Raw genomic sequence first — 46423 nt, 5'->3', positions numbered from 1 at the left:
GGGAGCGGCGGCGGTGGTGGGTTGCTATACGGCAACGGCGGTGCCGGCGGAGCAGGCAATGGGACCGGTGCCGGCGGCCCCACCGTAACCGCCTTCAGCACTGGCCCCGCTGTTATGACTCAGGGCATACCCGCCGTGACCGCCGGCCCCGCCGAAGGCACCCGCGGTCTCACCACCGGCCCCACCGGCCCCGCCATAACCGCCCACGGCACTGACATTGGACACCAAGCCGCCATTGTTGTCGAAGACAAAGGCCTCACCGCCATACCCGCCGGCACCACCGGGGGCACCCGCGGTGTAGCCGTTACCACCGGCCCCACCGAAACCGCCCTTGGCATAACCATTAGTGATAGTCGACCCACCCTCAGCCGACACCCAGCCCCGACCGTTAAGCCCGGCAGCGTAATTGATGCCGTTACTGCCCCCATCACCACCGAACTCGCCCTTGCCACTGTTACCACCAGCACCACCGATCGCAGTCCCATGATCAGCAGTCGACATCGCCCCCGACGAGTAGTTCGCCTGCACCACACCCGCGCCGCCGTCACCACCGACATGGCCATCAAAGCCCTGACCACCAGCACCACCGGTGGCATGACCCGCCAGCACCTGACCGGTGTAGTTGGTGCTCGAACCACCCAGCGCACCACCCTCTAACAAGCCATAGCCGCCAGCACCACCGATACCGCCACCAAAGGCATCGCCACCAGCACCACCGGTGGCAGTGCCCGACACATAACTATCCCCGAACGTGCCGGTATGGGCGGCATACCCAAAGCCCAAACCACCAGCCCCACCAGCACTACCAGCATCGGTGGCATCCCCACCGACACCACCAATCGCCGTCACCTGATGCGCAGTGCCGCCATCGTAGGCACCCACCTTGCCATCCCCACCAGCACCACCAACCGCACCAGCACCAGTACCCGCACCACCCTTACCACCACTGGCCGTACCACTAGCACTACTACCCACACCATCAGCCACGATGCTGCCCACACCACCAACACCACCGCCACCACCAGCAGAACCAGCCCCACCGATACCACCGGTCGCACCATCACCGGTCCCAATCGCAGTACCACCACCAGTCGCACTGATCAACCCAGCACCACCAACCGCACCAGCACCACCATCACTACCGCCACTACCACCAGCACCACCAGTGGCGGTACCGGCAGCGGTGCTGAAGGCACCATCGGCGGTAATGCTGGCGTCGCCGCCGGCCCCGCCGGCCCCGCCGGCTGCGGTCGCCGTACCCGCACCACCGGTCCCGCCTTCCCCGCCGGTAGCGACACCGCCGGTGCTGCCGCCGTTGGTGTGCTGAACTAGCGCACCGCCCCCGCCGCCGCCACCACCACCGCCGTGGCCGGGCCCGGTCGCTGTGGCCGCCGCGCCAGTGCCGCCGGCGCCGCTGGCGCCGGCAACGGCACCGGTACCGAGGGCCTCACCTACACCACCGGCGCCGCCCTTGCCGCCGCCGCCGAACGCACCGCCATCGGTGCCGGTGCCGCCCGTGCCACCGGTCCCACCAGTGCCGCCAGCCTGCGCAAAGCCTGTGACTGGCGTGCCGTCACCGGCGCCGCCCTGGCCGCCGGTGCCGCCCTGACCGCCGGCGCCGCCGCCAGTGCCTGCGATTCCGGCACCGCCGGTACCACCCGTGCCACCTGCGCCGCCGCGGAAGGCCTGCAAGCCGGTACCACCGCCGTCGCCCGTGCCGCCGGTACCACCAATACCGCCGGTACCACCCGTACCTGCAGCGCCAGCGCCACCGCCGAACCCAAAGAACCCGCCTGAGCCACCGGCGCCGGCCGCGCCGGCGCCCCCGCCGGTCCCACCCATGCCGCCGTCGCCGCCGACGATGAGATGCCCAATACCGGTGCCACCAGTTCCGCCCGTGCCGCCCACGCCTCCGGCGCCCCCAGCACCACCCGCACCGCCCGAACCCAAGATGCCGCCTAGGCCGAAGAGTCCGCCGTTGGCGCCGCCGGCGCCACCGACCCCGCCCGTCCCACCGGCCAAGCCCATGCCACCACGCCCGAGCGGAGTCGCGCCACCGCCCGCGGCGCCCGTCGCACCCGTGTCGCCCATACCGCCGGCACCGCCCGTACCGCCGGCACCGCCACCCCAACCGAACAGTGCCCGATCGGCACCACACTGGTCCTGGCTTGCTCGAGCGGATGACCGACATCCCAGAACCGCTCCCTGTCCGCAGCAACACCGGCCCCGGCGAACTCCCGCCGCAGACCAGTCGGCTGCCGCTGCTGCCGGGTGCGCGGACCATCGGCGTGGCCGCGTACAACCTCGGGCTCACCGTCGACGGGCACGAGCTGCTCTCGGACGTGTCGTTCACGTCGCGACCGGGATCCTTGATCACGATCGTCGGACCGTCGGCGTCCCGCAATTCGGCCCTGACCGCGCTGCTGGCCGGAACACGCCCGCTGAGCTCAGGCATCCTGACCGTCGACGGCCACGACGTACACGCCGAACCCGCGGCGATGCGCTTCCGCGTCGGGGTCGTCAGCCGCGACGACCGGCTGCACACGCGCCTCACTGTCGAGGCAGCGCTTGGCTACGCAGCCGAACTGCGACTGCCACCGGACACCTCGCCGGACAGCCGCGACCGAATCATCAACCAGGTTCTCGACGAACTCGAGTTGACCGAGCATCGCGCCACCCGGATCGCAAAGCTGGCGCCCGGGGCCCGTCGATGCGTGTCGTTGGCGGTAGAACTGCTCACCAGACCGTCGTTGCTCGTGGTCGACGGGCCCGGGGCCGGCCTGGATCCGGGGCAGGAAAACCACGTCATGGCGTTGCTGCGCCGCCAAGCCGACCTCGGCTGCGTCGTCGTGGCGACGGTTACCTCGTTGACGCACCTCAACCTCTGCGACCAGGTGCTGTTGCTGACCCCGGCGGGCCAGTTGGCCTTCGCCGGTCCGCCATCGCACATCGACTCGGCGTTCGGCACCACCGACTGGTACGAGGTATTCGCGCGAATCAGCGCCGACCCGTACGGTGCCCATCACGCCTTCGTGATCCGGCAGCAGGAGTCGGTGTCGCCCTCACCGCCCTCAGTCGCCAGCCCGGAGCGGCTTGCTCCCGCACCCAGCTTCGGCCGGCAGTTTCGGGTGCTGGTCCGTCGCCAGTTGCGGTTACTGCTGAGCAGTCCCGTCTACTCGCTGTTCCTGCTGTTGTTGCCGTTCGTGCTGGGTGGGCTGACGTTGCTCATCCCGGGCGACTCCGGGCTGAACCGGCCCGGTCCGTCATCACCCAACGCGCACGAAGCGATCGAGATCCTGGCGGCGCTCAACTTCGCGGCGGTGCTGATGGGCACCGCGGTGACCTTCCGCAGCCTGGTCACCGAGCGGCTGACCTTCCGCCGTGAGCAGGCGATCGGGCTGTCCACCTCGGCCTATCTGCTGGCCAAGATCGTCGTCGGCGGCGTCATCGCGGTTGTGCAGGCCGCGATCCTGACCGTCATCGTGATCATCGGTAAGGGCGGCCCGAGGCACGGCGCCGTGCTGTTGGGCAACGCCGACGTCGAACTGTTTGTGAGCGTGGCGGCGACGGCCGTTGTCTCGGCGATCGTCGGGTTGGCATTGTCTTCGTTCGGCAAGTCCACCGCCGAAGTGCTGGGGCTGGCAGTTCCGGCGGTGCTGGCCTCGTTGTTGTTCGCCGGCGGGCTGGTTTCGCTGGTGGGCACCTGGGGCTACGACCAGATTTCCTGGTTCATCCCCGCCCAGTGGGGTTTTGCGGCCGCGGCCTCCACCGTGGATTTGCGCAGGGTTGACCGACTGGCCGACCAGAACGCGGTGTGGAGCCACTACTCGGGCTGGTGGGTGTTCGACCTGATCCTGCTGCTCGTCCTTGGCGCGGCGTGGGCGGGCCTCGTCCGGTACCGACTCCGGGCGCCGTCACCTGCCCCTACATCGCCAGCAACACGAACTGCGTGATCTGGAAAGGTGAGAAGTTGTTGTCGCTCACCAGCACAACCGACTGCCGACCGTCCGGCAATTTCGGTCCCAGCGTGATGCCCTCGAGGTTGTCCACCGGCTTGAGCGTCGCCGACAGATCGATGGCAAGCACCTTGGACATCGATGTCAGGGTGGCGCCCTGCATCGATTCCATGTTGGAGACGTCTGTCGCAGAACCGATTTCGGCGCGGTAGATGCGGGCCACCGGCGGCGTCGCAGTCGAGCGTTCCAGCACCAGAAACGTGTTGTCGGACAACGCGACAAGGTCGGCCACGCCGTTACGATCGGCGCCGTGGCCTGCGGGCTCCATCGGGTAGGCGTACTGGGCGACGGGCGCGGCGTCGGCGACGTCGAACTTGGTGATGCGGGTCAGCACGCGGTGGTCACCGTTGGTCAGTGGCCCGTCGTTGTAGCCCGGCTCCTCCATTGCGGCGAACAGCGACCGTCCGTCGGGTGCCAGCGTCAAGCCTTCCAGCGCCATGTTTCGTCGCGGGCCGGTCCGTTGCTCCGACATTGCGAGGTTGGGCGGCAACGCGAATTGACCGAGGTACCCGCCGTCCAGCGCAGCGATCCGCACCCAGGGATCGGCCAGCACCGGTTCCCGATCGGTTCGCCGCTCCCCTTCGGCGCTCCAGTAAAGCCGTTGTCTGCCGGCGTCGAAGGCGATGCCCTCCGGGTCGGGCGGTATGTGGGCTTGATTCGGGACTGGTGCGGCGCCTAGGCCCGACGGGCCGGACCGGTCCCCGAACGGATGGGCGCTGGTGCAGTTGATGTGGTCAATTCCGTTGTCCGACAACGAAATCTGGACGGTGTAGAACCGGGCCGGGCCGTGTTTGGAGCGGTCGTCGCTGATGACGTAGTAAACCTGACGGCCTGCGTCGTAGGTGATTCCCGACAAACCGCCAACCGCTGTGCCGTCGACGGTGGTGCCGAACGCCACCTGCGACTGGCCCAGGAAAGTCAAGAGCGGTTCGGCCGCGGGACGGCCCGACGCGCAACCGCTGACACACAGAATCAGCGCCAGGGCCAACGCTTGCAGACCCCTCCACCGCCCCATACCTCGACGGTAGCCCGACTTGAAACCGGTCCCTCAGACGTAGCGTCTGACGCGCTCGCAGTACTCGAGATATTCCTTGCCGTAATGCTCGCGCATGAATTCCTCTTCCCGCAGCACCTGTCGATTGAACAACCAGGCGCCGACGACCAGACAGATCAACGGAACCCAGTTCGGGAACACCAACAGCTGCCCGAGCAGGAAAAGGAAGAAGCCGACATAGATCGGGTTGCGGCTCACCGCGAAAATGCCGGTGGTGACCAGGCCTCCGGGTTTGTCGACGTCGATGCCGATGCGGAAGCTCTTGCCGAACGAGACCAAACTTGCCACCAGCACCACCACGGCGGTGGCGCACAAACCCACGCCCACCCAGGCCGCCACGGTGGAGCGGAAGAACCGCTGCGTGCTGATGACCGGCCAGCCGAAAGCCGCGGCGAACACGGTGTAGAAGTAGAACAGCGCGAACGGCGGGATCGCGAAGTCAGTGTTGTCGAGTTCCCCGAAATGCACTGCCCGCGTACCGGTTCTTCTCAGCAACAGCACCCTGGCCAGCACGGTGCCGACGAGCACGACCACCAACAGTGCGGCCAGATATTGCGGCATCGCGGCCTCCTCGTCGCCGGGCTGACCCAACAATCGCACGACACGGCCGGGCCGAACAGACCGACTTGTTCCGGCGGCGCGGGCGACGGGCTACGGTCGGGGAATGGCGTCAGACACTAAAACCACTGCCGACTACCTACGCGACGCGCTGGACGGGCGTTGGCGCGATGTGAAGAACGAGACACGAGCCAAGCTCAACCACGAAGCGTTTCGCCCGCACTACACCCCCAACACGGTCATCGCCCGCGCCAAGGTGGCCGAGCAAATGCAGATGATGGCAACCGCGGGCATTTCTGATGAAGGGTTCCGCAAGGAGCACGGCGGCACGGGCGACGTCGGGGCGGCGGTCACGATGATCGAGATGCTGGCGATGTCGGACCTGTCCCTGATGGTCAAGGCCGGTGTGCAATGGGGCCTGTTCGGCGGTGCCGTGGAGAATCTGGGCACCGAACGCCACGGGTCCTACGTGAAGGACATCATCACTCTGGATTTGCTCGGTTGTTTCGCCATGACCGAGACCGGGCACGGCAGCGACGTTCAGTCGCTGGAGACGACGGCCACCTACGACGTCGAGACCGAAGAGTTCGTCGTCCACTCCCCCACCCCGACGTCCCGCAAGGACTACATCGGTGGTGCTGCCGAAACCGCCACCATCGCAGCGGTTTTCGCGCAACTGATCACCCACGAGAAGGGTGAGCCGGTCAATCACGGCGTGCATTGCCTTCTGGTCCCGCTCCGCGATGCGGACGGCAACGACCTACCCGGTGTCACCACCTCGGACTGCCACTACAAGGGCGGCCTGCCCGGAGTCGACAACGGCCGCATCATGTTTGACCACGTTCGCGTTCCGAGAGTGAACCTGCTGAACAAGTACGGCGAAGTCGAACCGGACGGCACCTACACCTCGCCGATCGACAACGCCAACCGCCGGTTCTTCACCATGATCGGCACGCTGATCCGCGGGCGGGTCACCGTGGGCGGCAGCGCCGGCAACGCCGCCCATGTCGCACTGGACATCGCCACCCGATATGCGTTGCAGCGCAGGCAATTCAGCGCACCCGACGACGACAGCGAAGTCCTGATCATGGACTATCTGGTGCACCAGCGTCGGCTGTTCCCGTTGATCGCGCGGTCCTATGCGCTGCAATTCGCGCAGAACGAACTGGTGTCCAAGTGCCACGACCTGCAGACCTCGGACGTGGTGGATGCCGACGAGCAGCGTGAGCTCGAAGCACGTGCCGCCGGCTTGAAGGCCGCCAACACCTGGCACGCCTCACGGGCCATCCAGGAGGCACGGGAAGCCTGCGGCGGCGCGGGTTACATGGCCGAAAACCGGTTGATCGCATTGCGCGCCGACACCGACGTGTTCACCACCTTCGAAGGCGACAACCACGTGCTGACCCAACTGGTGGCCAAGGAGTTGTTGACCGCCTACGCTGACGACATCAAGAGCATGAGCCCGGTGGAATGGGTGCGCTTTGCGGCTAACACGGTCGGCGACCGGGTGATGAAACGTACTGCGGCCGAGGCGATCATGCAACGCATCGTCGATTCGCGCCAGGACAGTGAAGAGGAAGGCAGCCTGTTCAACCGCGGTACCCAGGTTTCGATGTTCGAGGACCGGGAGGACTATCTACTGTCCTCGGTCGCGCGGCGACTCCAAGGCAAGTCCAAGGAAATGTCGGCATTCGACGCGTTCAACGCGGTGCAGGATCACGTGCTGCATGCGGCGCAGGCACATATCGACCGGATTGTGCTCGAAGCGTTTGTCGCCGGGATCGACTCGTGCCCGGACCGCGAGGCGCAGGAACTACTGGAAGTGCTGTGCGACCTGTATGCATTGACGGTGATCGAAGAAGACAAGGCTTGGTTCATCGAGCACCGTTACCTGTCCACCGAGCGAGCTAAGGCGGTGACGCGCGGCATCAACGACCGGTGTCGGGTACTGCGTCCACACGCCAAGACGCTGGTCGACGGGTTCGGCATCCCCGAACCGCTGCGCTATGCGGAGATGCTGCACCCGGAGAATTTGCCGGACTAGGACTGGTGCGGAATCGGACCTGACGCCTTGAGCTTGCCGTCGGGTCCGATCTGAAACTTCACCGTGCCCCGTTGACTGGGACAGCATTCCTCGTCGTTGCCGACCCGCCACTGGTATTGCACGGTGACGCTGTCATCGCTGCTGGGCGGCAACACGGTGGTGTAGGGCTTGGGGTTAGGTGTGGGTGAGCCCAATGGGGTGTTGCGGTCGAAGAACAGCAGCTGCTGTGGGGTCGACTCGGAGGCGATGCTGGGGATGATCTGGACCCAGTTCAATCGGCACTTCTTGGTGCGCCCTCGGCCGATTTCCACCCAGATAGAACCCGCAACTTCAATCGGCACTTTGGCGATCGCCTGACGCACCGTGTCCGCAGTGGGACTGTCGGACTGCTTGCACGCCTCGGGCTTAGCCGACGGCGCGGACGACTGGTTTCCGTCGCACCCTACGGCCGCGATCCCAATCATTGCCGCGACGATAACCTGCCGACATCTCACGGGCGCCTAGCCTAACGTCTGCGCTGGGCAGTGCTCTGTTTGCCCGGCTCTGCGCGACAACTGCAACCGTTAGCCAGGTGTTGTCGCGCAGAGGCGGGCAAACAGACCACCACTCCGGACAGCCGCCCAGCCGACGGTGTGACCGGAAGCACACAACGGGAGCAAAATTTGGTCTTCCCCAATGTCTTCCGATGCCGCCACGGCGGACGCGGAGCTTGACGAAGGCTGTGAATGTCCCCCCGGTTTCGTCAAAACCCCAGGTGTAGGGCCTGATACCGACGCAGACGTGGGTAATCTGGCCGCAGATCGCCGATCGACGACGACCGGCATCCCAGCGCCAGTTACTCGCGCTTTTTCCGTCGCCTCCCTGTCGCGTTTCCGAGGCCGCACAGGCCGGCCGAACCACTGCGAGAAGTCTGTAAAGCGGCCGAAACGTTGGACGCGCCGCGCTGAAACATCGTTGCCGCAGGATCTTGGGCATCCCGTTGTGCCCCTTGAAACCCCTTGAAAGGATCTCGAACGCCATGTCGTCCGCTGAGCACCCCGACCACGGGGAGGTGCGCACCGCGTGCGCGTATTGCGGCGTCGGATGCGGAATGGTGTTGCAGATCACAACCGATCCCGAAAGCGGCCGGCGTCACATCGCCAAATCGGTTGGGCAAGAGAACCATCCAGCCAACTTCGGCCGCCTGTGCACGAAAGGCGCCACCACCGCCGAATTCTTGGCCGCACCCGGTCGAGCCGACTTGGCTTACTCGAGGACCGACCGCGGGCAACCTCTCGAACCCCTCGACACCGATACCGCAATAACCAGAACAGCGAAGCGGTTGCGCGGCATCATCGACAAGCACGGCCCAGACGCCGTGGCGCTCTACGTGTCTGGGCAGATGTCGCTCGAGGCACAGTATTTGGCCAACAAGCTGGCCAAGGGATTTATCGGCACCAATCAGATCGAGTCGAACTCGCGACTGTGCATGGCCGGCGCAAGCTCTGGTTACAAACTGTCGCTGGGCGCCGACGGACCGCCGGGGTCATACGAGGACTTCGAGCACGCCGACGTGTTCTTCGTCATCGGGGCAAACATGGCCGACTGCCATCCGATCCTGTTCCTGCGCATGATGGAACGGGTCAAAGCCGGCGCCAAACTGATCGTCGTCGACCCACGCCGTACCGCTACCGCCGCAAAGGCCGACCTGTTTCTGCAGATCGCCCCCGGCACGGATTTGGCCCTCCTCAACGGTTTACTGCACCTGATCGTCGAAAACGGGCACACCGACCCCGCTTTCATCGCCGAGTTCACCTCCGGCTGGGAGGCGATGCCGAGCTTCCTGGAGCAGTTCACCCCGGACAAGGTCAGCGAAATCACCTCCATCCCAGCCGAAGACATTCGCACTGCCGCACGCTGGATCGGCGAGGCCGCAAATTGGCTGACCTGCTGGACCATGGGTCTCAACCAAAGCACCCACGGCACCTGGAACACCAACGCGATCTGCAATCTGCACCTGGCCACCGGCGCCATCTGCAAGCCCGGCAGCGGGCCCTTCTCACTCACCGGGCAACCCAACGCCATGGGTGGACGCGAAATGGGTTACATGGGACCGGGTTTGCCCGGCCAGCGGGCAGTAACCAGCACCGACGACCGCGAGTTCACCGAGGACCAGTGGGGCATCGCCCGCGGATCGTTGCGCACCGATGTCAGCGACGGTGTCATCGACATGTTCACCCGCATGGCCGACGGACAGATCAAAGCATGCTGGATTATGTGCACCAATCCCGTTGCCACCGTGGCCAATCGCAAGACTGTGCTGGCCGGGCTGGAAAAGGCGGAACTGGTGATCACCCAGGACGCCTACCTGGAAACCGAAACCAACGAGTACGCCGACGTGTTGCTGCCCGCCGCCTTGTGGACGGAGTCCGACGGGGTGATGGTCAATTCCGAGCGCAATCTGACCTTGTCTCAGCAGGCTGTCGAACCGCCCGGGCGGGCACTGCCAGATTGGCAGATCATCGCCCGGATCGCCTGCGCGATGGGCTATTCGGACTCGTTCACCTACACCTGCGCCGAGGATGTTTTCGACGAGCTCAAGCAATTCTGGAACCCCAAGACCGGTTACGACCTTCGCGGCATCAGCTACGAGCGGCTGCGCCAAACACCCGTGCAGTGGCCGTGCCCGCCGGGGAGCGCGGCCGACCGTAATCCGATCCGCTATCTCAACGACGGTGTCAGCCAACGCCTTCTAGTGCGTGAGGACGGTCATGTCCCCCGCCTCGCGTTCCCGACACCAAATGGCCGGGCGGTGTTCTTCGCCCGTCCGCACCTGGCGCCCAACGAGATGCCGGACGGCGACTACCCGTTCCTACTCAACACGGGCCGGCTGGCACACCAATGGCACACGATGACCAAGACGGGCAAGGTCGCCAAGCTCAACAAGCTCAACCCCGGCCCGTTCGTCGAGATTCACCCCGAAGACGCAGAGCGCCTGGCGATCTGCGACGGCGACCGGGTCGAGATCGCCTCACGCCGTGGCCGCGCCGTGCTGCCCGCCGTCGTCACCGATCGGGTACTGCCGGGCAACTGCTTCGCGCCGTTCCACTGGAATGACACATTCGGCGAATACCTTTCGATCAACGCCGTCACCAACGACGCTGTCGACCCGGTCTCGCGACAACCGGAATACAAGGTGTGCGCGGTCACCCTGACCAAGGTTGCCGCCGCCACGCGGCCCGCGGCCCTCAACCCGCCCCGTCACGCACCGGAAGTCGCCCTGGCTCAAATCGATTCGATCGCAGAATTTCTCGGCGTGGCCGCCGAGCCGATTCCAGAGTTCGATGAAAACGGCCGCGCCTACCTGGCCGGGCTGTTATCCGGCCTGCGCGTCCAAGCCGGCCAGGCGCTCACAGCCACCCCGACCCTGCCGGTCAATGCACCATTCGACACACGCACGCGGACCTGGGTCGACGGCGTTTTGGCGGGAATGCTGTCGTGCACCCCGACCCCGGAACCGGCCGTCATCCCCGAAATCGCCGCCGCGCCGGCGTCCATCGTGGTGCTGTGGGCGTCTCAGACCGGCAACGCCGAAGATCTTGCCGCCGAGGTGGCAGCGCAACTACGTGCCGCACAGTTGCCGGTTGCGCTACACGCCATGGACGATTTTGCGGTCACCGACCTGGCCGGTACGCGCGAGCTGCTGCTGATCACCAGCACCACTGGCGACGGCGATCCGCCGGACAACGGTGCCGCGCTGTGGCGGGCGCTGACCGCGAAAGATGCGCCGGCTCTGACCGGTACCCGCTACGCCGTCCTGGCACTGGGCGACTCTAACTACGGCGACTTTTGCGGCCATGGACGTCGCCTCGACGAGCGACTTACGGAGCTCGGTGCGACTCGCATCACTGCCCGCGTCGACTGTGAACCTGATTACGACGCCGCCGCAGAGCGGTGGCTGCACGACCTGCTGAAGGTGTTGAGCCAGCAAACAACCACGCCGGCCCGGCCGATGCGCGTGCAGGACAAATACTCCAAGAAGCGCCCGCTGGTCACCGACTTGATCCGCAACACCACACTCAGCCGGCCACGGTCGGCCAAAGACGTGCGCCAGTTGGTCTTCGACGTCCCGCAGGAAACGGTCAGCTACCAAGCCGGCGACGCGCTGGGAGTATGGCCGCACAACAACGACGAGTTGGTCGACGAATGGCTGGGCGTCACCGGGCTGGACGGCCACACCGAGGTCGACGTCGCCGAACACGGCTCGATGTCGTTGCGCGCGGCACTGACCGACCGTCTCGAGATCGCCCACATCAGCCCAGATCTGCTGCGATTCGTGCACGAGCGAACCATCGATGCAGACGCGGCAGCGCAACTGGCCGAGCTGATGAGGCCCGAAAATAAAGCGGCACTGGCGGATTGGGCCTGGGGCCGGCAGTCGGTCGACCTACTCGCGCAGGCACCCGTCGCCGCGTCGGCAAACGACTGGTTGGCCGTCCTCAAACCGCTGCAGCCGCGGTTGTACTCGATCTCCTCCAGCCCCAAGGAGCACCCAGGCGAGATCCATCTGACCGTCTCACCGGTGCGCTACAACTTCCGCGGCGTGGCCCGCCGCGGGGTGTGCTCGACCTACCTGGCGGACCGGTCCCCGCGCGACCAGATCGCGGTGTATGTGCGGACTTCGAAGAATTTTCGACCGCCCAGCGATCCGCAGACGCCGATGATCATGATCGGCCCGGGGACCGGTATCGCCCCGTTCCGCGGCTTCCTGCAGGAACGACGCGCCCTCGGCCACACCGGGCCGAACTGGCTGTTCTTCGGCGAGCAGCATGCTGCCACCGATTTCTACTACCGCGACGAAATCCAGGCCATGCACAACGACGGCCTGCTCAACGAGCTTGACCTGGCGTTTTCCCGGGACCAACGGGAAAAGGTCTACGTGCAACATTTGATGCGCAAGCGCGGCGCACAGCTGTGGCGATGGCTACAGGACGGCGCGCAGCTATACGTCTGCGGCACCGCCGACCCGATGGCCAAGGACGTCGAACAGGCGATCAGCGACATCGCGGCCGAGCACGGCAAACTCGACGCGGCCGCGGCGCGGGCCTTCGTGCAGTCGCTGAGCGCCGACAAGCGCTATCACCGCGATGTGTACTGACGACAGCTTCTGGGTAACTTTGTAATTTGACGGAAACGTCAGACCACAGTCGCCGAAACATCGGAGTCGCACCATTCACCCGAGAGATTTGCAGACTCTAGGGAGGGTCGTACCCGTGACTCAACAGCTCGAGGGTTCCAACGACGCTGCTAAAAGCGCTGTTTGTCCACTGCACTGCCACTCGGGCAACGGGAGTAACCAGCTCGAATGGGCGGGCCTGCCCGTCAACCTCGACCTCGCGTTTTCCCAGAATCAGCGGGAGAAAGTCCTGGCGCAGCACCAGGTGCTGCGACGCGGAGCCTTATTGCGGAGCCGCTTGCGCGATTGCGCGCCGGTGTGTGTCTGCGACGATGTGGACGATTCCGGCTCCAATCCCTGAACAGGCGCTACCGTGACCTGACACCCGTGTCACGGACGGAGCTTGCGATGAGCGATGCCTGCGTACCCCGGTTCCCGGACGCGCTGTCCACCCCGAGCCTCAACCGCGGCGTCGGCTTCACCCACGAACAACGACGGCGACTCGGCCTGACCGGACGGCTGCCGGCGGCGGTGCTCACCCTCGATCAACAAGCTGACCGGGTGTGGCATCAGCTGCAAAGCATGGCCACCGACTTGGGCCGCAACCTGCTGCTCGAACAGCTGCACTACCGCCACGAACTGCTGTACTTCAAGGTCCTCACCGACCATCTCGTCGAACTCATGCCGGTGGTCTATACGCCCACCGTCGGCGAGGCGATCCAGCGCTTCTCGGACGAATACCGCGGGCAACGCGGGCTGTTCCTGAGCATCGACGCACCCGACGAAATTGCCGATGCGTTCGCCACTCTCGGACAGGGCCCCGATGACATCGACCTGATCGTGTGCACCGACGCCGAGGCGATCCTGGGTATCGGCGACTGGGGCGTGGGCGGCATCCAGATCACCGTCGGCAAGCTGGCGCTCTACACCGCAGGCGGTGGCATCGACCCGCGCCGCTGCATCTCGGTGTCGCTGGACGTCGGCACCGACAACGAACAACTTCTGCAGGACCCCTTCTACCTGGGCAACCGGCACCCCCGGCGGCGCGGCGAGGAATACGACGACTTCATCCGGCAGTACGTCGAGACGGCGCATCGCCTATTCCCCAACGCCATACTGCATTTCGAAGACTTCGGGCCGGCCAACGCGCGCAAGGCGCTGCAGCTATACGGCGGCGACTACCTCGTTTTCAACGACGACATGCAAGGCACCGGTGCGGTGGTGTTGGCCGCGGTCTACGGCGGCACGAAAGTAACCGGGCTGCCGTTGCGCGAACAACGTGTCGTCGTCTTCGGCGCGGGCACCGCCGGTCTCGGCGTTGCCGACCAGATCCGTGACGCGATGGTCGCCGACGGTGCCAGTGTCGAACAGGCCACGTCCCAGATCTGGCCGATCGACCGGCAGGGCCTGCTGTTCGACGACATGGACGACCTACGTGATTTCCAGGTGCCCTACGCCAAGAACCGTGAAAGCCTCGGGGTGCCGGCCATGGAACGGGTTGACCTTCTCGATGCCGTCAAGCTCGCATCGCCCACGTTGCTGCTTGGTTGTTCGGCGGTGTTCGGTGCATTCACCCGCGAGGTTGTCGAGGAGATGGCGGCCAGATGCGAGCGGCCGATGATCTTTCCGCTGTCCAACCCGACCTCACGCATGGAAGCAATGCCGGCCGATCTGGTGCAGTGGTCGCACGGAAATGCGTTGGTGGCCACGGGTAGTCCCGTAGCACCTGTCGAACACGAGGGCACGACTTACACCATCGCCCAGGCCAACAACGTGCTGGTTTTTCCCGGTATCGGACTGGGTCTCATCGTTGCCGGGGCGCGGCGGCTGACCTCATCGATGTTGCACGCGTCGGCTAAGGCCGTTGCGCAGCAAGCCAATCCCGTTGCGCCGGGGGATTCGCTGCTGCCCGAGGTGGCGGATCTGCGGGACATATCGGCGAAGGTCGCCGAGGCTGTGTACCACGCCGCGGTCACCGACGGGGTCGCCAGCAAGTCACCCGCCGATGTCAGGCAGGCCGTGCTCGACTCGATGTGGTCGCCGGTCTACGACTGAGTCTCACCGCTTCGCGGTGTCCGGCTGCCCGTAAACGGCGACCACCACGGTGCGGTCCACGCTGTTGTTCGACCACACTCCGATGGCGGTATTGGCACAGTCCCGCATGATGGCGAGGTAGTCGGGGTTGCCGTGCCACTGGTTCATCAGTTCGAAGCTGCTGATCGACAACGCCGGGTTGACCGCCACCGCCTCGGTCACCCTGCCACGGAAGCCAGCGGCGTTGGCCCGGTCCTGCGGCGTCGAACCGTCGGATCCGATGTCGTCGTTGATGTTTCGGTTGTTGAGCATGTCGTCGGCATGCCACTGTGCGGCCAGGTACAGCGAGTTGTTCATCACGACATCGTTGGTGCAGCCCGCTTGGTGCTGGATCGTGTACACCCCGGAGACGACGCTGTCGTTGAGTCTCTTGTTGTCGGCGTTTGCGTCCGGGATCGTCAAACCCGTTGTTACCGCCAGGATTACGGCGACAGACGCTGCGCGCACGGTCATACCGGATCGAATGCGAGACCAGCCAACGGCCGTCGACTTTCTCCAGGGTGACGCGAATAACCGGCTGAGTATCGGTAGGGGTGCCGCCCTCGCCGATGGTCACCGTCTGGTCGACAAACAGCAGCACGACAGCGTGGTTGGCGGTGGCCGATACCGATGATGCGGCATTGACTTTCGCCACTGCCGAAATGTGTTTCTCTTTCGCCCCGGGAATGACGACCTGACGGGTCAGCGCGGTGTAGGCGTCCTTGAAGTCACCCGTGAGCCGCTCGCGGGCGGCACCGAGTTGCTTGTCCGCCGTTTCTGGGTTGTAGGACAGCATGGCGACCGCGTCTTCGCTGGCGACCCGGACCGATTCGGTGCGCGCCAAACCAACTTGGTTCCCGGACACGGCTATCCACTTGAAGTAACCCGCCACCAAAGCCAGCAGCAACGCAAGCGCGGGCAGCACTCCGAATGCGACGACCCGCTTCCACTCGATTGACGTGCCAGTCGCAGGGACTTCGGGTTCTTCTTCGTGGGATTCATGATCAGCGTCGTCAGTCTTGCCCTCGGCTTCGTCCGAATCACGTGACACGGCTTCGTCTTTGGTTACCGACTCTGCATCTGACGGCACGGCATCGGACTCAGCTGCCTCGCCGTCTACGATCTCCTGGTCGCGCGTTGCGGTGCTCATGGTACGAACACCACGTTAGAAACCTTGGCATCGTCACCGACCGCCTTGACCTCGATCCGCATTCGCCACTCCCGGGGCGCCTCCTCGCCTCCCGCGGTCCGTGTCTTGACTGCCACCGCGACCAGCACCTGAGCCGAGTCGCCGTGTTGGGATTCCAGTCCGGCGTCGGTAACGGTGCCCTCCGATATTGACTGCGCGACCTTGACGAGTTCCATGAACGGCTTGGCCCGGTGCTCGAAGTCGTCACGAAATGCCCCGGTGGCCAGGTCGAGGATCCGTTGCACGTCGGACTCGATCTCGGTGTAGCTGATCGTGGTGAGGTTCACCGCGCCTTGCCGAGCGGTCTGGACGAAAAGGTCTCGCTGAGCCTGGGCTTCGTGTGCTTGGTAGGCGCGGTAGCCAAGCCAGCCGGTCAGGCCCGCCAATGCGGCCACCACGACTGCGCCGCTTACCAGCGCAGCTCCCACATGCGAAAGCCGGCGGCGAGCGCGTTTGGGTTGTGGCTCGTTGGCCCCGTCAGAGTCCTCGGGCTCTGAGATGTCTTCGGCTGCTTGGGTATCGGGATCTTGCGCCATGTTGCTCCTTGTTTGGTTACGGCGAGGTCGGCACCAGCAGTGACTGCCAGTTCTTGGCCCTCGGGTGGGCGAGATCTGCTTCGGTGTAACGGTGACCGTCGGGTCCGATGTAGTCACCGGAGGCGGGGTCGTAGGTCGCAACCGCAATCGGTGGCGGTGCTGGGGCGGTACCTCTCGGTGGTGGCAATCGCGGATCCTGACCCGGTGGATACTGCGGCACTCCCTGGCCACTGGTAGTGGCGTTGGGGTCACCCTTCCAGTGGTAGCCGTCGTTGAGCGGCACGTATTCCTCGTCGCTCTCACACAACTCGACCGTGGGGGCACGCTTCCACGGCTTGGTCTCACACGGAATGTTGCGAGCGCCACGGACATTGAGTTCGGAATCCTGCGGCAATCGGCAATACAGGTCGGCCGCGGGGCGGTCTGGTGCGTCAACGCTGGCCGGCGAGCGTCGTTGGGTCGGCGGCAGGAATCCAGTTGTGCAGGGCGGCGGCAGGTTCACGTTGAGATTGAAATCCAGATAGAAGCCGGTGTAATCCTGTTTGGTGCCGGCGTTGGGCACCAACGACCCCGCCATGACGGCGATCCCCTGCGGCAGCAGCACCAGGAGTTGTTCGATGTCGTGACGGTAAACGTAGACGATGTCGCCGAGGCTCACCAGGTTGGCGAACAGCACCGGCACCGCGGGAGCCACCCGGTCGAACATGGCGCGGCCTTCGGCCAAACCGGAACTGCCCTGTGCCAACAGATCTCGCAGTGCCGCGTCCTGCGCTTGGAATTGCGCCATGATGGCCGCGGTTCGATGAGACCACGTGGCGATGGCGTCGGAGGTCTGCACCTGTGAGTTCAGCACCGGCGGGGTCTGGTCGATCAGGGTGGCGAGCGGGTCGATGTTCCGTCCCCCCGCGCTGGCCAAAGCGGCTGAGCCGTCCACGATTCGGGACAGTTCGGGGCCAAGCCCCCCGACGGCACGGTTGGCCTCGTCCATCAGGGTGCGCAAATTGTTGCGCGGAATCGCCTGCAACGCCTGATTGGTCATGTCCAGCAGACGTCCGATGTCGACGGGCACATCGACTTGGCCGGCGGGGATGACGTCGCCCGCCCGCAGTAGGCGACGATTATCGGTCCCGGGTTTGGGGGTCAGTTCGATGTATTGCTCGCCGATTGCCGAGCGGCTGTGCACTGATGCCTGGACGTCGGCGGGCACCTTGACCTCGGATCTCATGGCCAGTACCGCCCGTACCCCGGTCGCGGTGACATTGACCGACTTGACCTGACCGACATCGGTTCCGCGATAGGTGACCACCGAGTTCTCATATAGTCCGCCCGACTGCGGCAGGTCGACCGTGACGGTGTAACGGCCAATCCCGAACAATGTTTCGGGAAGTCGCAGGTAGTTGAATGCCATTGCGCCACAGGAAACCACGGTCACCAACGTCAGCACGGCCAGTTGGATCCAGGTCTTGCGGTTCAGGCGCAGCATTCAGTATCCCTCGCTGTGGTAGGGAAAAGTCAGCGGGTTTCCCGCGGTGGCGGGGCTGGGCTGCATGCCGATGGTGCGGCCCCACTGCATTTCGAGTTGGGTTAGATTGCCCTCCCAGCGGGAGCCGGTGAATATGCCGGTGTCGATGCGGCTCAACGTCAAATCGACAATCATCGTCAGGTTGGCGTAGTCACCGCGAAACCAGTTGGTGACGGTGGAGGTCGGCCACGGGTAGGTCGCCAGTCCGTCCAAACCTTTGGTGAGCGCGGGGCCGGCGTCGGCGAGCTTGCGCAGCACCGGTGCGATCTGGCGCAGGTTGTTCACCAGTGACTCCCTGCTCTGGCGGATGGTGTCTGCGGCGATCGCGCTGAACTTCCCCAGCTGATCGATCGCATCAGCGATCTCGGTGCGCTCTTTGGCCAACACCGCCAACGCTTTCGGCACCGTCATCAACGCCCGGTCGACGGCCGAATCCTTGGCGGCGAACTGACCTACCAGCGCATTGAGACGGTGCCCCCGATCACCGCCAATGCGCCAGTGCCCATACCCATTTCGGCAATCAGCCGCAACAGCTCACCGGGGTAGCGGCGTACGGCCTCGCCGACGTTCAGCAACGATCGACCGTAGAACACGGTCTGCTCGCCCAACTTCCGCGTGGATGAGGTCAAGTTGGGGCCAAGGGCGGCCAACCACGACGGCTCATCAAGGGCGCGGCTCATTTGGCGGTCACCTTCACCCCGAGCGCGGTAGTCAAGATGTTGATGAAGAACAACGCCATGAACGAAAACACCACGGTCTCGTTGACAGCGCTACCAACCCCAGCGGGTCCGCCACCTACGGAAAGCCCCTTGTAGCAGGCGATAAGACCGGCCGAGATGCCGAACAGCGTTGCCTTGATCAAGGAAATCACCACCTGGGGCAGCCCAGTGAGCAGTGTCATCCCTGCAACGAACGCACCTGGTGTGACGTGCTGGACGAACACGACAAAGACATAGCTTCCGGTCAAGCCGGTGACGGCGACCACCGAGTAGAGCAGGACCGCCACGAACGTAGCGGCGATGACGCGCGGAACCACCAGTGCCTGAATCGGATTGACACCGATTACCTTCATGGCGTCGATTTCCTCACGGATGGTGCGGGCACCCAGATCGGCGCACATGGCCGTGGAACCGGCACCCGAGACGACCATCGCCGTGACTACCGGACCTACCTGTGTCACCGACGCCAGACCCGCGCCGGCACCGGAAAGGTCTCCGGCACCGATCTCCACGAGGAGAATATTGAGCACGAAGACGATCAGGACGGTGTAGGGAATCGACAACATGATGGTCGGGAAGATCGACACTCGGGCCACGAACCAGATCTGCTCGAGGATCTCGCGCCAAGCCCACGGCCGTCGCACCATGATCATGAAGGTCTCGGCACACAGCTTGAAGAACTCGCCCAACGCGTGCATGGGCTTGGCGATGGTCGCTGTGTTCATCCCTGTGCTCAACCCGCGGCCCCGTCTACACCGGTATCGCCGAGAAAAGCGTTAAGGATTGTAATGCCTTGTCCTGCAACGACTTAGCGATCCCCACCCGACGAGTCACGTTGCGCGGCCGAACTGCAGATAGAGACACGTCGCGAGCTTACGAGCAAGCCGCATCCATTCCGAGAGTTGCAATCACCCGGAAAACAAACGTGGAACCTGCAGGTTGTTCAGCCTACGGTGGCTCCCCCTTCGGCGATCCTGCGCACCGCTTTGAGGAACACGTCGATCTCCTCGTAAGTGTTGTAGAACGCAAACGACGGACGGACGGTTGCCTCCAGACCGTAGCGACGCAGAATCGGCTGCGCACAGTGATGTCCGGCACGCACTGCGATGCCCTCGGCATTGAGCGCCTTGCCGACCTCGAGCGGCTCGTGGCCGGCGAGCACGAACGACAAGACACTTGCTTTCTCGTCCGCGGTGCCAATCAACCGCACCCCAGGGATATCCGCCAGCCGCGGCGTCGCGTATTCCAACAACGCGTGCTCATAGGCCGCCATGCGCTCGATGCCGACCCGTTCGACGTAACGCAACGCTTCCCCGAGCCCGACGGCGTCGGCGATGTTGCCGGTCCCGGCCTCGAACTTGTTGGGCAGTCCCTGATAAAGGGACCGCTCCAGCGTGACGTCGGCGATCATGTTGCCACCGCCCTGCCACGGTGGCGTCTCGGCCAGCGCCTCTTCGCTTCCGTAGAGGACGCCAATCCCGGTGGGTCCGTAAATCTTGTGCCCGGAGAACACGAAGAAGTCGACGCCGAGTTCAGCGACGTCGATGGGTAGATGCGGAATGGACTGGGCACCGTCGATCAGCACTCGCGCGCCGTAACGATGTCCCAGCGCGACGATCTTCTCGACCGGTGTCACCGTCCCCAGTGCGTTCGAAACATGCGTCGCCGCAACGAGTTTAGTTTTCGGCCCGAGCAGATCCTCGAATTCCGAGAGCAGCAGGTTGCCCGCGTCGTCCACCGGAGCGACCCGCAGGACAGCGCCGGTGCGCTGGGAAAGCAATTGCCACGGAACGATATTGGCGTGGTGTTCCAAGTGGGTGATGACGATCTCGTCGCCGGGCCCCAGGTGCTTGCCACCCCAGGCGTGAGCCACCAGGTTGATGGCCTCGGTGGTGCCGCGAACAAAAATATTCTGCTCGGCCCTGGGCGCACCGATGAACCGCCGCACTGTCTCGCGGGCCTCTTCGTACGCATCGGTGGCCCGCGCCGCCAACTCGTGCGCCGCACGGTGGATGTTGGAGTTCTCGTGGGCGTAGAAGTATGACAGCCGGTCGATCACGACTTGCGGCTTCTGCGTGGTCGCCGCGTTGTCGAACCAGATCAGCGGCTTTCCGTTGACCGTCTCCGCCAGGATCGGGAAGTCGGACCGGACCGCGTTGACGTCGAAGACTTCGTGGTCGTCCGCCAGGCGCGGAACCGGCCGCTGGGGTGTGGTGAGGAAGTAATAGTTGCCCTCGTCGCCGGCCGGCACCGTCGCGGGTGCGTCAGACCAGCCCAGATCAGCGACCGACGGCGCCCCGGGTCCCCAGCCCGGCGCGGAACCGCGCGGTGCCACCGGAACCGAAGCCGGCCCGCCGGCCAGCACACCGGGCACAGTCGAGACGATGCCGGACGCGGGCACACCGAAGGCGCTGAAGTCGGCCACACCCGGCGGCAGGGACGGATCCGCGACCGCCGCCGTCGTCTCAGCCCCGGAGGGGGCAGCAGTCGTATCCGGGACCGGTGAGATCGGATTGCCGCGCGGCGCCGGCGGAACGGCCTGCGGCGGCACGGCTTCCGGACCGGGCGACGTCGGCGCGGGTACATACACGTCCGAATAGTTGAGCAACGGAACGGGATTCGGGAACGGGTCGACGGTGCCTGCGCCGGTCCGACCGGCAGAAGTCACGGCCGTGGTGTCGGGCACGCTGCCGCGCGGCGCAACCGGCGTCGCCTGAGGCGGGCTATCCGGTCCCGGCCGAATACTTGCCGCGTACAACTGACTGGCCAGCACCGCCAACTCGGCGGCACTGACGGGTAGGTCGCTTTCGGCGTCTACCGACCGATGCTCACTTGTACTCATGGAATTGGTCCACGGCAACGCCATCAAGCACACCGAGCGCGTCGTCGGTCAGCACCGCAAGCGATGTGTACAGGGTGACCAGATAGGTCGCAATGGCCGACTGGTTGATGCCGGTGAAGCGGACCGACAGGCCAGGCGCCTGCTCGCCGACCAGACCCGGCTGGAACAGGCCCACCACGCCCTGACGCTCCTCGCCGGTACGCACCAGGATGAACTTCGTCTTGCCGTCTTCGACGGGCACCTTGTCCGAGGGGATCAGCGGAATTCCACGCCAGGTGATGAACTGCGCGCCGAACAGGCTCACCACTGGTGGTGGCACGCCGCGGTAGGTGGCCTCGCGGCCGAACGCGGCGATTCCCTGCGGGTGGGTCAGGAAAAAGCTGGGCGTCTTCCATACCTTGGTGATCAGCGCGTCCAGGTCGTCCGGTGTCGGTGCACCGGCCAGCGTCTGAATGGTCTGCTCCGGAGTCACCTGCGCAAGCAAGCCGTACTCGGGGTTGTTGACCAGTTCGGATTCTTGACGCTCTTTGATGGTCTCGATGGTCAGGCGCAACTGTTGGGCGACCTGATCATGGGGGCTGGAGTATAGGTCAGAGACTCGGGTGTGGACGTCTAGCAGCGTGGAGATGCTGCGCAGGGTGTACTCGCGCGGACTGGTCTCGTAGTCGACGTAGGTCTCTGGCAGCGGCTCATCGATGCTGGCGCCCGCCTCGGCCTTGATCGCGACCTGTTCGGGGTTGACCACGCGGTTGACTCGGTAGATACCGGCTTCGACCGGCACCCATCCGAGCAGGTGCAACAGCCACCGCGGGGTGATGGTCGAGAGTTGCGGAACTGTCTTGGTCGCGTTGGCGAGCTGCCTGGCAGCGAGATCTCCCAGGGACTGAGACTCGTTCTGAGCCGTCGTCATTGTGTCTTTTCCTCCCGAATTCCGATCACGCTGATTATTTCAATAACGCTGAATCGGCCAGACCAATCATGCCGCACAGCCGTGGCTGACGCCCGCCGAGAGTAAGTGACGCAGGGAGCGCACACAAACCTTTAAACAGGCGTGAGTCCAACCCGGAACCGGCTCGGGTAACCCGCTCGAGGAACCGGTTGGGAAATCCCGATGCCCTATAGTGGTGGCCATGCAACAGGCCGTACAGCTGCGCTTTGCCCGCACGCGCTGTTTCGCCCTGGGATGTTGTTGTTGTTCCTGTTGATTCCTGACGCCCTCTAAATCGTCCAGCAATCATCGCGCTCCGCCCGATGGCGTTTGATGCGCGCTGCCGCACTCAGGAAGAGCAACCGCATGACTGTCTTGTCCATATCCAACCGCGCCTTGGCGTCGGTGACCACCCGCAGACGCGTCCGGGTACGGCCGGCCATTGAGTTGACGCGCATGACGCGATACCGCGGAGGCACCTATTCGCACACCGTCGACAAGATCGTGTTCGCGGACGGCACCACCGCGCGCACGGACCTGATCAGGCTCAACCCGAATCTGACGGCCTACTCCCTGGACTTCGCCGGCGTCGCTCCACACCACCCGTCGCCCTACCGGCTGGACAGCTGGTCGGCACTGCCGCACCTGCGGACCAAGGGCTGCGAAGCCGAAGTGGAGTGGATTCTGCGGCACTCGTTTCCGATGCGTTCGGTCGCCGAACTCAGCGAGCGGCTGCGCCAGGCGGGCTACCCGCTCGGGCCGGGCAATATCAGCGAACACGAGGCCATCGCGGGAACCCAGGCCGCGATCTGGCACTTCACCAACGCTCTGGCGCTCGACACCCGGCCGCTGAACGCACCCACCGCGGTGTACCGCGGGCCAGGGTCGGTGCTCACCTTCGAGTTCGACGGGCGTCCGCAACTCGGCGGCTATTCGGTGTGGAGCGCGTCGAAAGCCCCCATAGCGGTCCGACTGCAGAAGTCGACAGACGGCGTTGAATGGCAAGACGTCTCCGGATCACAGCTGACGATCGACGCTGGTAAAGGCCGCTACCAACGAACCCTGGGTGTCGGAAGCACCTTGTCGGCCAGCAGCCACGGCCGTGGCGCGCACGGCTACCGCTTCTACCGGCTGGTCACGCAGTCGGACACAGACACGGAAGCGAGTGCGGCGCACGCCATCGACCACGTCGACTTCTGGCTCACCGGAACCGGGCATTACCGCAACGCCGACCGCGTCGTGCACCTCTACAACTACCTGCTCGCCGGCGCCTACACCGCGCTACGCGCGGCCCAAGAGCCACTCGTGGACACCAGCGCGGTCGTCGATTCGGATCTGGTGGGCCCCTTCCAGCTGCGCGTCCCGCTGGCGCTGAGCACCGATGGCCCCCACGCGCTCGTCGACGCCTTCGGCTCGGCCATCACCGACACCATCCAACCGGGCACCGATTTCTACCTGCGGCGTGCACCCGGCACCTCGGCAGCGACGTTGACTGCCACCACTTCCGATCAGCTGAGCGGTCGGGTACTGACCGGGGTTGCATTGGCAGGACCGTCTCATCGACACACACCGGTTGCGCTGACCACCCCCACACACGGGACAATTGAGTTTGACATCACCTGGGAGGCCGAGCAGGCCCGTACTCACATCGTTGGAGAGTGTGGATGACCATCGCCGAGAACATCACCCAACTGGTCGGTAATACGCCGCTGGTGCGGTTGCGCCGGGTCACCGACGGAGCGGTGGCCGACGTCGTCGCCAAGCTGGAATCGTTCAACCCGGCCGGCAGCGTGAAAGACCGCATCGGGCTGGCGATGATCGACGCGGCCGAGAAGGCCGGCCTGATCAAGCCGGACACCATCATCGTCGAACCCACCAGCGGGAACACCGGCATCGCGCTGGCCATGGTATGTGCTGCTCGCGGCTACAAGTGCGTGCTGACCATGCCCGAGACGATGAGCACCGAGCGACGGATGCTGCTGCGTGCCTACGGCGCCGAGCTCATCCTGACTCCCGGCCCCGAGGGCATGTTCGGTGCCATCGCCAAGGCCGAAGAGTTGGTGAAGAACGACGAGCGGTACTTCATGCCGCAGCAGTTCGAGAACCCGGCCAACCCGGCCGTGCACGCCGTCACCACCGCCGAGGAAGTGTGGAAAGCCACCGACGGCAAGGTGGACATTTTCGTTTCCGGCGTCGGGACCGGCGGCACCATCACCGGCGTCGCGCAAGTCATCAAAGAACGTAAGCCCTCGGTTCAAATCGTCGCGGTGGAGCCTGCGGCGTCGCCGGTACTGTCCGGCGGCCAGAAGGGACCACACCCGCTGCAGGGCATCGGGGCCGGGTTCGTGCCGCCGGTCCTCGACGTCGGACTGGTCGACGAAGTCCTCACCGTCACCAACGAGGAGTCGCTGGAACTGGCCCGGCGGCTGGCCCGAGAGGAGGGCCTGCTGGTCGGGATCTCTTCCGGCGCGGCCACCGCGGCCGCACTCGAGTTGGCGCGCCGGCCGGAGAACGCCGGAAAACTCATCGTCGTCGTGTTCCCCAGCAATGGTGAGCGGTATCTGAGCACGGTGCTGTTCTCTGATTTGAGCGATTAGCCATGCTGGCGGCGATTCGGCGCGACATCCAGGCGGCCCGGGAGCGAGATCCGGCCGAACCCACCGTGCTGGAGGTCATCTTCGCCTACCCCGGCGTGCACGCGATCTGGGGTCACCGAATCAGTCACTGGCTGTGGCAGCGCGGTGCCCGATTGCTGGCCCGGACGCTTGCCGAGTTCACCCGGATCTTCACTGGCGTTGAGATCCACCCGGGCGCGACGATCGGAGGCGGCCTGTTCATCGACCATGCCACTGGCGTGGTGATCGGGGAAACCGCGGAGGTAGGCGAGGACGTGACCATCTTCCACGGTGTCACCCTCGGTGGCACCGGCCGGGACAGAGGCAAGCGCCACCCCACCGTAGGCGACCGGGTCACCATCGGCGCGGGAGCAAAGGTGCTGGGCGCCATCAAGATCGGTGACGACAGCCGGATCGGCGCCAACTCCGTCGTGGTCAAGGAAGTCCCGGCCAGCGCGGTGGTGGTGGGCGTGCCCGGACAGATTGTCAGCCGTCCCGGCCCCGCCAGCGAGGACGAATCGAAGCTGCCCGACCTCGTCGGTGCCAGCCTGAAATCCCTGCTCACCCGGGTGGCCAGGTTGGAGGGCCAAAACAGCGGCGCGACCAACGGCCGGACTTCGACCGACCGGGTTATCCGGCCTCCCGAGGCCGGAGTTTGGTACGGCGAGGACTTCTCGATCTAGGCCATTAAGGGAATATCGCGTCCGGGAAAGCGTTGGTGTGCTCGTGAGTTCTGCCGTGATCGTGGGAATGGCGATCGGCGCGGCACTGGGGTGTGCCAGCGTCATCGGTGTGGCGGTAAGACGCCGTTCCGGCGTGTTGCGCGACGCAAAAGCACCCGTGAACGCGCAACAGGACAACTCTGACCTCGGCCTGTCCGCTACCGGTCCGACTGTGGTGCATTTCAGTGCCGAATGGTGTGGCCCATGTGCCGCGGTGCGTCGCGTGGTCGATCAAGTGTGTGCCGATCTTCCTGAGGTGGCACACGTCGAATTGGACATCGACGCGAACCCCACCAGCGCCAAACGGTTGTCGGTGCTGTCGCTGCCCACCACGTTCATCTTCGATGCCGACGGCCGGCAGCGTTACCGCACCGCGGGCGTACCGAAGGCCGCTGACCTGCAAACGGCGTTGCGGCCGTTGCTGACCTCAGAACTCTGAGCGAGAGGAACACAATTGTCCAGCAGCCAAGTCGACGTGCGGGGCCCGCGATTCGCGGCGTGGATCACCACCACGGTGCTGGTGCTCACGCTGGTGGTTTCGGTGTTCAGCGTGCCGGCCGCGGCGGTGCTTCTTGCCGCCCAGGCCGTCGTGTTCGCCATCAGCGCCGTACGCGGACCCCGCAACAGCCCGTACGGGTTGGTGTTCGCCAAGCTGGTGGCGCCGCGGTTAAGTCCGGTCAGCGAACGTGAGCCCGTGGCACCGCTGAAGTTCGCCCAGTTGGTTGGGTTGATTTTCGCGGTGGCCGGGGTAATCGGCTTTGCGGCGGGGCTGCCGCTGGTTGGCGAGATCGCCACCGCATTTGCCCTGTTCGCCGCGTTCCTCAATGCTGCTTTCGGCATCTGCCTCGGCTGCCAGATGTACCCGTTGGTCGCGCGGTTCCGCCGCGCCCCGGTGCTCTGATTAAACCAATACCAAAGGGCCGGAACGGATTCGCCTTGCCGACAGTGCCACACTACCGCGCGCGACCGCAGAACAAGAGTTAAATCGCTTGTGAACCAAATGCTTTCAAATGCGCCGAGAAGCGGCAGGATATCCTACAGTGACACTTGTGCATCGGGTCCCGTCATGTCCATGGGCCACGCTTCGTGCTGCCGCGCGCGCCGGGCTATCGTTGTTGATCCCCTGACGCCTCGCGGGTGTGTAAAGGATTGCACCACAACGCATTCGCTGACTTCATCGACGAAGGACAGGACATCGACGCATGAGCGAGAAGCTGGAAACCCAGCAACAGTTCAGCAGTCCTGGCCGGGCAGAGGCGACCCGGTTCATCGACACCGCGGTCGGGATTCTGGTCGGTTGGCGCCGCTGTAGCACCCAAACCGCCTTCCGCGAGTTGCTCGCCGCCAGCGAGCGGCACCGGGTGCCGCTTTTCGCCATGGCGGGAGCATTGGTGAGCCTGGCCAGTGAGCATGCCGATGCGCCGGCGGTTGGCGCCGCGGCCGAGGAAAGTGCCCGACGGGAGTGGGCCGAGGAGTTGCGGTCGATCACCGATGCCGAGGGGCAACGGATTGACCGGGAGCCTTGACGCCGGACCGAATTCCGGCCATCGGCTCCCCCGGAAGGACTCGAACCTTCAACCCTTCGGTTAACAGCCGAATGCTCTGCCAGTTGAGCTACAGGGGACTATCAGTCCAGCGAACGCTGGTGCTGACCGCGGGACGACTCTAGCGTACTGGCAAGGCTGGACCCAATCGGACCCAACTAGAGCGGGCGCGGCCAATCCCGTCCGGATGAGGCAGGATGGGACCAACGCAGTTCGTCTCGGAGGGATCGTTTTGATCGGGTATGTCGCCGTGTTGGGCGTTGGTTACGTATTGGGCACCAAAGCGGGACGTCGCCGCTACGAGCAGATCGCTGGCACCTATCGCGCGCTGACCGCAAGTCCCATCGCCAGATCGATGATCGAAGGGGGCCGGCGCAAGATCGCGAATCGGATTTCACCCGATACGGGTTTTGTGACGCTTGCCGAGATCGACGAGCAGACGAGCATCATCGAACGCCGGAGCCAGCGGCCAGACGAGACCGTCGAAGCGGACTTAGAGCCGCCGGTCAACGCCGCGCGCTGAGGCGGTGTTCAGGCGGTGAGATCGTCGCCGCTGGCCTGCTGCAACAGGCTGCGCCGGTACGCCTCCATCGCGACCAGGTCGCCGAACAGGGCGTGATACTCGTCGCCTTGCTCGATCGGTGACATGCGCTGCAGCTTGGACTTCACCTCGGCGATCTGTCGGCCCATCCACACCTCCTGCAGACGTGCCAACACCCCGGAGATATAGCGCGGCAACTGCTCGTCGTCGGCCCGGATGCTCTCCACCCCGAGTTCGCTGACCAGCCCGGCGGTCAGCGCCGTGCCGGTCTGTTGGCGCACCATGTCCAGCCATTGCGCCCCGCTGACTCCGATCGAAGTGCCACCGGCGGCCTCGATGGCCGCCCGCACCGCGGCGTAACCGGGATGGGTGAAACTCTCCACGGTCAGAGCATCGAAGACCGGTCCGGCTAGCGCCGGGTACTGCAACGCGGATTTGAGCGCCTCACGCTGCGGCCACAGGGTCGGGTCGCGCGGGTCTGGCCGGGCAGCACCGGGCGCCGAGGAGACGGCGTCAGCGGAGGACTCAGCGGGTTCCTGTGAGTTCCGGCGCGTCTTCGGGCCGGCGCCGCTTTGGGCGGGGCTCCTGGACTTTTTGGCTTCGCCGCGGACCCGGTCGATGACCTGGGCGACGTCGTCCCAGCCGACCCAGCCGGCCAACTGCCGGGCGTATTCGTCGCGCAGCGTCGGGTCCTTGATCTGTCCGACCATCGGCACGCAGCGTCGCAGCGCCGCCACCCGGCCCTCGGCGCTGTCCAGGTTCATCTCGCCCAACGCGGTGCGAATGGCGAACTCGAACAACGGAGTTCGCCGCGCCACCAGGTCGCGAAGCGCACCGTCGCCGGAACGCAGCCGCAGGTCGCACGGGTCCATGCCGTCGGGCGCGACCGCCACGAACGACTGGCCCGCCAGGTTCTGTTCACCGTCAAAGGCCTTGAGCGCGGCGGCCTTACCGGCTTCGTCGCCGTCGAAAACATAGATCAACTCACCGCGGAAGAAACTGTCGTCCATCATCAACCGGCGCAACATCCCCAGGTGGTCCTCACCGAACGCGGTGCCGCACGACGCGACGGCGGTGGTGACCCCGGCCAGATGCATGGCCATCACGTCGGTGTAGCCCTCGACCACCACCGCCTGGTGTCCTTTGGCGATGTCACGTTTGGCCAGGTCGATCCCGAACATCACCGAAGATTTCTTGTACAGCAGCGTCTCGGGGGTGTTGACGTACTTGGCTTCCATGGGGTCGTCGTCGAACAGTCGCCGGGCGCCGAACCCGATCACCTCACCGGCCGAGGTGCGGATGGGCCAGAGCAGTCGTCGGTGGAACCGGTCCATCGGGCCGCGACGCCCTTGTCGGGACAGGCCCGCGGCTTCGAGTTCCTTGAACTCAAAACCTTTGCGCTGCAGGTGTTTTGTCAGTTTATCCCAACCCGAGGGAGCGAATCCGCAGCCGAACCTGCGGGCTGCGTCGCCGTCGAAGCTGCGCTCGGTCAAATACTGCCGGGCGGGTGCCGCCTCGTCGGACTGCAACGCCTGCGCGTAGAACTCTGCCGCGGCGGCGTTGGCGGCGATGAGCCTGCTGCGGCTGCCGCGGTCGCGCTGGACGCTGGTGGCCGAACCGGTGTAGCTGATCGTGTGCCCGATCCGGTCGGCCAGCAATTCGACGGCCTCGACGAAGGTGACGTGTTCGATCTTCTGGATGAAGGCATATACGTCGCCGCCCTCACCACAACCGAAGCAGTGGAAGTGGCCGTGATTGGGCCGCACATGAAATGACGGCGACTTCTCGTTGTGGAACGGGCACAGACCCTTCATCGAGTCGGCTCCGGCGCGCCTCAATTGGACGTAGTCGCCGACCACGTCCTCGATCCGAGCGCCTTCCCGGATGGCGGCGATGTCGCGATCGGAGATCCTGGACCGCCCGCCGGACCGGCCCGTATCTCTGGGACCCGCCGGACTCGACACGCGCTCAGTGTAAGCCGTTGCCCGGACTACTAGCCGGGCCGCTCACCGGAGTCGACTCGTTCCAAACGGCCCTCGGTGTAGGAAGCGATCTGGTCGACGATCACGCGCAGTCGGGCGCCGTCGTCGGTGGCGCTGTTGAAGGCGGCGGCATACACCGGATCGAGAGTTTGGGGAGCACCCGCCTGCAGCCACTGCGCCACCCGGCGGATGCGTTCGCGCTGCGCGGCCTGGGTCTGAAGGTGCCGCGGGTCGGACATGATGAACTGCAGCGCCAAGATTTTGAGCAGCGCGACCTCGGCGCGGACCATGTCAGGCACCTGCAAGTCGGCGCGATAGCGCACCAGCGGCCCGGTCCCGGCCGCGGCGCGGGTGGTGGCGATCGCTGCGGTGGCGAACCGGCCGACCAACTCGCTGGTCAACCGTTTCAGCGCGACCGCCGCGGTCAGGGTGGCGTCGTACTTGCCCACCGCCGCAACCACCGGCAGCGCGGCAAGCCGCCGTGCGGCCTCCATCAACTCGTCCGCGCCGACCCGAGGAAATTCCCGCTCCCCCAGCTTGGCCAAGGCCGCCGCCTCGTCCTCGTCGGCAAGCACGCGCAAGTCGATGCGTTGTGAAACCACGCCGTCTTCGACGTCGTGCACGGAATAAGCGACGTCGTCGGCCCAGTCCATCACCTGCGCTTCCAGGCAGGTACGTCCCGCCGGGGCGCCTTGCCTAACCCACTCGGCCGCGTCGCTGTCGTCCTGGTAGAAGCCGAATTTGCGCTCACCGTAGGTGCGCTGCCACGGATACTTGGTGACCGCGTCCAGCGCGGCTCGAGTCAGGTTCAGGCCCGCGCTGTTTCCTTGCGCATCAAGAACTTTGGGCTCAAGGCTGGTCAGAATGCGGAAGTTCTGCGCATTGCCCTCGAAACCACCGTAGGTGGCGGCGAGCTCATCGAGCGCCCGCTCACCGTTGTGGCCGTAGGGTGGATGTCCGATGTCGTGTGCGAGGCCCGCCAGCTCAACGAGGTCCAGGTCGCAACCCAAGGCAATGGCCATGCCGCGCCCGATCTGGGCGACTTCCAGCGAGTGCGTCAGGCGGGTGCGCGGGGTGTCCCCTTCCCGGGGACCGACCACCTGCGTCTTGTCGGCCAGCCGACGCAACGCCGCGCTGTGCAGTACGCGGGCCCGATCGCGAGCGAAGTCCGTGCGGTGTTGACCTTCAGTGCCCGGCAGACCCGCGGTTTTGGGCGCTTCGAGTACCCGCCGGGCACGGTCGAAGTCGTCGTAGGGGTCTTGCTGATCGGTACTCACCGAACCACAGTCTGCCAGGGCCGGACCTGTTCGCCCTGCGACACCAGACCCGCAGTGTCACCGGCCGGAGATAGATTGACGTATGCGCATTGCTCGCCTGCTCGGCGTGTTCTTGACGATCATCACCGTGGGGCTCAGCGACGGGCTGCTATTGGCGCCGTCGGCCGGCGCGCAGCCCCCCTTCCGGTTGCCGGGCTACGTCACCGACAACGCTCACGTGCTCTCCGACGCCGAGCGCGCCGCGGTCAACTCGGCCGTCATCAAGCTCTACGGCGACCGGCGCGTCCGCCTGTGGGTGGTTTACGTCGACAACTTCTCCGGGCAAAGCGGGCAGAACTGGGCGCAGCGCACTTACCGGACCAGCGATCTCGGCAACTACGACGCGGTGCTGGCGGTGGCCACCGTCGACCGCGCTTACGCCTTTCTGGTGCCTAACGGCGTTCAGGGCGTCAGCGCGAAACAGGTCGATGACTTGCGGCACAACGAGATCGAACCCGCGCTGGGTCGAGGCGATTGGAGTGGCGCGGCCATCGCCGCGGCCAACGGGCTGAATGTGTCTCCCAGCTCGACGAGCCGTTACGTGCTGCTGGGGGTGCTCGGGGCCATTGTGCTCGCAGTGGTCATCTTGCTGGTGGTGATGCGCCGTCGAGCACGACGTCGGCGCGCGGACGCCTTCGCCGCGGCGCGGCGGGTGGATCCCACCGACGCAACGGCGCTCGCCGCCGTGCCGTTGGACATCCTCGATGACCTGTCCCGGTCGAAAGTGGTGGAGGTCGACAACGCGGTACGCACCAGTTCCAACGAACTCGCGCTGGCGATCGAGGAGTTCGGCGAACAGCGGACCGCAGGCTTCATCCAGGCGCTCAACAATGCCAAAGCTGCCCTGGCGCAAGCGTTCAACGTGCGCCAGCAACTCGATGACAGCAGACCCGAGACCCCCGCAGAGCGTCGTGAGCTGCTCACCCGGGTGATCGTTTCGGCCGCCACCGCCGACCGCGAGCTGGAATCGCAAACCGAAGCGTTCGAGCAACTGCGCGATCTGGTGATCAACGCGCCATCCCGGCTCGATGCGCTGACCCAGCGCTACGTCGAGCTGACCACTCGGGTCGATCCATCCGACCAACGGCTGGTGGAGTTGAACAATGAATTCGGCGCCGCCGCACTGGCTTCCATTGCCGGCAACGTCGCAACTGCCAGAGAACGACTGGAGTTCGCCGACCGCAACATCAGCGCCGCTCGCGACCTGGCGGACAGGGCGGTAAGCGGACAGCAGAGTCGTCTGGTGGACGCGGTGCGGGCCGCCGAATCGGCGCTCGGGCAGGCGCGCTCGCTGCTCGATGCGGTGGACAGCGCAGACAGCGACATCCGGCATGCCGTCGCAAACCTGCCGTCGGTGCTTGCCGAGATCCAGACAGCCATCAAGCGTGCCAACGATCAGCTGCATCGGGCGCAAACGAACAGGTCGTCGCACGCCGGCGAGCTGATCGCCGCGCGGGACGCCGCAGCCAGGGCCGTGGACGGCGCCGGCCGTGGTCGCGGCGCCGCCGATCCGCTCAGTGCGTTCGCCCGGCTGACCAAAGCTGACGCGGAGCTCAACCAGCTGCTCACCACCGTTGCCCAGGAGCAGGCCAATGCCGAACGGCTCAACCGGTCATTCGAGCAGGCGCTGTTTACCGCGGAGTCACGAGTACGTGCGGTCTCGGAGTACATCGACACGCGGCGCGGCAGCATCGGGCCCGAGGCGCGCACCCGGCTCGCCGAGGCTAAGCGACAACTCGAGGCCGCGCACGCCAGAAGGTCGTCGAACCTGACCGAAGCGATCGCCTACGCCAACGGCGCATCGACGCTGGCCGCCCAGGCGCAGTCGCTGGCCAATGCAGACGTGCAGTCGACACAGCGCGCCTACACTCGACGCGCCGACAGCAATACCGGCGCGATACTGGGCGGCATCATCATCGGCGACCTGCTCAGCGGGGGCCTGCGCGGTGGGTTCGGCGGGTGGAGTCCGACGTCGTTCGGCGGTTCGTCCAATTCGGGCGGCTCGTCCGGCGGCGGGTTCATGGGTGGCGGCGGCCGATTCTGAGTCTCGCTAAAAAGAACTGCGCACGCCCACTCGCGGCATTTGCCGCGCGTAGACGTGCGCAGTAATTCGGTCGCGGGAGGCGCACCGGGAACCGGTGCGCCGCCGAGAACCGAGAACTTCTCTCAGGCCCAGCTGGACCCGACGGCGCTGTCGGTCTGCGCCATGTTGTTGCCGGCGCTCTGGACCTTCTGGCCGTGAGCGTTGGCCTGCTCGTAGATCACCTGGAAGTTACGACCCAACTGGGCGATGAACTCCTGGCAAGCCACCGAACCGGCGCCGCCCCAGAAGTCACCGGCAGCCAGCACATCGCGAACGATGGCCTGGTGCTCGGCCTCCAAGTTGGCGGCCTGGGCGCGGATCAGCGCACCGTGGGCGTCGACGTCACCGAACTGGTAGTTAATCGTCATCGAACCTGTTCTCCTTAGTCTGTGAAAGTTGTTTGGCTGCAGCGGCTTACGCCGCCAAATGGCTAGCTGCTGAGGATCTGCTGCGAAGCCTGCTCTTGCTGCTCGTAGTTGTTGGCGTCACGGATCAACCCGTCACGCACACCGTGCAGCATGTTCACAATGTTGCGGAAGGCCTGGTTCATCTGGCCCACGGTGTCCATCGAGGTGGCCTCGGCCAGACCACTCCAGCCAGCGCCGGAAATGTTCTGCGAGGAGGCGAACATGCGACGAGACTCGTCTTCGACGGTCTGAGCGTGCACCTCAAAGCGACCCGCCATGTCCCGCATTGCGTGCGGGTCAGTCATAAAGCGTGCCATGTTGCTTATCTCCTTTTGATTTGTGGACGTATCACTTGGATTTCTCAATCAAAGGTTGATTGATGTGACTACCGATTTCGGCGGATCCGAAACCGCTAATCACCCGTAGACATCGACAGTCTCGACCCTTTCTCTCAACCGGCTGCCGGCGAATGCGGGACCACGCTGCTACCGCGTGGCATCTCGAAACGTGGCTCGGCGTTCTCCGCTTCCCACTGTTTCCACTCTGCCCACTCATCCCACTCGTCGTTGCCAGGCTCGATCGGTTCCGGATCGACCGCGCCGGGCACCACGACGACTTCTTCGACACCTGATTCAGACTCCTTGGCCCAGTGGTCGTAGTCGTCTGGTGGTACAGCCGTGCCCCAACTGAGCGGAACCGATAGTCCGCCGAGCATGCCTGACTCGCCTTTTTTCGCCGCGACAGAGTCGGGTGGCAAGGGCGGACCAAGTGGCAAAAGCACGGTGTCCCCTTTCAAACTTCTTTCAAGTGTCGAGTCGATACAACATCGCTCAGTAGCAAGTACACACCACCAAGCCCTCGCATAGTAAGCCAATCCGGGCCTCAATATCGGCCAATTTGCGGATTTCACCGTCTCTACAACTCCGTTACGACCCCGCTTTGGGGTCGGTAGCTCGCCGGGAGCGTCGCGCGGCGGCCAGCGGTCAACTTCGCGTCTGCCTGAACCGAAGGCGAAACCGGTGGCGAACAGGGACTTCTGCTCCCGGGAGCAGCCTTGGCCCGCGGCGCCAAGTTCGGCGCCGGCAATCAGCACAGACCGCTGGGAATCCCCCGCGCGGGCTGCGTTTCCTGGGTTGGCATCGCCTGCGGGAACGGCACCCGATAGGGAATGGATGTCTTCGTTGTCGTACCTAAAATCGCATTCGGAACACACTGCGGCAGTTTCGGCAATGCCTTGAGCCGGGGATGGTCCAAGTTCGGTTTCGACGCATTCGGTGGCACGGCGAAGTTGAACGTCGACGTCATATCCTTGACCGTCTGGTCACGCCACTGGCTGAGGTTGGGCACCGGCACCCCGAAGCGCGTGCTGATCAGTTTCAACGTGGACGTGTGGTCGAAGACGTCATGGACCATCATCGGGCCGCGACTGTACGGCGAAATGACGAAGCACGGCACCCTGAAGCCCAGACCAATCGGTCCCCGGATGCCGCCGGAACCGTCGACCGAGTTGATGTCGGCGACGGTGACATATTCGCCCGGCGTGCCCGGCGGTGACGTCGGGGGGACCACATGGTCGAAGAAGCCACCGTTCTCGTCGTAGTTGACGATCAGCGCCGTCTTCTCCCACACCGCCGGGTTGGACAGCAGAATTCGCAGCGCGTCGACGATGCCGACCGCCCCGATCGAGACCGGAAAGGCTGGGTGCTCCGACAGCAGGAAGCCGGGAAGCAGCCAGGAAACCTTTGGCAGCCGGTTGTTTCTGACGTCGGAGAAGAAGTCCATCGGGTAAGTCGGGGCGATGCCGAAGCGGGCCAGGTTGGACCGCGGATCCGCCGCCTGCTTGAAGTCGTTGACCAGCCCGTTGTACCCGATCACCGTGTTGTTGAGCGGCCCCAACAGCTTGTTTTGATAGACCTTCCAGCTGACGGCGGCAGCTTCCAGGCGATCGGGCATGATCTCCCAGCTGTACCGCTGCAGCGGCTGGATGTTGGGCTCTACCAGTACCGGCCCGCCGTGGGTGCCGTCCGGGTCGATCCAAGCGCTCATCCAATACAGCCGATTGGGCGTGGTCCCGCCCAGCAGCGAAGAGAAGTAGTGGTCACAGATCGTGAAGGTGTCGGCGAGCAGATGATGAATCGGGATGTCGGCGCGGGTGTAGTACCCCATCGTGACGGGCGTGTTGCCTTGTAGCGGAGTGCGTTGGGCTTGCGCGGGTAACCAGCCGTCGTTCAACCCGTTGTTCCAGGCCTGGTGCATGCCGCTCCAGCTGTGGTCCGGGTCGTTCACGCATTCGCCGGCGACCAGCGGACCCCGGGTGGTGTCGAATCGGAACGGCAGCGTCGTCCCTGTCGGGTCGTTCGCCTGCGTGGCCGGGTTCCAGCCTTTCTGCGCGAAAACTCCGGGTAGCGCGTTGGGATCGGAAAAGCCGTGGGTGCCCGACAGCGTGCCGAAGTAATGGTCGTATGACCGATTTTCCTGCATCAGCAACACAATGTGTTCGATGTCGGTCAAATGGCCGCTGCACGGACCGGCGCCATAAGCCTTTTCAATAATCGGACCGGCCAGATCCATAAAGGCACCCGCGGTGGTGGCGGCGGCGGCTTTCGCCAAGAATTGCCGACGGGTCATTCCGTCGACCGGGTGTTCGGTCCCCACACGCCCTCCCTGACGGCTCCTTTGCGCCGCTTTCAGATCACGGTATAGACGCGGCCGCGATCGGCCCGATACCCCGACGGCGTGTCGTTATTACTAATTGCTATACAGCGCCATTACTCGCCGGAAGCAATTTCTTATCAGCAAGGCCCGCTGGCAGTCCCCCGCACCGGTTGGGTTTCCTGCGTGGGCATGCTCTGCGGATAGGGCACTCGATACGGGATGGAAGGCAGCACCCCGTCGGTCGTTCCTAACACCACGTTGGGAATGCACTGCGGCAGCTTCGGGACCGCGGCCAGCAATGGGTGGCTCAAGTGCGGTTTCGATGGATTCGGCGGGGAGCCGAAATTGAACGCCGAGGTCATGTCACCAACCGTGGTGTCTCGCCATTGGGTCAGATTGGGCACCGGCACGCCGAAGCGAGCGCGCATCAATTTCAGTTGCGACGTGTGGTCGAAGACTTCATGTGCCATCAGGCCACCACGACTCAACGGCGACATGACGATGCAGGGGACGCGGAAACCCAGCCCAAGCGGCCCGCGGATGCCCCCGGACCCCGCCACGGCGTTGATGTCTGGGACGGTCACCCACTCCCCGGGCGTCCCGGGCGGCGCCGTCGGCGGAACGACGTGATCGAAGAACCCGCCGTTTTCGTCGTAGCTGATGATCAGGGCAGTTTTTTCCCATACCGCCGGATTGGAAAGCAGGATCCGCAACGCCGTCACCATGGCGATCGCACCGAGCGCGACCGGCAGCGCGGGGTGTTCGGACTGGATGAAGTTCGGGACCAACCAGGAAACCTGGGGTAGCCGGTTGGCTTTGACGTCGGCGGCGAAATCAAACGGATAGTTCGGGGCGATGCCGTAGCGGGCCAGGTTGGACCTCGGATTACCCGACTGCTTGAACGCCTGCACCAATCCGTTGTTGCTGATTGGAGTATTGATGAATCGCCCTGCGTCTTTGTTCTGGTAAACCTTCCAACTAACGCCGGCCTGCTCGAGGTTTTCCGGCATGATGGTCCAGCTGTACTGATGCAGCGGCAAAAAGCCGGGCTCGACGAGTTGTGGTCCACCATTTGCGCCGACTGGGTCATTCCAGGCGCTGAGCCAGTAAAGCCTGTTCGGCAGCGTGCCGGTCAACAGCGAGCAATGGTAGTTGTCGCACATCGTGAACGTGTCAGCCAGCAAGTAATGGATCGGAATGTCTTTGCGCGTGTAGTAACCCATCGTCATCGGGACGTAGGGCCCGGTACGGGTTTCCGCCTGCGCCGGCAACCAGTTGTCGTTGGCGCCGCCGTTCCACGAATGGTGCATCGCCGCCCACTGGTGTTCGGGGTCGTTGACGCACTCGCCGTCCAGCAACGGGCCGCGGGTGGTGTCGAGCCGGAATGGCATGGTGATACCCGCCGGGTCCAGCGCCTGGCTCGCCGGGTTCCAGCCCTTCTGCGCAAAGGCGGGCGACGCCTCGTTGAACCCGCGCGTGCTCGACAACGTTCCGAAGTAATGATCGTAGGAACGATTTTCCTGCATCAGCAGCACAATGTGCTCGATGTCGGTCAAATGGCCCGAGCAAGGCCCTGCGCCGTAAGCCTTTTCGATCACCGGGGCAGCGATGTCGGTCATCAACGCGGCGGCGCCGGCCCCGGAAAGTTTTGCCATGAACTCCCGACGGGACATTCCCCGCAGCGGGTTTTCGATCACTGATTCGACCTCTCTGACCACATTTCAGATCACGGTATAGTTACGGCCCTGGACAGCCCCGATACGTGACCGGCGTGTCGCGAAGTTTCGTCAGCCAGCAAACGTGATTAAGATCGCATCAGGGTTGCGGCGCGTTGCCCATTTTCCCCCCGGACCGGTTCGTTCGTTCGTTGAATTGCCTTGTGCCGCAGTCGATGCCGGCCAGCTTCACGGGCTTGGGCGGAGACGGCTCGCACCGACAGAAGGGTTTTCGCGCAAACCTTGCCGTGCGTCACGCGTTACCAGCACCGGACGGTACGCGCGGGATAATCGTCAAGTAATGGTCCTCGAAGGAAAAATTTATCTAATCCGATATTCCTAATCGATTTCTCATACAGCCATTTTCCGGTGCATCGGACTGCCGACGATACGCGCATTATGCGAGGTCAACTGCCCTTAGCACGCCCAGTCGGAGCGTACTGGCGGTGTTAGTTCTCTTAATTCCGCGCCAGAAAAGATTGGCTGTTCGGGTTACTCGGTCGTGATGAAAAAATCGGTGCTGCTAAACGGGTTCCGTAACACCTGAGTACGGTTGTAGCGTCCGTTCCCATGTGGCTCACGGTGCTGGTGTTAGCTCTTGTGGCGACCGCAGATCCGGTCCGGATCGGCGTCAGCGTGGTGCTGTCCTCGCGACCAACCGGATCGCGGTGGGCCGTGGGACCGTTGGTGGCGTTCTGGCTCGGTGGCATGGCAATCAGTGTCGTACTAACCATCGGTGTCCTGTTCGGTCTGCGCGACTTCGCCTTGACCACAATGCATCGCGTACAACTGGCCACCGCCACCAGCACGGCGGGGCACCTCCAGATCGCAATTGGCGCCGTGGCGCTGCTCGTCGCAGCGACCGCCGCGGGCCTATCACCACGCCAGCGTGCGCGACTGGCCATGCCCGTCGCACCCCCGCAGCCGATGCGCGCGCCTTCGACAATCTCGCGACTGTCGACGCGCGTCCACGATGCTCTGCAGGCCAGACCGCTGGGTGTGTCGTTCATCCTCGGAGTGGCGATGTTGGTGGACTTCCGATTCCTGGCCGCGCTTACCGCAATCGTGGCCTCAGGTGTCGCGGTGGGTACCCAGATCGGCGCTGCCGGCATGTACACCCTGGTAGCGCTGAGCTTCATCGAACTCCCGCTCGTCAGCCAGCTGGCCGCGCCGGCCAAAACCGATCGGGTAATGGCCGTGGTGAACCAGTGGGCCAAGGCGCGTCGACAGCAGGTTTTTGCTGTGGTGATCGGCCTGCTCGGTGCGTTTCTGATATCCCGGGGCCTGGGCCACATCTAGGCAGACAAAAGCGCGGGCGACATCCGTCACCCGCGCCCTTGCTCAAAACTTCGCGGTTATCCGACTCCGCTGCGCGGGATCACGCTCGGCCGGTTCTGGACCACGTGCGGACTCGCACCGCCGCGACCCATCATGCCGCCGGGCATGCCCGCTCCGGCACCGCCGGCACCCATGGGCATCGGCATCATCGGCATACCACCCATACCGCCGGTAGCTCCCGCTGCCTGCGCCATCTCCGCGGCCTGGGTACCCAGGCCCGCCATGGCGGCGCTGCCCATGGCCTTGGGCACTGAGCCCTGCCAAGTCGGTGGCACCGACATCGCACCTACCAGCCGAGCATTACCCAGGCTTCCGCCCATTCCGGCGCCGAGTCCGGCACCGCCCAAGCCCTTCATCGGCGCGATGTCTCCGGCCAATTTCGGCATGTCGGCCAAGCCGGCCGCCGTAGCCCCCGCCAGTCCGGCTGTGCCGACATTTGCCGTCTGGCCCAACTGCATCAACGGACCCATCAACATGCTGGCCGGCATCGCGCCCATCTGGGCCACTCCCATGACGGATTCCAATGGCACCGCTGCGGCGGCGGATTGCACACCGGCCACTAGACCCGGCGCGGCCGCGGTAGCGCCCTGAATCAGCGGACTCATCGCCGCGGACGCCGACGTGGCCAAACCGGTGAACTGCGCACCCACTCCTGCAGCCAGCCCGGCCAAGTCCACCGGCGGCACGGCGAATGGTGTCAAGCTGGCGGCCACGGCGGTCGCGCCGCCGTGATAGCCGACCATCGCGCCGACATCTTGCGCCCACATCTCGAGATAGTCGGCCTCATTAGCGAAGATCGCCGGGGTGTTGAACCCCAAGAAGTTCGTCGCGATCAACGTCAGCAACGAAATCCGATTGGCCTCCACCGCCGCAGGATGCACCGTCGCGGTCAACGCAGCCTCAAACGACGACGCCGCCGCACGCGCCTGCCCAGCCGCCGACGCCGCCTGCGTCGCCGCCGCATCCAACCAGCCCACATACGGCGTCGCCGCAGCAGCCATCGACACCGACGCCGGACCCGCCCACGGACCACTGGCCAAACCGACGATCACCGAATCAAACGAGGCCGCCGAAGCCGCCAAATCCGCCGCCAGACTCTCCCAAGCCGCCGCCGCTACATGCAACGGGCCAGACCCGGCCCCGGCAAAAATCCGCGCCGAGTTGATCTCCGGCGGCAACCACGCAAAATCCAAAATCATCGCAACCCCAAACCTGCCAGCCGCGTCAACGGCACCAACAACAACCCATCAAATCAATGCGACCCCACCCGCAAGCCCTCCCCGGGCTGGGATCTCAAACAATCCACGCCAACGTTCGGGCTCTACGGAAAACCCGTACACCAGGTAATCAGCGCGCGGATTCGAGTGAGTTACTTGGTCAGTATATTCGCTCCCGGACATGCCACGAGCACGAATAACGCATGACCCGCTGCGTCACTCGTGCTCGTGGTCAGGTAGCTAGGCCCAGCTGGAGCCGACGGCGCTGTCGGTCTGCGCCATGTTGTTGCCGGCGGACTGCACCTTCTGGCCGTGAGCGTTGGCCTGCTCGTAGATCACCTGGAAGTTACGACCCAACTGGGCGATGAACTCCTGGCAAGCCACCGAACCGGCGCCGCCCCAGAAGTCACCGGCAGCCAGCACATCGCGAACGATGGCCTGGTGCTCGGCCTCCAAGTTGGCGGCCTGGGCGCGGATCAGCGCACCGTGGGCGTCGACGTCGCCGAACTGGTAATTGATCGTCATCGTGGGAGCCCTTTCTAGCTGCTGAGGATCTGCTGGGAGGCCTGCTCTTGCTGCTCGTAGTTGTTCGCGTCGCGAACCAACCCGTCGCGCACCCCGTGCAGCATGTTCACGATGTTGCGGAATGCGGTGTTCATCTGGCCCATCGTGTCCAGCGAGGTGGTCGACGCCAGACCGCTCCAGCCAGCGCCCGAGATGTTCTGCGCCGATGCCCACATCCGGCGGGCCTCGTCCTCAACGGTCTGAGCGTGCGCTTCGAAACGTCCAGCCATGGCCCGCATCGCGTGCGGATCCGTCATAAACCGAGTAGCCACTGCGTTTTCCTTTCCTAGAAACTGCATCGAATCTCAAGCGGTGCCGAAATTCTCGACTTATCCCACGCCCGTTCGCGGGATCACGCTCGGCCGGTTCTGCACCACATGCGCAGCCGCACCGCCGCGGCCCATCATGCCGCCGGCCATACCGCCCGCGGCACCACCGGCACCCATCGGCATCGGCATCGGCATCATGCCCGTGCCGGTGGCCCCGGCGGCTTGTGCCATTGCCGCAGGGTTCATGCCCAGCCCCGCCATCGCCGAGCTGGCCATCGCCTTGGGCACCGAACCCTGCCAGGTCGGCGGCACCGACATCGCACCGACCAGGTGCGCCTTACCCAGATCGCCGGCCATACCGGCGCCCATGCCGGCCGCGCCGCCCAAGCCCTTCAGCCCCGGGGCGACGTCACCCACGAATTTCGGCACGTCGGTCAGCCCTTCGGTAGCACCGACCAATCCGGCCGCTCCGGCGTTCGCCGTCTGCCCCAACTGCATCAACGGACCCATCAACATGCTGGCCGGCATCGCGCCCATCTGGGCCACCGACATCACGGCCTGAATCGGAGCTCCGGACATCAAGGACTGCGCCCCGGTCGCCAGCGCCGAGCCGCCCATCACGGCTCCCTGGACCAACGGGCTTACCGCGGCCGATGCCGATGTAGCCAGCCCGGTGACCTCGGCGCCGACGCCCGCCGCCAACCCCGCCAAGTCGAATGGCGGAAGAGCAAACGGTGTCAGGCTGGCGGCCACGGCCGTCGCTCCGGACTGGTAGCCGACCATCGCGCCGACGTCACGCGCCCACATCTCGACATAGTCGGCCTCGTTAGCGAAGATCGCCGGGGTGTTGAGCCCCAAGAAGTTCGTCGCGATCAACGTCAGCAACGAAATCCGATTGGCCTCCACCGCCGCGGGATGCACCGTCGCGGTCAACGCAGCCTCAAACGAGGACGCCGCCGCACGCGCCTGCCCGGCCGCCGACTGCGCCTGCGTCGCCGCCGCATCCAACCAGCCCACATAAGGCGTCGCCGCAGCAGCCATCGACACCGACGCCGGGCCCGCCCACGGACCACTGGCCAAGCCGACGATCACCGAATTGAACGAGGCCGCCGAAGCCGCCAAATCCGCCGCCAGACTCTCCCAAGCCGCCGCCGCTACGTGCAACGGGCCAGACCCGGCCCCGGCAAAAATCCGCGCCGAGTTGATCTCCGGCGGCAACCACGCAAAATCAAGAAACATCGCAACCCCAACCAGTCAGCCGCGTCAACGGCGCCGACGTGTCCGTGACAGCCCAAAAACACAACTCCACCCGCGGATCGTAAGACAGATCACAGTGAAAATCTGCACTTTCGCCGAATCTTCTCTATGAATTTGGTAGAAGCGGACCCATCGCCGTGACGGTGGCTAGCCGGCTGCCTGGCCCGTCGTCAATGAATTCGACAACGCCGCGTTTAAATAATTCCACCCTGGGCGGCCCAGCGATAGGTAATTAAAGCGCTCTAGAAGAAACCCCTGAAAATGCCGGACACCCCGTCGCCCGAGACGACCAGGCCCGAAGTTCCGGTACCCGAGTTCAAGATGCCGCTGGTCTGGATACCCGCGATAAAGAGGCCCGCGTTCTGAACTGCCGCGTTGTAGATACCAGCGTTCTGGTAACCGGTATTCAACATCCCTGAGTTGCCGACACCACCCGGTGCGAGCAAGGTGCTGGTATTGACGTAGCCCGAATTACCAACTCCGACATTCTGTATGCCTGAGTTGCCGATGCCGGTCGGATCGTTGTGGCCGAAGCCCGAGTTGCCGGTGCCGAGGTTGAAGAAGCCCGAGTTGGCGACGGCCTGGGTGGTCGCGCCGAAGATCCCGGTGTTGAGTCCGCCGGCGTTGAACGCGCCAGTGTTGGTGTCCCCGGCATTGGCAAAGCCGGTGTTGACGTTGCCGGCATTGCCGAAGCCCGAGTTGACATTTCCCGCATTGAGGAATCCGCTGTTGACATCGCCGGCGTTCCCAAAGCTGGTATTCGAGTTGCCGGAGTTGAAACTGCCGGCATTGAAGTTGCCTGAGTCGAAGAAGCCAAAATTGCTGGCACCGGCATTACCGGCACCGGTGTTGACGCTGCCGCCATTGAAGAATCCGGTGTTGGTGTCGCCCGCGTTGCCGAACCCGAAGTTTCCGACGCCGGAGTTCCCGAAACCCACGTTACCGCTGCCGGAGTTGAAGAAGCCGATATTCCCGCTACCGGAGTTGAACAGCCCGACGTTGCCGGTTCCGGAATTCAACGCGCCGAACCCGAACTGGTTGTCGCCGCTGAGTCCGAATCCGATGTTGTTGTTGCCGGTGTTGCCGAAGCCGATATTGCCGCTACCCGAGTTGCCGAAGCCGAAGTTGTTGCTGCCGAAATTACCGCTGCCGACGTTGTTGCTGCCGTTGTTTCCGGAGCCGAAGTTGGTGTCTCCGATGTTGCCGCTACCAACATTTGTGTTGCCGATGTTGCCAAGCCCCAGGTTGGCGCTGCCGATATTGCCACTACCCAGGTTCTGGCTGCCGGCGTTGCCGCTACCCAAGTTGAAATTGCCGGTGTTACCGCTGCCTAGGTTTATGTCACCAATATTGCCGCTACCCAGGTTAGTGCCGCCGATATTGCCGGTGCCGAGATTGCTGTTGCCAATATTGCCGCTACCGAGGTTCGTGTCCCCAATGTTGCCGCTGCCCAAATTCAGCGAGCCGATATTTCCAAGGCCTAAGTTGATGCCTTGCAGTTGTGCCGGCACGGCACTGGCGGCCGTGGCCGCGGCTGCCGCCGGGGCACCCTGGACGGCGCTCACCAACCCGGACAAACCCGACAGTGCGGGCAGTCCCTGCAACGCACCCTGCCACGACTGCAACGCCGCAGCCGCAGCCGACACCCCACCGTGATACCCCACCATCGCCGCTACATCAGCAGCCCAAAACTCCTCATACACACCCTCCGCAGCAGCAATCGCCGGCGCATTCTGACCAAACACATTCGACAACACCAACTGCACAAACGCATTCCGATTCCCCGCCACCGCCAACGGATGCACCGTCGCCGCCCGCGCCGCCTCAAACGCACTCACCACCGCATCAGCCTGCCCAGCCGCACCCGCCGCCCGCGCCGCCGCCGCACTCAACCACCCCGCATACGGCGCCGCCGCCGCAGCCATCGCCGCCGCCGCCGAACCCTGCCAACCCTGACCCACCAAGTCCGCGGTCACCGCCGCAAACGAATCCGCCGCAGCCCCCAACTCCTGCGCCAACCCCGACCACGCCGCCGCCGCCTCCACCATCGGCCCCGACCCCGCACCGGAAAACATCCGCAACGAATTAATCTCCGGCGGCAACACCCAAAAACTCATCTTCACTGCCCCTCAGTAATTGCGGCTAACGGAAGAAGCCTGATTGTTGGTTACCGGAATTGAATCCGCCGGAGTTCTCGTCACCGGAGTTGAGGACACCCGAACTGTTGCTACCAGAGTTGGAGTAGCCGGCGAGGGAATTACCCGAATTGGAAATTCCGGCGTTGTGCGTACCGATGTTTCCGAAGCCGGAGTTGAACCCGGGAATCATAGCGGGGCCGGAGTTGGAGAAGCCCGAATTGCCGATGCCGGTGTTGTAGAAACCAGAGTTCTCGATGCCACCGGTGTTTCCCCAACCCGAACTGCCGACTCCCACGTTCCCAAAGCCCGAGTTCTGGACGGGCTGGTCCAAAGCGCTGAGGAACCCGGTATTGAGATTGCCGCCGTTGAATCCCCCGGTATTGCTGTCCCCACCGTTGAAGAAACCGGTGTTGATATTGCCGCCGTTCATGAAGCCGGTGTTGGAGTCACCCGCGTTCAAAAAGCCGGTATTTCCGGCGCCCGCGTTCCCGAAACCGGTGTTCTCCCAGCCCGCGTTGAAGCTGCCACTGTTCGAGTTGCCCGCGTCGAAGATGCCGAAGTTTCCGTTGCCCGCATGCCCGAAGCCGGTGTTGAAGTCGCCGGAGCACCAGAAACCGGTGTTCAGACTGCCCGAGTTGCCGAAGCCGGTGTTTCCGTTGCCCGAGTTGCCGAAGCCGACATTGCCGTCGCCCGAGTTGAAGAAACCGATGTTGTTGTTACCCGAGTTGAATAAGCCGATATTTCCGGTGCCCGTGTTGAGGGCGCCGAAGCCGATCTGGCCGTCACCGGTGAGCCCGAAACCGATGTTGCTGTTGCCCTTGTTGCCGAAGCCGATGTTGCCGCTGCCCAGGTTGCCGAAGCCGAGGTTGTTGGCGCCGTCGACGCCGCCGTTGTTACCCAAGCCGAAGCTGAAGTCACCGACGTTTCCGCTGCCGAAGGTGAAGTCACCGTAGTTGCCGCCACCGAGAAAGTTCAGCGTGCCGAAGTTTCCGCCGCCGAAAAAGTTCAGGCTGCCGATGTTGCCGCTACCGATATTGCCGCTGCCGAAGTTCCCGCTGCCGAAGTTGTAGTCGCCGATGTTGCCGCTACCGGTGTTGGCGGTACCGATGTTTCCGCCGCCCCAGTTCTCGCCGCCGTAGTTGCCGCTGCCCAGGTTCCAGTAGGCGCTGTTGTTCCCGCTGCCCAAGTTGAGGTCGCCGATGTTGCCACTGCCGAGGTTGAACGTGCCGATGTTGCCAAAACCCAGGTTGAAGTTGAGGTCCGTGAGAGCGTCGAGCACCGCCGCTGGGGCGGCCGCTGCCGCAGCGGGAGCACCTTGAGCAGCACCCAGCAATCCCGACAAACCCAACAGTGCGGGCAGTCCCTGCAACGCACCCTGCCACGACTGCAACGCCGCAGCCGCAGCCGACACCCCACCGTGATAC

The 46423-nt window shown here is 64.6% G+C and carries 36 protein-coding genes, 1 tRNA gene and 4 pseudogenes; 14 read left to right on the top strand and 27 right to left on the bottom strand.

The genetic code is table 11. The annotated features are described in order from the left end of the window. Positions 1-24 precede the first annotated feature (24 nt). Positions 25-2121, bottom strand: a pseudogene (locus A5634_RS28360) (PE family protein); the annotation flags it as partial. 59 nt (positions 2122-2180) lie between these two features. On the opposite strand from A5634_RS28360, the gene A5634_RS20720 reads away from it, so the two are divergent. Continuing rightward, complete coding sequence (locus A5634_RS20720) at positions 2181-3953, top strand: ATP-binding cassette domain-containing protein (RefSeq protein WP_301337121.1); 1773 nt, start codon at positions 2181-2183, stop codon at positions 3951-3953. On the opposite strand, the gene A5634_RS20715 is transcribed toward A5634_RS20720, so the two are convergent. Next, a complete protein-coding gene (locus A5634_RS20715; protein WP_065145894.1) occupies positions 3925-5031 on the bottom strand; it encodes an esterase-like activity of phytase family protein in 1107 nt (368 codons plus the stop codon). The two genes, A5634_RS20720 and A5634_RS20715, sit on opposite strands and share 29 nt — an antisense overlap. A gap of 33 nt (positions 5032-5064) precedes the next feature. After that, on the bottom strand, positions 5065-5661 hold the full coding sequence (locus A5634_RS20710) for a methyltransferase family protein (RefSeq protein WP_253861792.1): 597 nt from the start codon (positions 5659-5661) through the stop codon (positions 5065-5067). Positions 5662-5734: 73 nt separating this feature from the next. Between A5634_RS20710 and A5634_RS20705 the strand changes: the two genes are divergently transcribed. Next, positions 5735-7672, top strand: coding sequence for an acyl-CoA dehydrogenase family protein (locus A5634_RS20705; RefSeq protein WP_065145893.1), 1938 nt, complete (start codon positions 5735-5737; stop codon positions 7670-7672). On the opposite strand, the gene A5634_RS20700 is transcribed toward A5634_RS20705, so the two are convergent. Beyond that, positions 7669-8136, bottom strand: a complete 468-nt coding sequence (locus tag A5634_RS20700) for an LppP/LprE family lipoprotein (RefSeq protein ID WP_065145892.1) — start codon at positions 8134-8136, stop codon at positions 7669-7671. The genes A5634_RS20705 and A5634_RS20700 overlap by 4 nt on opposite strands. A 554-nt stretch (positions 8137-8690) precedes the next feature. Here A5634_RS20700 and A5634_RS20695 point away from each other — a divergent pair. From A5634_RS20695 to A5634_RS20685, 3 genes are all read left to right on the top strand, one after another. After that, the gene (locus A5634_RS20695) at positions 8691-12809 is read left to right on the top strand and encodes a bifunctional nitrate reductase/sulfite reductase flavoprotein subunit alpha (protein WP_065145891.1); all 4119 of its coding nucleotides are present in this window, start codon (positions 8691-8693) and stop codon (positions 12807-12809) included. Between the two features lie 115 nt (positions 12810-12924). Continuing rightward, positions 12925-13188 (top strand): hypothetical protein, encoded by a 264-nt coding sequence (locus A5634_RS27615; protein ID WP_081290558.1) that lies wholly within the window; start codon positions 12925-12927, stop codon positions 13186-13188. A gap of 47 nt (positions 13189-13235) precedes the next feature. Further along, positions 13236-14882: an NAD-dependent malic enzyme gene (locus A5634_RS20685; protein ID WP_065145889.1), complete on the top strand. Its 1647-nt coding sequence runs from the start codon at positions 13236-13238 to the stop codon at positions 14880-14882. Positions 14883-14885: 3 nt separating this feature from the next. Here the strand turns inward: A5634_RS20685 and A5634_RS20680 are convergent, their stop codons facing one another. The 8 genes and pseudogenes from A5634_RS20680 to A5634_RS20640 all read right to left on the bottom strand — a co-directional run bounded on the left by A5634_RS20680 (position 14886) and on the right by A5634_RS20640 (position 22618). After that, entirely contained in the window at positions 14886-15374 is a 489-nt protein-coding gene (locus tag A5634_RS20680; RefSeq protein ID WP_065145888.1) for a CAP domain-containing protein, read from the bottom strand. Positions 15375-16046: 672 nt separating this feature from the next. After that, the gene (locus A5634_RS20670) at positions 16047-16625 is read right to left on the bottom strand and encodes an Mce protein (RefSeq protein WP_065145886.1); all 579 of its coding nucleotides are present in this window, start codon (positions 16623-16625) and stop codon (positions 16047-16049) included. A 16-nt stretch (positions 16626-16641) separates the two neighbouring features. After that, positions 16642-18108: an MCE family protein gene (locus A5634_RS20665; RefSeq protein WP_065145885.1), complete on the bottom strand. Its 1467-nt coding sequence runs from the start codon at positions 18106-18108 to the stop codon at positions 16642-16644. Next, positions 18109-18615: pseudogene (locus A5634_RS20660) on the bottom strand (mammalian cell entry protein); the annotation flags it as partial. Next, positions 18609-18827: pseudogene (locus tag A5634_RS20655) on the bottom strand (ABC transporter permease); the annotation flags it as partial. The pseudogenes A5634_RS20655 and A5634_RS20660, both read right to left, overlap by 7 nt. Next, positions 18824-19591: an MlaE family ABC transporter permease gene (locus tag A5634_RS20650; RefSeq protein WP_065145883.1), complete on the bottom strand. Its 768-nt coding sequence runs from the start codon at positions 19589-19591 to the stop codon at positions 18824-18826. The gene A5634_RS20650 and the pseudogene A5634_RS20655, both read right to left, overlap by 4 nt. 218 nt (positions 19592-19809) lie before the next feature. Continuing rightward, a complete protein-coding gene (locus A5634_RS20645) occupies positions 19810-21708 on the bottom strand; it encodes a family 2A encapsulin nanocompartment cargo protein cysteine desulfurase (RefSeq protein ID WP_065145882.1) in 1899 nt (632 codons plus the stop codon). Next, positions 21695-22618: a family 2A encapsulin nanocompartment shell protein gene (locus A5634_RS20640; protein WP_065145881.1), complete on the bottom strand. Its 924-nt coding sequence runs from the start codon at positions 22616-22618 to the stop codon at positions 21695-21697. Before A5634_RS20640 ends, A5634_RS20645 begins: the two co-directional genes overlap by 14 nt. Positions 22619-23002: 384 nt before the next feature. Between A5634_RS20640 and A5634_RS20635 the strand changes: the two genes are divergently transcribed. The 6 genes from A5634_RS20635 (at position 23003) to A5634_RS20610 (ending at position 27499) form a co-directional block, all read left to right on the top strand. After that, positions 23003-24304: a TQXA domain-containing protein gene (locus A5634_RS20635; RefSeq protein ID WP_065145880.1), complete on the top strand. Its 1302-nt coding sequence runs from the start codon at positions 23003-23005 to the stop codon at positions 24302-24304. Next, positions 24301-25233, top strand: coding sequence for a cysteine synthase A (gene cysK / locus A5634_RS20630; RefSeq protein ID WP_065145879.1), 933 nt, complete (start codon positions 24301-24303; stop codon positions 25231-25233). The genes A5634_RS20635 and cysK overlap by 4 nt, the downstream gene beginning before the upstream one ends. Positions 25234-25235: 2 nt before the next feature. Beyond that, positions 25236-25934 carry a serine O-acetyltransferase gene (gene cysE, locus A5634_RS20625; protein ID WP_065145878.1) on the top strand — a complete coding sequence of 233 codons (699 nt, stop codon included), beginning with the start codon at positions 25236-25238 and terminating at the stop codon, positions 25932-25934. A gap of 67 nt (positions 25935-26001) precedes the next feature. Then, positions 26002-26412 (top strand): thioredoxin family protein, encoded by a 411-nt coding sequence (locus A5634_RS20620; RefSeq protein ID WP_437339999.1) that lies wholly within the window; start codon positions 26002-26004, stop codon positions 26410-26412. A gap of 15 nt (positions 26413-26427) precedes the next feature. Further along, the gene (locus tag A5634_RS20615) at positions 26428-26874 is read left to right on the top strand and encodes a DUF4395 domain-containing protein (RefSeq protein WP_065145877.1); all 447 of its coding nucleotides are present in this window, start codon (positions 26428-26430) and stop codon (positions 26872-26874) included. A 301-nt stretch (positions 26875-27175) separates the two neighbouring features. Beyond that, positions 27176-27499: an ANTAR domain-containing protein gene (locus tag A5634_RS20610; RefSeq protein WP_065145876.1), complete on the top strand. Its 324-nt coding sequence runs from the start codon at positions 27176-27178 to the stop codon at positions 27497-27499. Positions 27500-27524: 25 nt separating this feature from the next. Here A5634_RS20610 and A5634_RS20605 read toward each other — a convergent pair. Next, positions 27525-27597, bottom strand: a tRNA-Asn gene (locus A5634_RS20605). A 152-nt stretch (positions 27598-27749) separates the two neighbouring features. On the opposite strand from A5634_RS20605, the gene A5634_RS20600 reads away from it, so the two are divergent. After that, a complete protein-coding gene (locus A5634_RS20600) occupies positions 27750-28040 on the top strand; it encodes a hypothetical protein (protein WP_081290561.1) in 291 nt (96 codons plus the stop codon). 8 nt (positions 28041-28048) lie between these two features. Here A5634_RS20600 and dnaG read toward each other — a convergent pair whose 3' ends face one another. Then, a complete protein-coding gene (gene dnaG / locus A5634_RS20595) occupies positions 28049-30022 on the bottom strand; it encodes a DNA primase (RefSeq protein ID WP_065145874.1) in 1974 nt (657 codons plus the stop codon). A 29-nt stretch (positions 30023-30051) separates the two neighbouring features. Beyond that, on the bottom strand, positions 30052-31317 hold the full coding sequence (locus A5634_RS20590) for a deoxyguanosinetriphosphate triphosphohydrolase (RefSeq protein ID WP_065145873.1): 1266 nt from the start codon (positions 31315-31317) through the stop codon (positions 30052-30054). An 82-nt stretch (positions 31318-31399) separates the two neighbouring features. Here A5634_RS20590 and A5634_RS20585 point away from each other — a divergent pair, with 82 nt between their 5' ends. Further along, positions 31400-33400: a TPM domain-containing protein gene (locus A5634_RS20585; protein WP_065145872.1), complete on the top strand. Its 2001-nt coding sequence runs from the start codon at positions 31400-31402 to the stop codon at positions 33398-33400. A gap of 122 nt (positions 33401-33522) precedes the next feature. Here A5634_RS20585 and A5634_RS20580 read toward each other — a convergent pair whose 3' ends face one another. The 5 genes from A5634_RS20580 to A5634_RS20560 form a co-directional block, all read right to left on the bottom strand. Further along, a complete protein-coding gene (locus A5634_RS20580; RefSeq protein WP_065142966.1) occupies positions 33523-33807 on the bottom strand; it encodes a WXG100 family type VII secretion target in 285 nt (94 codons plus the stop codon). Positions 33808-33869: 62 nt separating this feature from the next. Next, positions 33870-34163 (bottom strand): WXG100 family type VII secretion target, encoded by a 294-nt coding sequence (locus A5634_RS20575; RefSeq protein WP_081290557.1) that lies wholly within the window; start codon positions 34161-34163, stop codon positions 33870-33872. A gap of 134 nt (positions 34164-34297) precedes the next feature. Further along, positions 34298-34627 (bottom strand): hypothetical protein, encoded by a 330-nt coding sequence (locus A5634_RS20570; protein ID WP_253861791.1) that lies wholly within the window; start codon positions 34625-34627, stop codon positions 34298-34300. Positions 34628-34932: 305 nt separating this feature from the next. Beyond that, the gene (locus A5634_RS20565) at positions 34933-36474 is read right to left on the bottom strand and encodes a phospholipase C (RefSeq protein ID WP_065145900.1); all 1542 of its coding nucleotides are present in this window, start codon (positions 36472-36474) and stop codon (positions 34933-34935) included. A gap of 164 nt (positions 36475-36638) precedes the next feature. Next, a complete protein-coding gene (locus tag A5634_RS20560; RefSeq protein ID WP_065145899.1) occupies positions 36639-38174 on the bottom strand; it encodes a phospholipase C in 1536 nt (511 codons plus the stop codon). 612 nt (positions 38175-38786) lie between these two features. On the opposite strand from A5634_RS20560, the gene A5634_RS20555 reads away from it, so the two are divergent. After that, positions 38787-39515: a GAP family protein gene (locus A5634_RS20555; protein WP_065145869.1), complete on the top strand. Its 729-nt coding sequence runs from the start codon at positions 38787-38789 to the stop codon at positions 39513-39515. Positions 39516-39571: 56 nt separating this feature from the next. Here the strand turns inward: A5634_RS20555 and A5634_RS20550 are convergent, their stop codons facing one another. The 7 genes and pseudogenes from A5634_RS20550 to A5634_RS20525 form a co-directional block, all read right to left on the bottom strand. Continuing rightward, the gene (locus A5634_RS20550; RefSeq protein ID WP_065145868.1) at positions 39572-40753 is read right to left on the bottom strand and encodes a PPE family protein; all 1182 of its coding nucleotides are present in this window, start codon (positions 40751-40753) and stop codon (positions 39572-39574) included. Between the two features lie 258 nt (positions 40754-41011). Next, positions 41012-41296: a WXG100 family type VII secretion target gene (locus tag A5634_RS20545; RefSeq protein WP_065142966.1), complete on the bottom strand. Its 285-nt coding sequence runs from the start codon at positions 41294-41296 to the stop codon at positions 41012-41014. Between the two features lie 14 nt (positions 41297-41310). Further along, positions 41311-41607: a WXG100 family type VII secretion target gene (locus A5634_RS20540; RefSeq protein ID WP_065145867.1), complete on the bottom strand. Its 297-nt coding sequence runs from the start codon at positions 41605-41607 to the stop codon at positions 41311-41313. Positions 41608-41664: 57 nt separating this feature from the next. Next, a complete protein-coding gene (locus A5634_RS20535) occupies positions 41665-42843 on the bottom strand; it encodes a PPE family protein (RefSeq protein ID WP_065145866.1) in 1179 nt (392 codons plus the stop codon). Between the two features lie 260 nt (positions 42844-43103). Then, the gene (locus A5634_RS20530) at positions 43104-44372 is read right to left on the bottom strand and encodes a beta strand repeat-containing protein (RefSeq protein WP_437339998.1); all 1269 of its coding nucleotides are present in this window, start codon (positions 44370-44372) and stop codon (positions 43104-43106) included. 116 nt (positions 44373-44488) lie between these two features. Further along, positions 44489-44978: pseudogene (locus A5634_RS30370) on the bottom strand (PPE family protein); the annotation flags it as partial. A gap of 25 nt (positions 44979-45003) precedes the next feature. Then, on the bottom strand, positions 45004-46423 hold a 1420-nt coding region (locus tag A5634_RS20525), incomplete at its 5' end, for a beta strand repeat-containing protein (RefSeq protein WP_065145865.1).

The sequence above is a fragment of the Mycobacterium asiaticum genome (genome assembly GCF_001673365.1).
Classification (GTDB): domain Bacteria; phylum Actinomycetota; class Actinomycetes; order Mycobacteriales; family Mycobacteriaceae; genus Mycobacterium; species Mycobacterium asiaticum_A.
This window is presented reverse-complemented; position numbering and strand designations above follow the sequence as displayed.

Bases quoted from the DNA above. Each gene is read 5' to 3' on its own strand.
- A5634_RS20665 (WP_065145885.1), bottom strand. From the start codon at position 18,108: ATGCTGCGCCTGAACCGCAAGACCTGGATCCAACTGGCCGTGCTGACG.
- A5634_RS20695 (WP_065145891.1), top strand. From the start codon at position 8,691: ATGTCGTCCGCTGAGCACCCCGACCACGGGGAGGTGCGCACCGCGTGC.
- A5634_RS20535 (WP_065145866.1), bottom strand. From the start codon at position 42,843: ATGTTTCTTGATTTTGCGTGGTTGCCGCCGGAGATCAACTCGGCGCGG.
- cysE (WP_065145878.1), top strand. From the start codon at position 25,236: ATGCTGGCGGCGATTCGGCGCGACATCCAGGCGGCCCGGGAGCGAGAT.
- A5634_RS20575 (WP_081290557.1), bottom strand. From the start codon at position 34,163: ATGGCACGCTTTATGACTGACCCGCACGCAATGCGGGACATGGCGGGT.
- A5634_RS20645 (WP_065145882.1), bottom strand. From the start codon at position 21,708: ATGAGTACAAGTGAGCATCGGTCGGTAGACGCCGAAAGCGACCTACCC.
- A5634_RS20565 (WP_065145900.1), bottom strand. From the start codon at position 36,474: ATGACCCGTCGGCAATTCTTGGCGAAAGCCGCCGCCGCCACCACCGCG.
- A5634_RS20545 (WP_065142966.1), bottom strand. From the start codon at position 41,296: ATGACGATCAATTACCAGTTCGGCGACGTCGACGCCCACGGTGCGCTG.
- A5634_RS20610 (WP_065145876.1), top strand. From the start codon at position 27,176: ATGAGCGAGAAGCTGGAAACCCAGCAACAGTTCAGCAGTCCTGGCCGG.
- A5634_RS20680 (WP_065145888.1), bottom strand. From the start codon at position 15,374: ATGACCGTGCGCGCAGCGTCTGTCGCCGTAATCCTGGCGGTAACAACG.
- A5634_RS20670 (WP_065145886.1), bottom strand. From the start codon at position 16,625: ATGGCGCAAGATCCCGATACCCAAGCAGCCGAAGACATCTCAGAGCCC.
- cysK (WP_065145879.1), top strand. From the start codon at position 24,301: ATGACCATCGCCGAGAACATCACCCAACTGGTCGGTAATACGCCGCTG.
- A5634_RS20700 (WP_065145892.1), bottom strand. From the start codon at position 8,136: ATGATTGGGATCGCGGCCGTAGGGTGCGACGGAAACCAGTCGTCCGCG.
- A5634_RS20685 (WP_065145889.1), top strand. From the start codon at position 13,236: ATGAGCGATGCCTGCGTACCCCGGTTCCCGGACGCGCTGTCCACCCCG.
- A5634_RS20720 (WP_301337121.1), top strand. From the start codon at position 2,181: ATGACCGACATCCCAGAACCGCTCCCTGTCCGCAGCAACACCGGCCCC.
- A5634_RS20635 (WP_065145880.1), top strand. From the start codon at position 23,003: ATGACTGTCTTGTCCATATCCAACCGCGCCTTGGCGTCGGTGACCACC.
- A5634_RS20640 (WP_065145881.1), bottom strand. From the start codon at position 22,618: ATGACGACGGCTCAGAACGAGTCTCAGTCCCTGGGAGATCTCGCTGCC.
- A5634_RS20620 (WP_437339999.1), top strand. From the start codon at position 26,002: ATGGCGATCGGCGCGGCACTGGGGTGTGCCAGCGTCATCGGTGTGGCG.
- A5634_RS20585 (WP_065145872.1), top strand. From the start codon at position 31,400: ATGCGCATTGCTCGCCTGCTCGGCGTGTTCTTGACGATCATCACCGTG.
- A5634_RS20580 (WP_065142966.1), bottom strand. From the start codon at position 33,807: ATGACGATTAACTACCAGTTCGGTGACGTCGACGCCCACGGTGCGCTG.
- A5634_RS20650 (WP_065145883.1), bottom strand. From the start codon at position 19,591: ATGAACACAGCGACCATCGCCAAGCCCATGCACGCGTTGGGCGAGTTC.
- A5634_RS20560 (WP_065145899.1), bottom strand. From the start codon at position 38,174: ATGTCCCGTCGGGAGTTCATGGCAAAACTTTCCGGGGCCGGCGCCGCC.
- A5634_RS20550 (WP_065145868.1), bottom strand. From the start codon at position 40,753: ATGATTTTGGATTTTGCGTGGTTGCCGCCGGAGATCAACTCGGCGCGG.
- A5634_RS20555 (WP_065145869.1), top strand. From the start codon at position 38,787: ATGTGGCTCACGGTGCTGGTGTTAGCTCTTGTGGCGACCGCAGATCCG.
- A5634_RS20715 (WP_065145894.1), bottom strand. From the start codon at position 5,031: ATGGGGCGGTGGAGGGGTCTGCAAGCGTTGGCCCTGGCGCTGATTCTG.
- A5634_RS20705 (WP_065145893.1), top strand. From the start codon at position 5,735: ATGGCGTCAGACACTAAAACCACTGCCGACTACCTACGCGACGCGCTG.